The 57,671-nt window shown below is 32.1% G+C and carries 45 protein-coding genes; 21 read left to right on the top strand and 24 right to left on the bottom strand.

Going from position 1 to position 57,671, the window contains the following annotated elements; translation table 11 throughout:
• Positions 1–196: 196 nt before the first annotated feature.
• The 9 genes from DZ60_RS0118170 to DZ60_RS0118210 form a co-directional block, all read right to left on the bottom strand.
• Complete coding sequence (locus tag DZ60_RS0118170; protein ID WP_034230095.1) at positions 197–700, bottom strand: hypothetical protein; 504 nt, start codon at positions 698–700, stop codon at positions 197–199.
• Entirely contained in the window at positions 697–1,032 is a 336-nt protein-coding gene (locus DZ60_RS0118175; protein WP_025743449.1) for a hypothetical protein, read from the bottom strand. Before DZ60_RS0118175 ends, DZ60_RS0118170 begins: the two co-directional genes overlap by 4 nt.
• 224 nt (positions 1,033–1,256) lie before the next feature.
• On the bottom strand, positions 1,257–1,946 hold the full coding sequence (locus DZ60_RS0118180) for a hypothetical protein (RefSeq protein ID WP_025743450.1): 690 nt from the start codon (positions 1,944–1,946) through the stop codon (positions 1,257–1,259).
• Positions 1,947–2,314: 368 nt separating this feature from the next.
• Positions 2,315–2,476 (bottom strand): tyrosine-type recombinase/integrase, encoded by a 162-nt coding sequence (locus tag DZ60_RS25790; RefSeq protein ID WP_081740531.1) that lies wholly within the window; start codon positions 2,474–2,476, stop codon positions 2,315–2,317.
• 251 nt (positions 2,477–2,727) lie between these two features.
• Complete coding sequence (locus DZ60_RS0118190) at positions 2,728–3,129, bottom strand: thioesterase family protein (protein WP_025743451.1); 402 nt, start codon at positions 3,127–3,129, stop codon at positions 2,728–2,730.
• An 18-nt stretch (positions 3,130–3,147) separates the two neighbouring features.
• Positions 3,148–4,041, bottom strand: coding sequence for a DUF5777 family beta-barrel protein (locus DZ60_RS0118195; protein ID WP_025743452.1), 894 nt, complete (start codon positions 4,039–4,041; stop codon positions 3,148–3,150).
• 5 nt (positions 4,042–4,046) lie between these two features.
• The gene (locus tag DZ60_RS0118200) at positions 4,047–4,589 is read right to left on the bottom strand and encodes a YceI family protein (RefSeq protein WP_025743453.1); all 543 of its coding nucleotides are present in this window, start codon (positions 4,587–4,589) and stop codon (positions 4,047–4,049) included.
• 175 nt (positions 4,590–4,764) lie between these two features.
• Positions 4,765–5,190 (bottom strand): OB-fold protein, encoded by a 426-nt coding sequence (locus tag DZ60_RS0118205; RefSeq protein WP_025743454.1) that lies wholly within the window; start codon positions 5,188–5,190, stop codon positions 4,765–4,767.
• Positions 5,191–5,215: 25 nt separating this feature from the next.
• A complete protein-coding gene (locus tag DZ60_RS0118210; RefSeq protein ID WP_081740532.1) occupies positions 5,216–5,590 on the bottom strand; it encodes a c-type cytochrome in 375 nt (124 codons plus the stop codon).
• Between the two features lie 1,032 nt (positions 5,591–6,622).
• Between DZ60_RS0118210 and DZ60_RS0118215 the strand changes: the two genes are divergently transcribed.
• On the top strand, positions 6,623–6,922 hold the full coding sequence (locus DZ60_RS0118215) for a GIY-YIG nuclease family protein (protein ID WP_025743456.1): 300 nt from the start codon (positions 6,623–6,625) through the stop codon (positions 6,920–6,922).
• A gap of 1,098 nt (positions 6,923–8,020) precedes the next feature.
• Here DZ60_RS0118215 and DZ60_RS0118220 read toward each other — a convergent pair.
• Positions 8,021–9,142, bottom strand: coding sequence for a LytR/AlgR family response regulator transcription factor (locus tag DZ60_RS0118220; protein ID WP_025743457.1), 1,122 nt, complete (start codon positions 9,140–9,142; stop codon positions 8,021–8,023).
• 334 nt (positions 9,143–9,476) lie between these two features.
• Here DZ60_RS0118220 and DZ60_RS25310 point away from each other — a divergent pair, with 334 nt between their 5' ends.
• The 4 genes from DZ60_RS25310 (at position 9,477) to DZ60_RS0118240 (ending at position 11,892) form a co-directional block, all read left to right on the top strand.
• Entirely contained in the window at positions 9,477–9,620 is a 144-nt protein-coding gene (locus DZ60_RS25310) for a hypothetical protein (RefSeq protein ID WP_161634441.1), read from the top strand.
• 407 nt (positions 9,621–10,027) lie between these two features.
• Positions 10,028–10,459 carry an OB-fold protein gene (locus DZ60_RS0118230; protein WP_025743458.1) on the top strand — a complete coding sequence of 144 codons (432 nt, stop codon included), beginning with the start codon at positions 10,028–10,030 and terminating at the stop codon, positions 10,457–10,459.
• Entirely contained in the window at positions 10,452–10,997 is a 546-nt protein-coding gene (locus DZ60_RS0118235) for a YceI family protein (protein ID WP_025743459.1), read from the top strand. The genes DZ60_RS0118230 and DZ60_RS0118235 overlap by 8 nt, the downstream gene beginning before the upstream one ends.
• 28 nt (positions 10,998–11,025) lie before the next feature.
• Positions 11,026–11,892, top strand: a complete 867-nt coding sequence (locus tag DZ60_RS0118240; RefSeq protein ID WP_241448760.1) for a DUF5777 family beta-barrel protein — start codon at positions 11,026–11,028, stop codon at positions 11,890–11,892.
• Positions 11,893–11,938: 46 nt separating this feature from the next.
• Here DZ60_RS0118240 and DZ60_RS0118245 read toward each other — a convergent pair whose 3' ends face one another.
• The 3 genes from DZ60_RS0118245 to DZ60_RS0118255 form a co-directional block, all read right to left on the bottom strand.
• Positions 11,939–12,835, bottom strand: coding sequence for a pirin family protein (locus DZ60_RS0118245; RefSeq protein WP_025743461.1), 897 nt, complete (start codon positions 12,833–12,835; stop codon positions 11,939–11,941).
• 85 nt (positions 12,836–12,920) lie between these two features.
• Positions 12,921–13,139 carry a (4Fe-4S)-binding protein gene (locus DZ60_RS0118250; protein WP_025743462.1) on the bottom strand — a complete coding sequence of 73 codons (219 nt, stop codon included), beginning with the start codon at positions 13,137–13,139 and terminating at the stop codon, positions 12,921–12,923.
• Between the two features lie 19 nt (positions 13,140–13,158).
• Complete coding sequence (locus DZ60_RS0118255; protein ID WP_394332033.1) at positions 13,159–13,449, bottom strand: GNAT family N-acetyltransferase; 291 nt, start codon at positions 13,447–13,449, stop codon at positions 13,159–13,161.
• A 338-nt stretch (positions 13,450–13,787) separates the two neighbouring features.
• On the opposite strand from DZ60_RS0118255, the gene DZ60_RS0118260 reads away from it, so the two are divergent.
• The gene (locus tag DZ60_RS0118260) at positions 13,788–14,579 is read left to right on the top strand and encodes a gluconate 5-dehydrogenase (protein ID WP_025743464.1); all 792 of its coding nucleotides are present in this window, start codon (positions 13,788–13,790) and stop codon (positions 14,577–14,579) included.
• A gap of 176 nt (positions 14,580–14,755) precedes the next feature.
• Here the strand turns inward: DZ60_RS0118260 and DZ60_RS0118265 are convergent, their stop codons facing one another.
• Positions 14,756–15,076, bottom strand: coding sequence for a YegP family protein (locus tag DZ60_RS0118265; RefSeq protein WP_025743465.1), 321 nt, complete (start codon positions 15,074–15,076; stop codon positions 14,756–14,758).
• A gap of 226 nt (positions 15,077–15,302) precedes the next feature.
• Between DZ60_RS0118265 and DZ60_RS0118270 the strand changes: the two genes are divergently transcribed.
• A complete protein-coding gene (locus DZ60_RS0118270; RefSeq protein ID WP_025743466.1) occupies positions 15,303–16,406 on the top strand; it encodes an OmpA family protein in 1,104 nt (367 codons plus the stop codon).
• 229 nt (positions 16,407–16,635) lie between these two features.
• On the opposite strand, the gene DZ60_RS0118275 is transcribed toward DZ60_RS0118270, so the two are convergent.
• The gene (locus DZ60_RS0118275; protein WP_025743467.1) at positions 16,636–17,085 is read right to left on the bottom strand and encodes a thioredoxin family protein; all 450 of its coding nucleotides are present in this window, start codon (positions 17,083–17,085) and stop codon (positions 16,636–16,638) included.
• A 150-nt stretch (positions 17,086–17,235) separates the two neighbouring features.
• Positions 17,236–17,559, bottom strand: a complete 324-nt coding sequence (locus DZ60_RS0118280; protein WP_025743468.1) for a YbaB/EbfC family nucleoid-associated protein — start codon at positions 17,557–17,559, stop codon at positions 17,236–17,238.
• A gap of 70 nt (positions 17,560–17,629) precedes the next feature.
• Between DZ60_RS0118280 and DZ60_RS0118285 the strand changes: the two genes are divergently transcribed.
• The 3 genes from DZ60_RS0118285 to DZ60_RS0118295 all read left to right on the top strand — a co-directional run bounded on the left by DZ60_RS0118285 (position 17,630) and on the right by DZ60_RS0118295 (position 22,464).
• A complete protein-coding gene (locus DZ60_RS0118285) occupies positions 17,630–19,765 on the top strand; it encodes a S9 family peptidase (protein ID WP_034230100.1) in 2,136 nt (711 codons plus the stop codon).
• A gap of 88 nt (positions 19,766–19,853) precedes the next feature.
• Positions 19,854–20,894 (top strand): PLP-dependent cysteine synthase family protein, encoded by a 1,041-nt coding sequence (locus DZ60_RS0118290; RefSeq protein WP_025743470.1) that lies wholly within the window; start codon positions 19,854–19,856, stop codon positions 20,892–20,894.
• Positions 20,895–21,204: 310 nt separating this feature from the next.
• Positions 21,205–22,464, top strand: a complete 1,260-nt coding sequence (locus tag DZ60_RS0118295) for an aminotransferase class I/II-fold pyridoxal phosphate-dependent enzyme (RefSeq protein WP_025743471.1) — start codon at positions 21,205–21,207, stop codon at positions 22,462–22,464.
• Between the two features lie 203 nt (positions 22,465–22,667).
• Here the strand turns inward: DZ60_RS0118295 and DZ60_RS0118300 are convergent, their stop codons facing one another.
• Positions 22,668–24,830 (bottom strand): tetratricopeptide repeat-containing sensor histidine kinase, encoded by a 2,163-nt coding sequence (locus DZ60_RS0118300; RefSeq protein ID WP_081740530.1) that lies wholly within the window; start codon positions 24,828–24,830, stop codon positions 22,668–22,670.
• A gap of 411 nt (positions 24,831–25,241) precedes the next feature.
• On the opposite strand from DZ60_RS0118300, the gene DZ60_RS23400 reads away from it, so the two are divergent.
• The 4 genes from DZ60_RS23400 (at position 25,242) to DZ60_RS0118320 (ending at position 32,566) form a co-directional block, all read left to right on the top strand.
• Positions 25,242–26,621 carry an exonuclease domain-containing protein gene (locus tag DZ60_RS23400; protein ID WP_034230103.1) on the top strand — a complete coding sequence of 460 codons (1,380 nt, stop codon included), beginning with the start codon at positions 25,242–25,244 and terminating at the stop codon, positions 26,619–26,621.
• A 150-nt stretch (positions 26,622–26,771) separates the two neighbouring features.
• The gene (dinB, locus tag DZ60_RS0118310) at positions 26,772–27,992 is read left to right on the top strand and encodes a DNA polymerase IV (RefSeq protein WP_025743473.1); all 1,221 of its coding nucleotides are present in this window, start codon (positions 26,772–26,774) and stop codon (positions 27,990–27,992) included.
• 266 nt (positions 27,993–28,258) lie between these two features.
• Positions 28,259–31,282, top strand: a complete 3,024-nt coding sequence (locus DZ60_RS0118315; protein WP_025743474.1) for a DNA polymerase III subunit alpha — start codon at positions 28,259–28,261, stop codon at positions 31,280–31,282.
• A gap of 180 nt (positions 31,283–31,462) precedes the next feature.
• Entirely contained in the window at positions 31,463–32,566 is a 1,104-nt protein-coding gene (locus DZ60_RS0118320) for an SDR family oxidoreductase (RefSeq protein WP_025743475.1), read from the top strand.
• Positions 32,567–32,571: 5 nt separating this feature from the next.
• Here DZ60_RS0118320 and DZ60_RS0118325 read toward each other — a convergent pair whose 3' ends face one another.
• From DZ60_RS0118325 to DZ60_RS0118360, 7 genes are all read right to left on the bottom strand, one after another.
• Positions 32,572–34,848 (bottom strand): TonB-dependent receptor, encoded by a 2,277-nt coding sequence (locus DZ60_RS0118325; RefSeq protein ID WP_034230105.1) that lies wholly within the window; start codon positions 34,846–34,848, stop codon positions 32,572–32,574.
• Between the two features lie 156 nt (positions 34,849–35,004).
• Positions 35,005–35,721 carry an SDR family NAD(P)-dependent oxidoreductase gene (locus DZ60_RS0118330; protein ID WP_025743477.1) on the bottom strand — a complete coding sequence of 239 codons (717 nt, stop codon included), beginning with the start codon at positions 35,719–35,721 and terminating at the stop codon, positions 35,005–35,007.
• Between the two features lie 294 nt (positions 35,722–36,015).
• The gene (locus DZ60_RS0118340) at positions 36,016–36,639 is read right to left on the bottom strand and encodes a hypothetical protein (protein WP_025743478.1); all 624 of its coding nucleotides are present in this window, start codon (positions 36,637–36,639) and stop codon (positions 36,016–36,018) included.
• Between the two features lie 102 nt (positions 36,640–36,741).
• Entirely contained in the window at positions 36,742–37,491 is a 750-nt protein-coding gene (locus DZ60_RS0118345) for a LytR/AlgR family response regulator transcription factor (RefSeq protein ID WP_051477683.1), read from the bottom strand.
• Positions 37,488–38,534 carry a sensor histidine kinase gene (locus DZ60_RS23405; RefSeq protein WP_025743480.1) on the bottom strand — a complete coding sequence of 349 codons (1,047 nt, stop codon included), beginning with the start codon at positions 38,532–38,534 and terminating at the stop codon, positions 37,488–37,490. Before DZ60_RS23405 ends, DZ60_RS0118345 begins: the two co-directional genes overlap by 4 nt.
• A gap of 14 nt (positions 38,535–38,548) precedes the next feature.
• A complete protein-coding gene (locus DZ60_RS0118355; protein WP_025743481.1) occupies positions 38,549–39,406 on the bottom strand; it encodes a DUF4249 domain-containing protein in 858 nt (285 codons plus the stop codon).
• Between the two features lie 25 nt (positions 39,407–39,431).
• Complete coding sequence (locus DZ60_RS0118360; RefSeq protein ID WP_025743482.1) at positions 39,432–41,807, bottom strand: TonB-dependent receptor; 2,376 nt, start codon at positions 41,805–41,807, stop codon at positions 39,432–39,434.
• A 533-nt stretch (positions 41,808–42,340) separates the two neighbouring features.
• On the opposite strand from DZ60_RS0118360, the gene DZ60_RS23410 reads away from it, so the two are divergent.
• From DZ60_RS23410 to DZ60_RS0118400, 7 genes are all read left to right on the top strand, one after another.
• Positions 42,341–43,249: an MrcB family domain-containing protein gene (locus tag DZ60_RS23410; RefSeq protein ID WP_025743483.1), complete on the top strand. Its 909-nt coding sequence runs from the start codon at positions 42,341–42,343 to the stop codon at positions 43,247–43,249.
• A gap of 92 nt (positions 43,250–43,341) precedes the next feature.
• Positions 43,342–46,488: a DEAD/DEAH box helicase gene (locus tag DZ60_RS0118370; protein ID WP_025743484.1), complete on the top strand. Its 3,147-nt coding sequence runs from the start codon at positions 43,342–43,344 to the stop codon at positions 46,486–46,488.
• Between the two features lie 488 nt (positions 46,489–46,976).
• Positions 46,977–50,255, top strand: coding sequence for a hypothetical protein (locus DZ60_RS0118375; RefSeq protein ID WP_025743485.1), 3,279 nt, complete (start codon positions 46,977–46,979; stop codon positions 50,253–50,255).
• Positions 50,256–50,260: 5 nt separating this feature from the next.
• Positions 50,261–52,189 carry a DUF3857 domain-containing transglutaminase family protein gene (locus DZ60_RS0118380; protein WP_025743486.1) on the top strand — a complete coding sequence of 643 codons (1,929 nt, stop codon included), beginning with the start codon at positions 50,261–50,263 and terminating at the stop codon, positions 52,187–52,189.
• A gap of 20 nt (positions 52,190–52,209) precedes the next feature.
• Entirely contained in the window at positions 52,210–54,183 is a 1,974-nt protein-coding gene (locus DZ60_RS0118385; RefSeq protein ID WP_025743487.1) for a DUF3857 domain-containing protein, read from the top strand.
• Between the two features lie 735 nt (positions 54,184–54,918).
• Positions 54,919–56,946, top strand: coding sequence for a tetratricopeptide repeat-containing sensor histidine kinase (locus DZ60_RS0118395; RefSeq protein WP_025743488.1), 2,028 nt, complete (start codon positions 54,919–54,921; stop codon positions 56,944–56,946).
• The gene (locus tag DZ60_RS0118400; RefSeq protein ID WP_025743489.1) at positions 56,943–57,569 is read left to right on the top strand and encodes a response regulator; all 627 of its coding nucleotides are present in this window, start codon (positions 56,943–56,945) and stop codon (positions 57,567–57,569) included. Before DZ60_RS0118395 ends, DZ60_RS0118400 begins: the two co-directional genes overlap by 4 nt.
• Positions 57,570–57,671: the final 102 nt, after the last annotated feature.

The following is a 57,671-nucleotide window of genomic DNA, read 5'->3' on the forward strand; positions in this document are numbered from 1 at the left end:
GTAAAGGATGTTTGTTTAACGTACCTAATGTTGGGTAACGTTCTGTGTATGAAACGTAGCGTGCAAAATTGGCACTAACTTTTCGGGTTAACACAGAGCCGAATTTTTATATTTTGTTTTAATTTTTCTCTTTTTAAAAGCCAAATTAAAAATTTGGCGGACTTTGTAAATAAACACCAAACTTTTGGTTTAGTACTTATTTAGCTATGTTTTCATACACTTTGTTAGCGGTAGTTATTTTCTTTTTTAACTGTTCAAAGCCTCCCCAATTAGAGCCACAATCTCTTTTGGTTACATCTAAAAAATAGTTATTAGTTTCAACACTCCAAGATTTAGAATTACGACAAGAACTGCGAGCTTTAAAACTATCAGAAAACATAATTTGGAAAAAATGCATTATATCAGATTGATTTTTTATTGATAATTCTGTTGTCCATTCCTCAATAACACGTCTTTTAAATAAGCTTGGATCTGGACAATTTACAGTGTCTTTTTGAAAGTTTAGCATTAATTTTTCATTAGTCTTATAAATCTTCATGATTTCAAAGTGTCCGCCCCATTCTCCACAATCGGTATGTCTAGATTTGATTGTAATTGTATCTTCAATTGTCATGTCTAGGAATAAATCATTATTAAAATTTGATTTATTGCAGCTACATAAAATTAATACCAGCAATATTAAAAATTTGGTTTTAATCATCGCTTAACCATAAATGAATTAAAAGATTTAATTGAGCTCATTTGTTGTCTCCAAAATAGGATAGGTATAAGACCACTTAAAGTTCCAATTGCGCCATAAAAATATAGTAATGTAATTGTTGCAACTACGCCTAATCCAATACCGAAATATATTATCTTATTATTGACTTCAGCTTTTACATCATTCACGTGTTTCTTTTCTATACTGCCGCAACTAAGACAATTTACTTTAAATTCTCTACCTTTTTCCATTTGTAAATCGTGCCTTGTATCAGCTTGAGATTTTATTTTTATGTCTTTTTTACAAGATTTACAATATGTATATAGATTCATTTTCTATTTTTTTTAGACATTACCGCTAACGGACTTGTGTATGAAACGTAGCGTGCAAAAAGACACTAACTTTTCGGATAAACACAGAGCCGAATTTTTATATTTTGTTTTTAATTTTCTCTATTTAAAAGCCAAATTAAAAATTTGGCGGACTTTCTAAATATATACAAACCTTTCGGTTAAGCACTTATTAGCTATGTTTTATACACCGTGTTGGCAGTAGTTTATTCTTCTATTTCTCCAAATCTATTTTTTCCCAAATAGTGGATAAAAATTCTATCAATATTTGGTGGAGGCTGACTTTCTCTAATTAATCTTACTCTGTGTTCCAGAGGTACAGCTTTTGTCCATCCCTCAGGCATTCCAGCTTGTCTTTCAAAATCTTCAATAGTTAATCCAGATTCTTTTAAGTTTTTCATTGTAAAAAATTGTTTAGAGTCTATGTGTTTACCAAATTTTTGAAAAACTTCATAAATCAAATTTAAAATATTCTTAAAGTGAATATCACAAGCTGTTACAACGTCTTCATCTGGAATATACTCGTTTGAGGTTGGAGCTAATCTTTGGAAATTAAATTTCATTTTATCATTACCTTTTTCGTCAGTATAGGATGAAGCTCCTCCAATAACATAAAATCCTACTTTTTGCGATTCGTTTCTTGTCACCAGAAAAAACCGAGCGAGTTTGTCTTTAGCTAATTCGGTTTGTTTATTTTCATACCATTCAGAAAACCCATCTAAGTCAGAAATTGAAGCTTGTAATGCAAAAGTTACACTTCTGCAGGCTGACAAGAATGCACTTAAATAAAATTGTGGCTCATCTAAATGATGATAGTTCTCCTCTTCTCTCAATTTTTCTAAGAAGAAAGCAGTTTCATTAACTTTATTTTCTACTATGCCAAAACTTCTTCCCATTTCTAATTACTGCCAACAATTAAATATGTGTACCGGTACACATATTTCCATTATATTTTTCCCAAATCTAGTGGATTTCTAATTGATTTAAAATTATTTACTGCGACTTGAGTATATATTTCAGTTGTTTTTGTACTACGATGTCCTATAAAGAGATTGAATATATCTGATATCAGTACCATTTTCTAATAAATTGTAGCAAAAGAATGTTTTAACATATATGGATCCACCGATTGGTTGATTTTAGCTTTTTTAGTACCTTATTTAACTATTTTAGATACACTGGCAATACAATATTTTCTTTGATCTTCAATTGCTTCAAATAAGTATAATTTTGGTCTGTATACTTTATAATATTTTCTAAGACTCTATAGAACAGAGCGGCTACGAATCGTATATCGATTCCTATTACCTTTAGCTTGTCTTATCTTGATCAGCATACTTTTACTGTCAATATCCCAGATTATTAGATTTAATTGTTCACTTCTTCGAAGTCCAGTAGAACATAATAGACTAAGTAATACATTTATGCTTTAAGTTTTTGCTTAGATCAATCATTTTTATAGCATCTTCTAAGTCTATTTGTTTTGTTATAAGGATTTCTTTATTTATGCGCAAAGCAAAAAACAAAAAGTAAAAATAAAAGTGCCTGTTACTAAAATTGAAAGGCTATACGAATATGTAATTGAAAAGGTTTTACATAAAGAAAATATAAAAAAATATGGTAGTACCGCACAGCATATTAACACTGTTTAGTACTACCATACGGGGCAACATCTCACTAACACAAAAAATTCTTGGCAATTTTTTTTGGTGGTTGTATAATGGCTTGTTTACTGTGATGATACCAATAAAGGTCTGTATGAACAATCGCACATAATTGGTTTTCGATATTAAAAAACCGACTCTTTATTGCTAATTTTTTTGTATCCGAAGTAGGTGCAAAACATTCTAAATTCACAAAAAAGGATTGCGTAAACATCAAGTTTTTTTGATAAATAATTTCTTCTTTTACTCCTTGTAGACCAAGTTGTAAACGTTGCATTTTTTGTTTCGAAAGACCTTTAGAAAATAAAAAGTTTTCGAACGCACGAGAGGTATATGATAAATATGCAAAACGTTGCATTACCATAAAATCATTTACATCATCTCCTGTTACTTTATATGCTTTTCTGTATATCATTTGGGGTATAATTATGGGTTATTTTTTAAGCTTTCCTTTTTTATGTTTTCCCATCTGAAATGTTCTTGAGATATTAAATCCAAAATGAATATCTCCGCCAAAGAAATCACCAGTAGATTCGGTGATAAAACTTTTTTCTATCATTGTAATAGAGTTGGATAAAATCATCTGAAAAACATGTCCTCCGGTCTCTATGTCTACACCAAATGCAATAGAGTTTGTAGTTTCGAAAGAAGATAATTGGTCAAGGGTATAATAATATTCAGCATTTATAGACACCCGATTACTAATTTTGATACGATTACCAATACCAACCGCCAAAATATCATGAGGATCATTGGTAAGAGCTACCGAGTTTCTATGGATATAAGTCGGAGATACTTGTAACGAAAAACCGGGACTAAATTTTCTGGCCATTAAAATTTGAGCTGTGTAAGACATCTTTTGACTTGCTGTAGGTTCATTAGCAGGGTCGAAGTCTTTTAGTGTTCTATAGGCTGCACTTCCAAACATAGAAACCGATACGGGTAACGAATTAGGTCCTGTGCTTTGTTTTAGTACTTTGTATTTAAAAAAACCATCATATGTTTTATCAAAACTGCTTCGACCCAAACCAAGCATAAGATCATTTGTTACTCCATACTCAAACGCAAAGCGAATATTTGATTGGTCCAAACCATAGAGTTCATCAATACCTGTATTTATTCTTCCGAAACGGTGGGAGATAAGAAATACCAATCCTTTTTTTGGACTATTCTCTATAGAATGCCCGTTTAATATCCGGGTTCCCTTAAAAGTAGCAATGGTTATTATTTTGGTTTCTGGAGATTCGTTTTCAAGAATATCAAAAAGATCTTGAGAAAATCCTTTAAGACCGATAGTCAAAAAAGTAAGAAAGATTAGTTTTTTCATGATGTTTACTTATAAGGTTGGTGATCTAGAGTGAAATCTATTTTTACGACTTCTGCTATATTTTTAATTACGATAGAAGGAATCTTGATATTATATTCTTCGACTGCCACAGGAAAACTACCGATTAGGAGAATGTTAGAATCATTTTTTGTTATTTCAACTTCGGTTTGAATCTTTTTCGAAACTCCATGGATAGTCAATAAACCTTCTACGGTCGCTGTTTGGGGTCCAGAGGTTATGGTAGAGAACTGAAGAATTTTTCCCTTAAAAAATGCTTTTGGATATTTGTCAGACTCCACGTAATTTTCATTAAAATGCTCTTGCATTAGTAATTTTTCGAACATAAATGATTTCATTAATATCGATATAGCAATGTCTCCGGTTTCTGCATCAATAATACTCAGAACCTGATGGTTTTTTGCAGTAATATCCTCTAATGGTGAGTGAGAATAGAAGGAAGTGAATCCTTTTTTTGTTATAAATTTTTTCTGTGCCTGTGCAACGTTTATAAGAAGTAGGCTCATGAATAGAATATGTATTGATTTCATTACAAGATTTTTTGTTAGTATTTTATTGATGATTTGAGGTTGTTTTAACTACGACCAATGCGAATAAAAAACAAAGGATTTACATAATCTGTGAAAACAGAATTTGGCTAAAAAGGTAATGTCTTGTTTAATCAGGTATGAACGAATGATGCGCATTTTTTTCTTTTTTTTAGAATTAGTTAATAAGAATACATTGTATAAGAATTACATCCATGAGGTAACCTGTACAGACTCCCTTTATGGTGACATCTTGATCTTTCTTTAGAGAAGTGATTTTTTGTTTTTCTTCGGGCGAAATATGACAAATAACATTCCCTGAAAACGAATTATCACTTAGCAGTACGATAGCTTTACCATTTACAGTATCTAACTCAGATATTTTACCAGAAACCTCTATGATTTGGTCTAAATATTTTGAGTTAGCCGTATTTTCATCAGTGCTATACTCGTTTAATAGTGTACTTGAACTAGTTACTATATTTGGTGTGATACTAGCAATATTTGCCGTCTTAGTATTGTATATATTGTTTGCAATAAGTACACCACCCGTAATAGTGAACAGTATCCATACCATCAAAAGCATTCTTTTAGTATTTATCATAGTATTATTTATAAGTAGGTAAGAATTAATTATCTAAGGCTCCACTATCAATCCAGCATTTTATTAATTCTATCTCATCATTGGTAAGAGATCCTCCTTGTGGCATTCTTCTACTAACTACTTGCCCGCGAATGTTTTGAGCATTAATACTTATATTCTCATATGTTCTTAAATCAGGAAATCTGCTACCCCCGTGACAACCAATACAATTGGTGTCGATAATAGATTTGACGTCATCACTAAATGAGATCGTAGTATCACATACTTCGCTTTGCTCATCAGTATCAGGATCATTTTGTTCTGGAGTATCATTTTGCTCATTGCCAGTTTCTTCTTCTACATTGTTTTCGCAGGCTAAAAAAGCAATGCTTGCAACTAAAATCAAGAGTGTTTTTTTCATTTTCAAAGGAGTTTTTGGGTTTGTTTTTTTCGAACGTATCTGTTCTTGTTGTTGATGCAAAGTAACCGCGAATAGCGGGCTTACATCAAATTAAACTGTATGAAAGTGCGAAAATTAGGGTTGAAAGGGAAAAAATAGAACTGAACTAAACAGCATATTTTGGGGTATTTCTGATTTTTTGGCTGTCCCTTCATTACAAGGAGGAATGACGAAGTAATCTTATTAATGAGAATAATTAAGATTATAGAGATTGCTGTACTACGTTCGCAATGACGCGTTATTGTCATTACGAGGAGGGACGACGAAGTAATCTTATTAATGAGAATAATTAGATTATATAGATTACTTCACTACGTTCACAATGACGTGTTGTATTGTCATTACAAGGATTAACGACGAAGTAATCTTATTAATGAGAATAATTAGATTATATAGATTACTTCACTACGTTCACAATGACGTGTTGTATTGTCATTACGAGGAGGAACGACGAAGTAATCTTATTAATTAGAGTAATTAGATTATATAGATTACTTCACTACGTTCGCAATGACGCGTTGTATGTCATTACGAGGAGGAACGACGAAGTAATCTTATTAATTAGAGTAATTAGATTATATAGATTACTTCACTACGTTCGCAATGACGCGTTGTATGTCATTACGAGGAGGAACGACGAAGTAATCTTATTAATTAGAGTAATTAGATTATATAGATTACTTCACTACGTTCGCAATGACGCGTTGTATGTCATTACGAGGAGGAACGACGAAGTAATCTTATTAATTAGAGTAATTAGATTATATAGATTACTTCACTACGTTCGCAATGACGCGTTGTATGTCATTACGAGGAGGAACGACGAAGTAATCTTATTAATTAGAGTAATTAGATTATAGAGATTGCTTCACTACGTTCGCAATGACGTGTTGTATGTCATTACGAGGAGGAACGACGAAGTAATCTTATTAATGAGAATAATTAGTTTATAGAGATTACTTTATTATGTTCACAATGGTGTACTTTTACTTTATGAAGAAGTCACATGTATATTTTATGACTAATAAAAATAATACAGTAATCTATATTGGTGTTACAAGTAATTTATTAAAAAGAGTATATCAACATAAAATGAAAGTATACAAAGGATTCGCTTCTAAATACAATTGTGATAAACTTGTTTATTTCGAAGAATTTGATGACATTAATCAAGCAATTACTAGAGAAAAGCAATTAAAAGCAGGTAATAGAAAACGAAAAGAAGATTTGATAAATGCTAATAATTTAGAATGGAATGATTTATCTAATGGCTGGCTATTTAACTTCACTTAATCAAATGTCTTCATTACAAGGAGGAACGACGAAGTAATCTTACTAATGGGAATGCTATATTATACAGATTGCTGCACTACGTTCGCAATGACGCGTTGTATGTCATTACGAGGAGGAACGACGAAGTAATCTTATTAATTAGAGTAATTAGATTATATAGATTGCTTCACTACGTTCGCAATGACGTGTTGTATTGTCATTACGAGGAGGAACGACGAAGTAATCTTACTAATGGGAATCTATATTATACAGATTGCTTCACTACGTTCGCAATGACGTGTTATTGTCATTACGAGGAGGGACGACGAAGTAATCTTACTAATGGGAATCTATATTATACAGATTGCTTCACTACGTTCGCAATGACGTGTTGTATGTCATTACAAGGAGTAACGACGAAGTAATCTTATTAATGAGAATAATTAGATTATATAGATTGCTACACTACGTTCGCAATGACGTGTTGTATGTCATTACGAGGAGGAACGACGAAGTAATCTTATTAATTAGAGTAATTAGATTATATAGATTGCTTCACTACGTTCGCAATGACGTGTTGTATTGTCATTACGAGGAGGAACGACGAAGTAATCTTACTAATGGGAATCTATATTATACAGATTGCTTCACTACGTTCGCAATGACGTGTTATTGTCATTACGAGGAGGGACGACGAAGTAATCTTACTAATGGGAATCTATATTATACAGATTGCTTCACTACGTTCGCAATGACGTGTTGTATGTCATTACAAGGAGTAACGACGAAGTAATCTTATTAATGAGAATAATTAGATTATATAGATTGCTACACTACGTTCGCAATGACGTGTTGTATGTCATTACGAGGAGGAACGACGAAGTAATCTTATTGATGAGAATAATTAGATTATAGAGATTGCTTCACTATGTTCGCAATGACGCATTATTGTCATTACGAGGAGGGACGACGAAGTAATCTTACTAATGAGAATGCTATATTATATAGATTGCTTCACTACGTTCGCAATGACGTGTTATTGTCATTACGAGGAGGAACGACGAAGTAATCTTTTAAAAATAGAAAGAAATTGTTCAAATGGTAATGAGATAGGTAACATTACATATTTAACCATTGTTTGAACTCAGAAGCCTTATTTTTGCTAATAATGATTTCTACCGAAGAATCAGGTCGTACTAATATCTTAAGCTGACTATTACCATATTTTATAATTTTTTCTATTGCCGCAATGCTAATTATAAATTGTCTATTTGCTCTAAAAAATATAGTAGTATCTAGGTTTGTATAAATATCATCAAGGCTATTATTACTAGTAGACTTTTTACCATCCTTAGATATAACATAAGTGATCGTGTTTTCTGTATAGATATAGGCAATCTCTGAAATTGCAATAGGAATTAATTCGTGTCTAATATAAGTAAGGATTCTTTTTTTACCAGAATCAGATAGGGACTCAGGTACATCCTCTTGAGTATCAATTTCTGAGACCACTTTTTGTTGGTATGCAACAAGGTCTGTGTTAAGCTTCGATAAACTTATAACTTCGGTCTCTAAGTTTGTGTTTTTAAGTTCTAGTTGTTTTTCATAATTACTACCAATTAATCGAACAGCCAAAAATGAAGATAAAATGATAAGAACTCCCATTATAATAAATATATAGTAGAAGTTTCTTCGCAGTTTTTTCATCTGATCAGACATTTTTCCTACATTAATATGAGCCGCAACGATCCAATCAGAATTTTTTACAGGAGCTATATGTATGATTTCTGATGCTATCTCGAATGAATCAATACTTTGGGAACTATTAGATTTTTTTCTATTAATAAGAATTTCATATAATTCATCAGAGTTGATTTCTTGATTGGCAGAAGATAGAAGTAACTTATTCGAACTTACTTTTAGTCCTACTTTTGTAATATCAGGGTGACAGATTTCTTTTCCTGACCAGTCAAATAAACAAATGAAGCCAGTTTCGGTATTAGAATTTTCTATTGTTTTTTGAACATCAGAAATGACTTTAGTTTTATCAATTCCTCCCTCAAGAAGAAACCCAATTAAATTAGCCATCTCGTTGGCTTCTCGTTTACTGGATTCTATTTGTACTTCGATTTGCTGGTTGGCACTTACTCTAATAAAATAGTGAACACTTAGAGAAGCTATAATCAAAAAAATAATTGATATAGAGATAAAAGTCAGAAAATATAATTTGTCTTTTTTCATGTGGTTAAGGTCACTTATTTGGGGTTTGGGGTATTAATAAAACGACTAATAAAGAGTTTTATTAATAAGACGAAAATAATATTTTTTTAGAAAATCATTTTAATTCCTTATTCCGAGTTTAATTTTTACGGGGAAATCTCTCAAAATTATACTAATTCTTTTATATGTGTTTTGTAGGTTTTCTCTGAGTTAGTCTGTATAATCAAAATTACCATAAACCCGAATGGTATTTTTTCCTTTTCAACACTATTTTTTTCCTCTTCGCATAGGTTTTTTGGCAAATTCCTTCTAATAGTTATTCATTTGCCTAAGGTAATCCCAAAAACAGATAATCATGAAAACAATAATTTCTAGCTTCATATTATATTTTTTATATGCCGCAACACTTCTTGTACTTATAACAAGTTGTAGGAATGATGATTCATATATAACTGATGATTCTGAAGATATAGAGGATGCAGAAGATTTGACAACGTGATAACAAAAAATACTTCTGCCGGAGATTCTCATCTGGTCAATATTTTATACCATGCTTCGGGGGGAGCGTCACAGTAAAACCAAAAGATGAGAATACCGGTACAAGAATAATGATCGATGTAGTATTTAATGTATAAGATGAGTTTTATAGTAATATTAAAGTTTTGATTCTCATTGTATAAAGTGTTAAATAATAAATAACGTTACCATTGATATAATAGATGTGTACAATAAAAATTTAAGTTCGTTTCGTTTGGTTATTTGAAGAAGGTATGGGAGTTTAGTATAACTATTCTCCCGTATACTTCTATTTATGTTAAAATTTTATAAATTGTAAAAAAAATATAGAGAATGATTGGTGGATACTTTTGATGAGAATTAATTTTGAATATGAGGTTGCTCAAGCCTATGAATAAAAAAAACAAAATAATATATTTGACAGGAGGTATTGCACTATTTTTTGGTCTTTTTTTGTGGATAAATAAAGGAGAATCTATTGATGTTACCACCATTTCTACAGAGGTAGGAATACGTTCGGAAGTATTGATATCTAAGTTTCGCGAAAATGAAGAATTAGCGAATTCTATGTATACCGAAAAAGTAATAGAAATTAGTGGTGTCATAAAAGAAATCACTTTTTTGAACAATAGAACAACGATTGTATTGTATGGTAATGATAAAGGATCTTACATATTATGTGATATGCAATCAAGTCAAAAACAAGAAGTCAAAGACCTTAAAAAAGATCAAAACGTTTCAATAAAAGGTATTTGCAAAGGATTTCTTAAAGATGTTATAGTGTTAAACTGTATTTTGATTAATAAAAAAATGGATGAATAAAATTCTAGCTCTCGTATTTTTTTTGATAACCATTACCAGCTTTGATTCAAAATCAGATCAGGTAATCGCGCGTCAGGGACAGGTTTCTTTTTTTTCTTATACTTCTGTAGAAAATATTGAAGCAAAAAATAATCAAGTGTTAAGCATTCTTGATCTGTCAAAAAATGAAATAGCCATCAGTATGCTCATGCGAGCGTTTGTATTTGAGAAATCACTTATGCACGAGCATTTTAATGAGAGCTATATAGAATCAGACATATATCCCAAAGCTACTTTTGAAGGTGCAATCGTAAATTTTGATCCACTAGCAGAAAAGCAAGTGAGAATCATAAAAGGAATATTAAGTATTCATGGTATTGATAAAGAAATAGAAATAAAAACTACTATTGAGAATACGAATGAATCCTATATTCTAGAGGGAGACTTTACGGTAGAGGTTAAGGATTTTGATATCAAAATCCCGCCACTATTAGCAAGCAACATAGCAAAAACTATATCAATAAAATTTAGATTCGAATATCAGCCGTATGAACAATAGCACATGTTTTGTTTTATGTTTTTTTATAATGATGACATTGAGTATATCGGGACATGCCCAGAATTTACTTGATGCATTAGAAAAAGAGTATCCCGATACACCTCAGTATGAGATGGCTACTTTTAAGACCACGCGAATTGCATTGGGACATTCTATAGAAAATCGAAAAAAAGGAGTATTAGAAATAAGAACGACCAATAGATTTTGGAATCTTCCTAATAATCAAGATAGTCAAAGTTTTTTTGTTGACAAAGTAAGTAGCAGAATAGCACTTGAGTACGGAGTTTCTGATAGAATGACAATCGGGGTAGGAGGAACTACCTTTGATGGTGTTTTTGATGGTTTTCTAAAATATAAATTGATTAGACAGCGTAGTGATGCTAAAGGCTCTCCTCTAAGTGTTACACTATTTCAAGGAGGATCCTATAGAAGCAAGCGGTTCGGAAATATTAATGCATTTGATGAGTTTTATGATAAAGTAGCTTTGACAAGCCAAGTATTAATTGCACATAAATTTAATCCCAAATTTTCAGTACAATTGGCACCTACTTTTATTCATAGAGGGTCAACCGTTTTTGAAGAAGATCCAGAAAATCAATTTGCATTGGGTATTGCAGCGAGACATAAGATAGGTGGTCATGCGTCAATAATATCAGAATATTATCATGTAATGAATCCCCTAGAATCTATTGATACTTATAATGCCTTTGCACTAGGTGTAAATTGGGAGTTAAGTGATGTAATGTTACAATTCTATATGACAAATGCAAGAAGTACGGTAGAAGACGCATTTATAACACAAACAACAAATAACTTTAATTTTAAAGATGGAAATTTTCACTTTGGCTTTAATGCAACATTTATTTTACACTTAAAGAACAAAAAACTAAAGTGATATAATAAGAGGAGGATTTATAGTATAAAATCAGATTTAAAAGGTATTATGATTTTTTGGATTGTAGGGTACTATCCGGTAGGGGGATATAATCGGTCTCACCTTGTACCATTTTAAAATCTTTGTTGATCCAGTCTTTTTTTGCCTTTTCGATTGTATCTCTACGCGAAGAAACAAAATTCCATTCAATGTGGCGTTCTTCCTCAAAAGGCGCTCCACCAAAAAGTAACAATCTTGTGTTTTCTCCCATAGTAAAAGAACAAGCATCATTTACTTTGGATATAAGCATATTACCATTTTCTATGCTATCGTTGCAGGCTTCTATGTATCCTTCAACGACACAAATTCCGATTTCTCCCTTCAGATTTCCTTTAACAGAAATAGTTGATTTTTCTTTTGAAATAAGTTGTATCATAAACAAATCCGAATATACAGGTACGGGAGATTTTTTGCCATACCCTTGTCCCGCAATTAATGTGTATTCAACTCCCTTTTCTGACCAACTAGGTAACTCAGACTTTTCGGTATGCGAGAATTCTGGTTGTATATCTTCTTTATCCTTAGGGAGAGCCACCCATATCTGAAATCCATGAACGGGATATATATTACCGTCTCTCATTTCTTTGGGAGTACGTTCGGTATGTACTACACCTTTTCCTGCGGTCATCCAGCCAACATTACCGGGTTTTATTGTCTTTACAGCGCCGGTACTATCACGATGCACAATTTCTCCTTCAAAAAGGTAGGTGAGCGTAGAGAGTCCTATATGCGGATGCTGACCCACATCCATAAATGTTTTAGGTCCGATTTGAGAAGGCCCCATGTGATCTATAAAACAAAAAGGACCAACCATTCTCTTTTTTCTAAAAGGTATGAGTCTTCCTACCAAAAAATCCCCAATATCTCTACTACGTTCTTCTATAATAATTCTGGTATTTGACATAGGACTTATAAATAAAGTGAACTAATTAATTTAATACTATCCTTTATAATTAATGAATAATAGGTAGACTGATTTGTTGGGATTGCTAAGAAGTAGGATCTTCGTAACTCAATGCTCCCGACGGGCATGCGTCAATTTGGTTTTTTAGATCTTTTATAGATGCTTTTTCTGGGGTAATCCAAGGTTTTTCTTTGGGCTTATAAACTTGTGGTAGTGTTTTTACACAGGTTCCTGCATGAATACATTTTTCTGGTTTCCAGATAATAGTGAAATTATCTTTTTGATATTTTTTTATTATTTCCATTTTTTTGAACTATATAACTTTATGATCTTAATACGTCTTTTATGTCGTCTAATTTTTTAAACATGGCATTAGCGAATGGACATAGAGGTAGTATCTTTAAGTTTTTCTCCCGGGCCATATGTACTATATGATACAAGAGTTTTTTACCGATACCTTGCCCGTTATATTCGGGTTCGACCTCTGTGTGATCAATGATAATAAAATCACTTCCCGGTATAGAATAGGTCATTAATCCAGCTTTTTTTTCTGATTCCCGAGCGATGGCAACCCCTTTATTATCTCTTTCTTCTATTTCTATATCTATTTCCATTATAATTTAGTTTCTGACATGATCATAAGAACTAAAATAGGATTTAAAAGCTCTATATGAGATATTTATGTGTGGTTGGTATATTCTATAATTGAAGATATCAAAAAAAGTATGGAGAGACGCTATGAATTATAATTTTATTAACATGTTTTTAATCAAGTATATGCATTGTAAAATCTAATATTATATCTTATTATATCTTTGGGGTACTGCAAATGCTGCTATGCTTTTGTAATGAATGGTGCGAGGCGAGAATTTTTAAGCGTTATCATTTCATATAGATTAAAATTAAATTCGATAACTACTATTTTTGAAAATTTATCGATAAAACAATAATAATGGCATTAAAATTATTTGATTTAAAAGGAAAAATAGCCTTAGTAACGGGTGCTACTCATGGGTTGGGTCAAGCGATGGCCATAGGTTTGGGTAGGGCAGGAGCTACTTTAGTAATAAATGGAGCCTCCTCACAAGCCAAACTTGATAATGCAATTGCCGAATATAAAGCGTTAGACTTAAATGCTTATGGATATCTTTTTGATGTAACTGATGAGGTTTCGGTGATCAAAAATATTAAAAGAATAGAACACGAGATTGGGGATATTGATATTTTGGTAAATAATGCAGGTATTATCAAAAGAACCCCTCTAGAGGATATGGATGTATCAGATTTTGAACAAGTAATAAAAGTAGATTTGGTAAGCCCGTTTATTATGTCTAAGCATGTTGTAAAAGGTATGATAAAAAGAAAAAAAGGTAAGATTATTAATATTTGCTCGATGATGAGTGAATTAGGACGTGATACTGTAGGGGCTTATGCAGCCGCCAAAGGAGGATTAAAAATGTTGACACGTAATATGGCAACCGAGTGGGGCAAATATAATATTCAGGTAAATGGTATTGGTCCAGGTTATTTTGCGACAAGTCAGACTGCTCCCGTAAGAGTAGGAGGGCATCCATTTAATGAATTTATTATTGACAGAACACCGGCAGGTCGCTGGGGAGAGCCAGAAGATTTACAAGGGGCAGCAATTTTTTTGAGTACTAAAGCGAGTGATTTTGTAAATGGACAGATTATATATGTTGATGGTGGTATTCTAGCGACGATAGGAAAACCTTCTAATGAGTAAAATAATCAGTAAATACACCAGACGCTAGTAACTATTAGGATAAAAGTATGAGAAGACTAAAACCATTGTGCTCACAGTTTTTATTGATAGTTTAAAGTAATTAAGCATCGCGAGAAGAATTCAAAAAATTAAAGACCGTCTAAAGTAATTTTTGACGGCCTCTTATTTTTTTGAGGTTAAATTTCTACAATGTCAGCATTAGCTGTATTTTCTTTAACAGAATTAATGCCGTTTTCCATTCCTGACTCAGAAGAATACATTTGACTACTTCCTATAATCTGACCATTACCAGCTTTTAGATTGAAATAAAATTTTCCGTCTTTGGATGTTTTACGCTCATATCGTCCATCTTCTTGAGCATTTTTTTTAATAGATTCTATTCCATTTTCTGCTGCAGACTTACTGTTATAGACTTCACTACTTAGGATAACTTGTCCATTTTTTGCCTTTAATGTAAAATGATAATTAGAACCTTCTTTATTTTTGAGTTCAAACATGGGATAATATTTTGAGTTAATTTTTAAGCTTCTGATAAAATTATAGAATTATAAGGAGAAAGAAAAAATAATTTTAGGCTTCTGTATAATTATGCTTTTTATCGATAATAGATACACCTTGTCGAAAATAGAGTCATACACTAATATAAAATAATGGACAAAGGGAATTTTACGCATTAATTTTGTAATTTATTCAATCTTAAAAATCACTAAAAAACCATTAATTATGAAAAAAATCAACTTAGTTGTATTATTTGCTTTTCTAGGCTTTGCAATGCAAGCCCAACAGGACTTACCACAAAACCCTGAACCAGGAAAGTGTTATGTTCGTTGTACAACTCCGGATGTCTATGAAAACCAAACAATACAAGTAAAACTTACTCCTGAGTATCGAAAACTCAAAACATACCCTGCAGAATATAAAACAGTAACAGAGAAAGTGATTGTTAAGGCAGAATCAAAGAAATTAGTAGTTGTTCCTGCAAAATACAAAACAGAAACGATTACTTTCTTAAAAAAACAAGGGGCTAATACGCTAAAAGTTATTCCTGCTAAACTTGGCAATGGTTCAGAAACTGTAGAAATTAAGCCTGCTTATGCGCAATGGGAATTAGGTTCTCCTGCTCCTGACTGTGCTTCTGGTAACCCTGATGATTGTCGTTACTGGTGTTATAAAGGGTATCCTGCAGAATTTACAACCGTACCTGTAAAAACATTAGCTAACGATGCTTCGACACAATCAAATCCAATTCCTGAGCAAAGTGGGACTTATACCAAAAGAGTGGTAGCAGAACCTGCACGTGTTGTAGAAGAAGTAATACCAGCAGAATATGGTACAATTACTAAAACAGTACTTGTAAAAGATGCATATACAGAAGAAGTAATTGTTCCTCCAACATTCAAAGAAGTGGTAAAAGAAGTATTAAAACAAAAAGGAGGGTTAACTACTTGGAAAGAAGTAGAGTGTTCTCTAGTTGAATATTCTGCATTACCAATTAACTGGAATTTAGGAAGTGCAACATTGACTGCACAAGCAAAAAATATTATCGATACACGCTTAATGCCTGTATTAGCTAGTAACCCTGGTGTTAAAATGGAAATAGCTTCTCATACTGATGCTAGAGGTTCAAGAACAAATAATAAAGCACTTTCTGATAGAAGAGCACAATCTGTAGTAAATTACCTGATCTCTAAAGGTACGAATGCAAGTCGTCTTGTAGCTGCTGGATATGGAGAAACAAAACTCAAAAACAGATGTTCTGATGGTGTTACATGTACAGAAAGAGAGCATGCTGCTAACAGAAGAACAGAATTTAGACTAATTCAGTAATTAGCTGTAGTCATTTATTTAACTAACTAACAAAAACTGATCTGCATAACATGTAGATCAGTTTTTTTATTTCTATATATAACTTACAAAGATACTTGTTAGTAAAAGGTTTTGTTGTATAACAAGTAATTGATTAGAAGAGTGAATTTGTCTATCGTAGTAGTGTTGTAGGGGGTACTATCTATCTTTCTTTCCCCTTCTTTCCTTTCTTTGAAGTTTAAGGTGTTATTTACTTAGAAAACTTATCTAATAATTCAAAATGATACCTCGGGTCTCTTAAAGAACTATACCCTGATAACTCGTCCAGAATTTTACCTTTATAAGACATGATTTTTACTAACGGAAAGGATTTTTGGTCATTATATTCCTCTAGTAATTTATAGTTATGCGATTTTTGTTGCGGTGTAAGAAGATCTGTATTTCTAGGAATATCGACTTTTATAAATACATAAGAATCTTTATAGTTTTTGAATTTTTCGGTACTAAAAAAGTCTTCTTTTAGCATAATACAAGGCATACACCAATCACTTCCTGTAAAATACATAAGAATTGTCTTGCCATCATTTTTTGCGATCTCTTTTGCCGTATCAAAATCCTGGACCCAAAGTTGATCTTTTGAGTTTTGTTGTGAAAAACCAATAAAGCTTAAAAAGCCAAAAACTAAAACGATATTTTTCATTTGCTATAATATTATATTGATTAAATAACAAAAACTATTCCATAAAGACAACTTGTTTTTATGTATGTTGTTTTATTCTGTTGGTTGTTAGTTTATTATAGTTTAATCGTTCAAAAACCAAAGAAAAGTATGGTATTTACATTTTTAATATTACATAAAATTATCTAGTCCCGGTATATTAGGCATTCCTTCTTTTGCAACTGCAGCCAATTCAGTCTCGTTTACTTGCGTCGCTTTTGCAATGGCCTTATTTACTGTAAGGATCAAATAATCTTCTAGTTGCTCTTTATCTTCTAGCAATTGATCCGCAATGGTAATACTTTTGATTTCTCGATTTGCCGTGATCGTTATTTTTAACAAGTCATCTGCGCTTTGCTCATCGACCAATACGGTATCTAATCTTTTTTTTGTTTCTTCTATTTTCTTTTGGGCTTCTTTTAGTTTACCCATCATTCCCATCATGTCTCCAAACATTGTGATTTCTGTTTTAAATTTATAAAAACAAAATTAGTATTTTGGCTGTTAATAAACTAACAAGATTATTATGAAAACTCAACATGTTGTTTTCCTTTTATCCCTTACTTTTGCAACTTCGTGTAAAAAAAAGATCATGACTACTGTGGATACCAAAGTTCAGACTCCTATCGCTAAAAAAATATCTTCAAATTTAGAGAAACATGAGGATCTTCGTGTAGATAATTATTTTTGGCTTAATGATAGAGAGAATCCAGAGGTTATTGAGTATCTCGAGCAAGAGAATGCTTATAACGCTAAGATGACTGAGCATACTAAAGATTTTCAGGATTCACTTTTCGAGGAAATGAAGAGCCGCATCAAAGAAGATGATTCTTCTGTGCCTTATAAACTTAACGGATACTGGTATTTAACTCGTTATGAAAAAGGGAAAGACTACCCTATATATTCTAGAAAAAAAGAAACATTAGAAGCAGAAGAAGAGATTCTTTTTGATTGTAATAGAGAAGCAGAAGGACATAACTATTATAAAATGAGTGGACTTAATGTAAGTCCAGATAATACATTGATCGCTTTTGGTGTTGATACATTAAGTAGACGAAAATATACGATACGAATAAAAAACCTTGTCACAGGAGAAGTATATCCCGAAAGTATTGAAACTACTACAGGAGGAAGCACTTGGGCTGCAGACAGTAAAACTCTATTTTATACAAAAAAGGATGACGAAACTCTTCGTTCAGATAAAATATATAGACATGTTTTAGGAACCCCAGTTTCTGAAGATGTTGAAGTCTACAATGAAAAAGATGATACATTCTATACGTTTGTCTATAAAACCAAATCCAAAAAGTTTTTAGTAATCGGTTCTAGTAGCACATTAACATCAGAATATAGAATTTTACGCGCCGATGATCCTATGGGGCAGTTTAAAGTTTTTCAACCTCGAACCCGAGGTGTAGAGTACGGAATTGCACATTATGAAGATCATTTTTATGTTTTGACGAATGCCGATGATGCTACTAATTTTAAGCTAATGAAAGTCTCTGATCAAAATACAACCAGAGAACATTGGCAGGATTTGATTCCGCATAGAGAGAATATATTACTAGAAGATATTGAGATATTTAAGGATTATTTGGTGATAAGTGAGCGTGATAATGGTCTCAATAAAATTAATATTAAAAGGTGGGATGGTACTGCTGACTATTATTTACCTTTTGACAATGAGACGTATACGGCCTATGTGAGTACAAATCCAGATTTTAATACCAAATACCTAAGGTATGCATATAATTCTTTAACAACTCCTAATTCGGTAATCGATTTTGATATGGAGACTAAGGAAAAACATGTAAAAAAAGAACAAGAAGTATTAGGAGGTACATTTGATAAAAATAATTATGTGTCAGAACGCGTCTGGGCAACGGCAAACGATGGCACCAAGATCCCCATATCTTTGGTATATAGAAAAGGGATACAAAAAAATGGAAAAAACCCCTTATTACAATATGGATATGGTTCTTATGGATCGACAATAGACCCTTATTTTTCTACCGTACGATTGAGTTTGTTGGATCGAGGTTTTATTTATGCAATCGCACATGTGAGAGGAAGTGAGTATTTAGGAAGATCGTGGTATGATGAAGGAAAACTTCTAAAAAAGAAAAATACATTTACTGATTTTATTGATTGTTCTTCTTTCTTGATTAATCAAGGATATACTTCTTCGGATCATTTATATGCTATGGGAGGCTCTGCAGGAGGATTATTAATGGGTGCAGTTATAAATATGGCACCAAAATTGTATAATGGTGTTGTAGCTGCCGTACCTTTTGTAGATGTTGTAACCACTATGCTTGATGATAGCATCCCGTTGACAACTGGTGAGTATGATGAGTGGGGTAACCCTAATGAAAAGGTGTATTATGAATATATGAAGTCATATTCGCCTTATGATAATGTGATCGCTCAGGAATATCCTAATATGTTGGTAACAACAGGTTTGCATGATTCTCAGGTTCAGTATTGGGAACCTGCGAAGTGGGTAGCTAAGTTAAGAGAATTAAAAACCGATACGAATGTATTATTATTGCACACGAATATGGATGCAGGACATGGCGGAGCTTCAGGTCGATTTGAAGCACTAAAAGAAGTAGCAGAAGAATATGCATTTTTACTAGATTTAGAAAGTATAAAAGATTAATTAAAAAAAATAGTGTAACTTCGTAACGTTTTTGTAACAGTTAATGGTCCCCCTATAATGCCATAAACCTGCGTTAAAACACAACTATATGAGAGAAGATATTAAGGCTTATAATAATGTTTTAGAACTTATTGGTAATACACCACTGGTGAAATTAAACAGAATTATGAAAGGCTTTCCGGGAAATTACTATGCTAAAATAGAATCTTTTAACCCGGGGCACTCCACAAAAGATAGAATAGCACTTTATATAATAGAAGAAGCTGAGAGAAAAGGTATTCTTAAACCCGGTAGTACTATTATTGAGACTACCAGTGGTAATACAGGATTTAGCTTAGCAATGGTAAGTATTATAAAAGGCTATGATTGCATACTCGCTGTAAGTTCTAAATCATCAAAGGATAAAATAGCAATGCTCAAGAATATGGGAGCAAAGGTCTATGTATGTCCTGCACATGTAAGTGCTGATGATCCAAGATCTTATTATCAGGTAGCAAAAAAGTTACATAGTGAACTACAAGGTTCAGTATATATCAATCAATATTTTAATGAACTTAATATTGATGCACATTATAATTCTACCGGTCCCGAGATATGGGAACAAACTAATGGTAAGATCACACATTTTGTAGCTTGCTGTGGAACTGGCGGTACTATTTCTGGTACAGCCAGATATTTAAAAGAGCAAAATAAGAATGTACGCGTACTAGGTATCGATGCATATGGATCTGTTCTTAAAAAATATCATGAAACTAGAGAATTTGATAGTGAAGAAATTTATCCATATCGTATAGAAGGGTTAGGTAAAAATTTAATCCCTACAGCTACCGATTTTGATACTATCGATAAATTCGAAAAAGTAAGTGATGAGGATAGTGCACATACGGCTAGAGAGCTGGTAAAGAAAGAAGGAATGTTTCTAGGATATACCAGCGGGGCAGCATTACAAGGTGTGAAACAATTGGCAGAACAAGGAGAGTTTGATGAGGATAGTAATGTAATTGTTATTTTACCCGATCATGGATCACGATATATGAGTAAGGTATTTAGTGATGATTGGATGATGGAACAAGGATTTTTTGATAGTAAAAACGAAGTAGATGCCGCAAAGGTTGAATTCGTAAAATAAAATATAATATAATTACATAAAAAAGCATCTAATGATAATTTGATGCTTTTTTTGTGGGTATATACGAGATATAAGTTTATACCAGTACATTCAACGTGTACATGGTGTAAGTATTTGATTAGTGAATTGTAGGTGTGTTTGTAGTATTTATTTAAATTACAGGCATTCAATAAACTAACGTATTAGCATGTAGAAGAGAAAAAGAATTTGACAATGGCCGATTATTTTATCTGAGTGATTTAGAATATAATTATGTCATCAAATCAATTTTCCGTATTTTCGCACACTTAAAAGAAACAATTTTTGATAAATGAGAGATTTATTTGATAAGATTTATAAAGACAAAGGACCGTTAGGAAAATGGGCGGATAGAGCAGAAGGGTATTTTGTTTTTCCTAAACTAGAAGGTCCTATATCAAATAGAATGAGGTTTCAAGGGAGAGAAGTTATTACCTGGAGTATCAATGACTATTTGGGATTAGCAAATAAAGAGGAAGTTCGTAAAGTAGATGCAGAAGCTGCTGCGGCATATGGTTCTGCATATCCTATGGGAGCAAGAATGATGAGCGGTCATACAGATTTGCATGAACAATTACAAAATGAACTTGCTGAATTTGTTGATAAAGAAGCTGCCTATTTGTTAAATTTTGGATATCAAGGTATGGTATCTACTGTTGACGCATTGGTAAGTAAGGATGATATTATCGTATATGATGTAGATGCGCATGCATGTATTATTGATGGAGTAAGATTACATCCAGGAAAAAGATTTACATATCGTCATAATGATATAGAAAGCATTGACAAAAACTTAATGCGAGCTACCAAAATGGCTGAAAAAACTGGAGGAGGAATTTTATTGATTTCTGAAGGTGTTTTTGGGATGCGTGGTGAACAAGGAAGGTTAAAAGAAATTGTTGCGCTAAAGGAAAAGTATAATTTTAGACTTTTTGTTGATGATGCACACGGATTTGGTACTTTGGGCGCTACAGGAGCAGGAACAGGAGAGGAGCAAGGCGTACAAGATCAGATAGATGTGTATTTTGCTACATTTGCAAAGTCTATGGCAAGTACAGGAGCTTTTATTGCCGCAGATCAGGAAATTATAGATTATTTAAAATATAATTTACGTTCTCAAATGTTCGCTAAATCATTGCAGATGCAATTAGTGGTTGGGGCATTAAAACGCTTGGATATGCTGAGAACAATGCCAGAATTAAAAGCAAAATTGTGGGAAAATGTAAATGCATTGCAAAATGGATTGAGAGCTCGTGGTTTTGATTTAGGAACTACACAGAGTTGTGTAACTCCTGTATATCTAAAAGGTAGCATTCCTGAAGCTATGGCTCTGGTAAAAGATCTTAGAGAGAATCATGGGATCTTTTGCTCTATAGTAGTATATCCAGTGATACCAAAAGGATTGATTTTATTGAGACTAATTCCTACAGCTTCTCACACGATGAAAGATATAGAAGAAACATTAGTAGCTTTTTCCGCGATTCGAGAACTATTAGAAAACGGAACCTACAAGCGTATGTCTGCCGCATTAGCAGAAGCTATGGGAGAATAGTAGAAAAAAAATATTTGATTTAAAAAAGGCTATCTGGAAATGATAGCCTTTTTTTATGTTCTATCTTCAAACCTAATCACAAGGTTTTTTAACACTTAATCAAATCTAGCTTACTACCTAGAACATAAAGATTTTTCGGGCCGCTTCTTAACGTGTTAGTTTGAGACTTTGTTATCGTATAATAATATCTTCTGACTATTTAATTAATTAGGATTATGTTTTTTGATAGGTTGTTTTTTAGGTATTTGCATAGATATAATTGCTCCACTACGTTTTTCGTGAGTGTCAATATGTAAGATACCACCTAAGTCATTTAGGCGATTTTTTATGTTTAATAACCCTATTCCTGGTTTTGTAGAGGTAGGGTCAAATCCTTTTCCATTATCTTCAAAAAGTAGATGAATGATATCATTTATTAGATCAATTTGAATATTTACTTGTGAAGCATTGGCATGCTTGATGGTATTGGTAATTAGTTCTTGAAGAATGGCAAATATTTCGTTATGAATTTGTGTATTTAGGTCATTAATATCATTTTCTGGATATGCAATAACTGAGATAGAAAGGTTACTGCCTTCACCGATATTAGTCATGTATTTTTTTATCAGTACGATAAAATCATTTTTATAGAATTTATCAGGAAGTAGATTATGAGATAATGTTCGTACTTGTTGATAGGTTTCATCTAATTGGTTATAAAGGTTTTTAGTGCTTAATGATTGTCTAGAAAGATCTTCAAATTGTAATTTTAAGGCAGCGAGATTACCGCCAATGCTATCATGAAGCTCTTGTGCTACACGCTTTCTTTCTTTATCCTGCCCACCAATTGAGGCTTTGACTAATTTTAACTCTTGGTCTTTAATTAGAGCTAGTATTTTTTGCTCGTTGATTTGTTTTTGCTGTTTTTGAAATATCCAAAATATAATACTACCGATAATCAATAACAGGGATAATAATATTATAAAGAAGTAGAACTGTTTTTGCTTTTGTTTTGCCTCATGAACAACTTTGATTTGTTCTTCTTTTTCCTGATTAAGCCTTACTATTGTAAGTTTTTTCTTTTTGGTATCGTATTCTTTTTCTAGTTGGGCAACTTTAGTATATACTTCAGTATTCATAATAGAATCCTTAAGTGTGTAGAAGTTTTTAAGATGTGTTAATGCTTTTTTTGGTTGATTTATTTTTTCATAATACAGGCTATATGCTTTTTCTAGATAAATTGTATTAGTGGTAATTTTTGGAGTTTTTTTATTTATCGTCTCTAATTCTTTAATTAGTTCTTTTGCTTTTGTATAGTCTCCTTTTTCAAGATATAAGGTGATCAAAGCCTGAGTAGAGTCATATTTTAGAGTTTCTTTTTTAATTTGTTTTGCACTATTATATGCTTTTATAAAATAGCTTTCTGCTTTATGATTGTTTTTTAGATTATTAAAATATAGTTTTCCCTTCTCAAGATAGATAATTGATAAATGACCAATATTGTTCATTTTTTTTGCCAAAAAAATAGCAGAGTCACCAGATTTTTCTGCTTCTTTATTGAGGTTAAGATAGCGTTGGGATTCTGCTAAGGCCATATAATTGACCAATAAGGTAAATTGATTATTATTTTTTCTACTAAAAATAATTCCTTTCTCTAAGTAATATGTTGCAGTTTCATATTGTTTCCATTTGTTATAACAACTTCCTAATAAACTATATGTACTGGCTATATGTTTTAGGTCTTTATGTTTTTCTTTTATTTCTAAGGATTTTAGGAAACTTTTTGCTGATTTTTCATAATTACTTAATTTAGAGTATAGTACTCCCATGTGTTCATAGGTTTCATGAATTTTGGTGATATAATTACTACGATTTGCTGCAATAATTGTAGAATCCATATAATCGATAGCTTTATAATAATCATCATCCATATATGACATCAACCCCATTTTGTCATAATATGTAATCCAGCTTTTACTATCTGGATACTCCTTAAGTAATGTTCGAGCTTTTTTTAATAGGTCTCTGGCTTTATCATACCCTTTCCCTGCCAGAATTACATTAACTTTTTCGCAATATGCATAGGATAATTCTTCTTTAGCATTTATTTTTTCGCCCAAAGCAATCGCTTTATTTATAAAGTATAAAGAAGAATCAATTTTGATTTGGTTTGCATATTGAAATCCAATTTCTGTATAGATCTCTACTTGACATTTTGTAGAGACTTTGGGTAACATTTTGTAGCAATATTGGATAATCTCTTCTGTATTATTTGTTGTATCGACATGGGTTCGCCATTGCGTACATATATCATTAATCTCGTTAGAGGATAAGCAAAAAGAGTTCAGAGAAATAAAAAGGAAAATGGTGGTAGTGAATCGGTTCATTGTAGTGAATAATTAATCTGTGTGATCTTGTTTTAGTATAAAAAAGTTGGTAAGGCTTTTTTGGGGTATAGCAGATTGTTGGTTAATTTTTGTGATCAGGGGTAAATGTATTAATATATTTTAGATATATACTTCATGAATATATAGTAAGGTTAAAATTAAGGTTGCTAAAAACTAAAGGATATCAAAATACCTCCTAGCCATAAAAAAGCAGAAAAATATTGTCTTCATCTATACGTTTGGTTTAAGATAAGATATCATAGTACATGCAAAGTGTGAGTGATGTAATCTGGCATTACGATATATAATATGTTGATAATCATTTTACATGGAATAATTCCAAAAATAAGGAATTATTCCATGTAAAATGATTTTTTTGTAGTAATTTTGTAGTTCATAAACGATGTGTAAATGCAAAATCAATTATATGCAGTTATTGATGTAGAAACTACAGGTGGTGGTATTATGGGCAACCGTATAACAGAGATTTGCATTGTGCTACTACAGGGGACTACGGTTATTGACAAGTTTACTTCTTTGGTTAATCCAGAGCAGCATATCCCTCCTTTTATTACAGGACTTACGGGTATTGATGATGATATGGTCAGAAATGCACCGACATTCGATGAGGTTGCTGATCGTATTTTAGAAATGACTACAGGAGCTATTTTCGTAGCTCATAATGTTAATTTTGACTATAATGTAGTTCGAGGAGAGTTTAAAACGCTAGGATATGCATTTGTTAGAAAAAAACTATGTACTGTACGTCTTGCAAGAAAATTAATACCAGGGTTACTTTCTTATAGTTTAGGGAAGCTTTGTTCATCACTTAATATCCCATTAGTAGATCGGCATCGTGCAGAGGGTGATACCGATGCTACAGTACTTTTGTTTCAAAGAATTTTGGCACTTGATCCAGAGCATATATTAATAAATACTTTTTTGAATGCTCGTTCTAAAGAAGCAACGCTTCCGCCACATCTTAGTGCAGATCATATAAATGCATTACCAGAAGAAACAGGTATTTATTTGTTTAGAGATCAAAAAGGTACTGTTATTTATGTAGGTAAGGCAAAAAATATAAAACAAAGGGTGTTAAGTCATTTCTATGATAAAAAGAATAAAGAATATACTCTTGGTCAAAATACTTATACTATTGACTATGAAGTTACAGGTAATGAATTGATCGCTTTATTGTTAGAGGCAGATAAAATACATCAATATTATCCTAAGTTTAATAGCGCTCAAAAAAAACCAGTGATTCCGTATCGGATATTACAGTATACGAATAGAAAAGGGGTGATACAATTAGCCATTGACAGATCAAAAAAAATAGACCATTCGTTAGAAGTTTTTTATAAGAGATCTGATGCTATTGAGCGATTAGAACAGCTATGTTTTGATCATCAACTCTGTCCTAAATACTGTAATCTGCAAAATACAACAGCACATTGTTCTCATTATCGTATTAAGAATTGCAAAGGGATATGTCAGGATAAAGAATCTGTAGCATTGTATAATATACGAGTACAGAGTGCATTAGCATCATTACAAGAACAAAAAGAGAGCTACCTGATACGGGAAAAAGGTAGAGCTATAGATGAACATAGTTTTGTAATGATACAAAACGGAATATATAAAGGGTTTGGGTATGTTCATCAATCAGAGCAAGTATCACATTTTGATGATTTTGAAACTTTTTTGATACAACAAAAACACACGTACCATACTACCAAAATCATTAAAAGCTATGTACGTAAAAATGGGGGAAATAATATTATATATATGTGAACAGGCGTATACTTTTTGAGTAAAAAGGCTACTTATACTATTTTTTTGGTTGTATAAAAATGCTACGGTATCCAAAAATTGTAAAATATAGGTGCAAATTTTTTTATATCGAATACAAGAGTGTACTCCAGTTCTATAAAAAGAAATGGTATGGATACAACGATTATACATTTTGATCTGGATACTTTTTTTGTGTCTTGTGAGCGTCTTTTAGATAGTAGATTAAATAATAAACCTGTGATTGTAGGAGGTACCGGAGATCGAGGTGTAGTGAGTGCAGCAAGTTATGAGACGAGGGCCTATGGTGTTCATTCGGGGATGCCGATGAAGATGGCTAGACAATTATGTCCTAATGCAATATATATACGTGGTAATGCAGGTACCTATACCAAGTTTTCAAAATTGGTGACAGAAATATTACAGGGTGAAGTACCTGTTCTCGAAAAAGCAAGTGTTGATGAGTTCTATGCAGACCTTACCGGTATGGATCGATTCTTTGGGTGCTATAAGTTTGCATCAGAATTACGAAGTAAAATTATTCGTGAATCAGGATTGCCAATTTCTTTTGGGCTTTCTGTAAATAAAACTGTTTCAAAAATTGCTACCAATGAAGCAAAACCTAATAATCAATTAAAAATTGATACAGGATATGAAAAAGCTTTTTTGGCTCCTTTATCTATCAAAAAAATACCTATGGTAGGGGAGAAGACCTATCGTACATTTTGTAATATGGGAATCAAAAATGTGCATACAGTACAGCAAATGCCTGTCGAGATGATGACCTCTGTATTCGGAAAAAATGGCCGTGTCATTTGGCAACGCGCTAATGGTATAGATCGCAGTCCTATTATAAAATATCATGAACGCAAATCTATTTCTAGTGAGCGTACCTATGGGCAGGATACTACTGATAGTACAATGTTAAAAACTACGATTACAGCAATGGCAGAAAATCTGGCTTTTCAATTGCGAAGAGGAGGGAAACTAACATCTTGTGTTACTGTAAAGATTCGTTATTCTGATTTTCAGACCTATTCAAAACAACTGAAAATACCGTATACCTCGGCAGATCACCATTTAATTCCTATAGTGATGCAGCTTTTTGACCAATTGTTTAGTAGAAGGTTGTTAATACGTCTTGTAGGAGTGCGATATAGTAGTTTGACAACAGGTACGTATCAAATTAATTTGTTTGATGATGAAAAGAAAACAGTCAACCTATATAAGGCTATGGATGCAATACGTATTCGTTATGGAGATCGGAGTATTATGCGCGCAGCAACGATGGGGGACGGAGCGCGTACAGTAGGAAACTTTACCAACCCTTTTAACGGAGAACCTCCTATTGTTTTGGCACATAGGACGCAGTAATAGATGGTAAACCCGCTTTATGTAGTAGCATCTATTATAACTCAAAACTACTGCAAAAACTGGCGCTTCGCTACATTTTTTGTAGTCACCATAGTGGTGCTATGCAGAAAACAAGAAAATGCCAGTGTTTATGCTAGTTTTAGACCTCATTACGAAGTTCTACTGCATAAAGCGGGGTAAAAGATTTAGATCTCAGGTTTATAAGACCTACGAGATCTTTACAAAAAAAGTAACGCATAATTGGTATACTACCAAATCAATATACAATGTATCTAAACAATCACTCATATTATAGTTTACGTTATGGTACTATATCAGAAACTGAGTTGTTGGGTATGGCTCAACAGCATGCTTGTACATATTTTCCTCTTACAGATATTAATAACACTTCTGGCTGTTTAAATTTTATAAGAAAAGCCCCTTCGTTTGGGATACGGCCTATAGTAGGGATTGATTTTCGTAATGATGCTCATCAATGTTATGTATGTCTAGCTAAGAATAATAAAGGTTTTCTTGAGCTTAACGAGTTTCTTTCTGAGTACTTACATCAGAAAAAAACAATACCAGATGAGGCTCCTCCTTTTACAGATAGTTTGGTGATTTATCCGTTTGAGAATGTATTGGCGTTAGATAAAGTTACTTTTTTAGAGTATGAATATATTGGGATAGGGCTTGCAGATGTCAATAAACTACGTTTTTCAAAATATAGTGAGTTTACAGATAAGTTAGTAGTGCTACACACCGTTAGCTTTCGCGATAAGCGAGATTTTAATACACATCGATTATTACGTGCTATTGATACTAATATGTTATTGAGTAAATTACCAGAATCACAGCAAGGAAAAGTAGAACATAGAATGTATTCGTCAGCTGTTTTTGAAGAGGTTTTTGAGCAATACCCGCATATTCTTAAAAATACAGATAGACTACTTTCTCAATGTAGTATATCATTTGATTTCTCAAGAGATAGAGAAAACCAGAACTTAAGTACAGTGTTTGATAGTGTAGAGAAAGATTATCAAAAACTGGTAGCGCTTTGTGAAATAGGGTTGCCAAAACGCTATGAGGAGGTAACAGAGGCAATCCGAAAACGTTTAGAGAAGGAACTCAGTTTAATTAGACAACAAAATTTTGTAAGCTTCTTTTTGATTAACTGGAAAATTATTCGGTATGCAAAATCCAAAGATTATTTTCATGTAGGTCGCGGTAGTGGTGCCAATAGTATTGTAGCTTATTTATTAGAAATTACCGATGTTGATCCTATAGAACTTGACTTGTATTTTGAGCGTTTTATGAATTTATATCGTTCTAGTCCTCCTGATTTTGATATTGATTTTTCTAGCTGGGATCGAGAAGATATTACCCGTTTTATTTTTGAAACCTTTGGGCACAAAGGCCAGGCAGCATTATTGGGGGCTTATGTTACTTTTAAGCATAGTGGTGCAGTACGAGAATTAGGTAAGGTGTTTGGGCTTCCTAAGCATGAGATAGACAGGCTTAGTAATGGTAAATATATACCCGAAAAACTCGATGAGATTTCGAGACTAGTACTGCGTTATGCAAAATATCTACAAGGGCGCCCAAATTATATTAGTATTCATGCTGCGGGGATATTGATTTCAGAAAAACCGATTCATTACTTCTCGGCAACACATTTACCTCCCAAGGGATTTCCTACTGTACAATTTGATATGCATATTGCAGAAGATGTAGGGTTGTATAAGTTCGATATTTTGGGGCAACGTGGATTAGGGAAAATAAAAGATGCGATTGCGATTATCAAGGACAATCATCCAGATGTTAGGTTGCCAAATATTCATAATGCAACTCCTTTTTTTAACGATGCTAATATCAATGCTATGATTGAGAAAGCAGAATGTATAGGCTGTTTTTATGTAGAATCTCCCGCTATGCGAATGTTATTAAAAAAATTAGGAGTACGTGATTACTTAACATTGGTAGCTGCAAGTTCTATTATACGTCCGGGAGTTGCTAAAAGTGGAATGATGCGAGAATATATTTTACGCCACAAAAATCCTGAACGAAGAAAGCAAGCGCACCCAATATTGTGGGATATTATGCCTGATACGTATGGTGTGATGGTATATCAGGAAGATGTAATCAAAGTTGCGCATCATTATGCAGGACTTGACTTGGGAGAGGCTGATGTATTACGAAGAGGAATGAGTGGTAAGTATCGCTCCCGCGAAGAATTTCAGGCAGTAAAGAATAAATTTATTACCAATTGTCGTAAGCGAGGAGAAGCCGATGACGTAATTTTTGAAGTCTGGCGACAGATAGAAAGTTTTGCAGGATATGCTTTTGCAAAAGGACACTCTGCATCATATGCTGTAGAATCTTATCAGAGTTTGTATTTAAAGTGCTATTATCCATTAGAATATATGGTAGCTACGGTGAATAATGGAGGTGGGTTTTATAACGTAGAAACCTATTTGCATGAAGCACGAATGAATGGAGCAAGTATTCATGCCCCTTGTATTAATACAAGTTTGATAGAAACCATTATTAATACTAACGAAATTTATTTAGGGTTTCAACATTTGCAAGGATTAGAGAAACGTACAATGCTTAAGATCATTAGTGCCAGAGTGAATGGGAGCTTTAGTTCTCTAGAGGATTTTATAGATCGTGTGCCTCTTTCTATAGAGCAGTTAGATATTCTAATTCGTATTGATGCTTTTAGAATTTTAGGAATGAATAAACGAAGTTTATTATGGGAAGCATATTATAAGTGTACTCATGAAATAGTTGATGAATCTCAGCAACAGTTGTTTAGAGTAGATGTCAAGGGTTTTACATTACCAGAATTTACGATTACAGATTTAGAAAATGCTTTTGATCAATTAGAATTGCTAAATTTTACACTTTATGATCCTTTTATTTTATTAGAAACAGCACCAATAAATACAATATTAACTACTGATCTATCTCTTTATTTACATAAAATTGTAGTGATATATGGATATTTGGTTACGGCAAAAAATACATCGACATCCAAAGGAGATCGTATGTTTTTTGGGACGTTTCTGGATCAGAAAGGACAGTGGATTGATACGGTACATTTTCCGCCAGTAGCAAAGAAATATCCGTTTCGAGGAAAAGGGATTTATCGAATTACCGGAAAAGTAGTTTCTGAGTTTGATTTTTTGAGTATCGAAGTCATTAAACAAGAAAGAATGCCTTATCGATCAGATCCAAGATTTGATACTACATATAATCGCAAAGAATTGCCAGAAGACCAATCAAAACCTTTTAGGTTGTTGAGGTGATTTATGTTTTATTAGGTGTAAAATTTTATAACTAAGTATTTTTCACTCTAAAGTATAACACTATCTTTGGGCGCTTACAAACTCATCAGTAGTATATGATTTCAAATACGCTAATTGTTTATTTGAAATCATATAATCTGCTTAGGATTTACATACTAGTCAAGTATAAAGCATACAATTATGAATATTATCCTTACAGGAGCAACAGGTACTTTGGGATCAAAAGTTTTATATGAATTTTTGACAGACAAGTTTGATGAAATTGAAAAAATATATCTTTTTGTAAGAAAAAAAGGAAATACATCTCCAGAATCACGAATCAAAAAAGTAATTACTAGTGAATATGCTCCTGATACTATTAAGAAGAATCTAGATGCAGTATTAGAAAAAATAAAGGTGATTACTTCTGATGATTTTTTAAATCCTGCTGCTTTTTTGTCTAAAGAGGAAACTAACTATTTTATTCATTCTGCAGGGTATGTCAATCTATCCGTAAATCCTGATCAGGAGGATGAAATTTTTAATGAGAATTTTGGATTTACAAAGAAGATTTTTAATTCATATGTAGATTATTTGCATAAGTTTATTTACATAAGTACTGCATTTTCGATAGGTAATATGGGAGGTGTTATAGATAATGACTACCTAAAAAAAGAGGAAGTTACCTATCGTAACTATTATGAGAAATCAAAGCATACTACAGAAAAATTTTTAGTAGAAGCATCCAAAGAAAAGAATATTCCTATACAAATACTTAGGCCTAGTGTATTAGGAGGAAATATTATAGATACACCTACTTATTTTATTTCTAAATATATGGTATTCTATCTTTTTGCTAAATTCTTCTATCGAAGTGCGTCTGATGATTCTATACGAATAGCAGTCAATGCAGAAGCTGGGCTTAATATTATCCCTACAGATTATGCCGCTAAAGTAATTGTTAAGGTTTTTGAGTCTGATATAGAGCAACTTAATATTGTACATTCTAAAGGTACAAATCTTCTTAGTGGGATGTCAAAAATTATGGAAACCGTGGGCTTCAATAATTTTAGTGTTGCCAAAGAAGCTGTAGATAGTACGGCAGGATATGGCAGTCTGCTCGAAAAATTCTATTATGAAACTATTGGCGTTCATTTGGCTCCATACTTGACATCAAAACCTTACGAATGGGACACTACACTTCTAGAAAGTATTCTTCCGATTCCAGAATATGACCTAGAGGAATATTTAGTAAGTACAATCAAGTTTGCAAAAACAAAAGAATTTAGAAACGAAAAATGGTAATGCATTTATAAACGATACGTAATATTTGCACCACCATAGATATTAATAGGTACTCCTGGATAAAAATACCTGGGAGCATTCCCTCCAAAACTAGGAGCGTTAATCTGTAATTGAGACGCGTATTTTGTGTCTAGAATATTATTGACCCCAAGAAAGAAATCATATCTTATATGTTTTCCTATACTATTTTTATACCCAATTTTGCCATGTAATAATTCATAGCTTTTACTATATACAGTATTAGCATCATCAGCAGGCATTTCTCCTACCGCTGTAAAATTAAGGTGACCATAGATGCTTTTCTGACTGCTAAAATCAATCCCTATATTGGTTACCTGTGCAGGAACTCCTGTAAGGTCGTTACCAGAAAAATTAGAGTCAAGATCTACAAAATTATCAAATGTATAGTCATAAATAGATGTATTAAAAAATAAATTTAAAGATGCCAGATTTGATTTTAGTATCTGGTAAGTAGTTTCAAACTCAATACCATTATGGATTGTTTTTCCGGCGTTGATAGCAAAGAAATTATCATCAATAGTTCTTCGGGATACCAAGAGGTCTTTTACTCTAAGTGTGTATATTGATAAAGAACCATATAATTTATTATTCAATAAGTTGTATCGGGTGCCTATTTCAAAATTCCATCCGATTTCTGGTTTGATAGCAGGATTAAAAACACCTTCTGGTAATAAGGTTTCTGATGCAGTAGGAGTAGAGAAACCATGACTTATATTTGCAAAGAGCGAATATTGTTTATTAATAGTGTAATTAGCGCCTATTTTTGGCGAAAGAATAGGAGAGAAATCAAATTGTCCAGAACTATCATTACCATCAAAAAGAAACATATCAGTTATGTCAAAAAAAGTTTGATTTAGATGCATTCCGGCATTTATTTTTAGCTTTTTATTGAGCATCAGATTTCCTTCGGCAAATAGATTGTAATAATATCGTTTTTCGGCAATATCAGAAAGTTGATCTCCTGCAACGCTACCTGTTCCATCAGGAAAATTTTGATATAAGTTTTCGTATGTTCGACTTGTATAATGATCAAAAAAGAGCATGCCACCAGCGGTCCATTTAATTTCTTTTTTGGCAAGTATATGAGTCCCCAAAATTCTACTGCGTATCCCTATGCTATTTGTGTTTTCATTGAGAATATTAAAAGGTCTTGGTTCTTTATTATTTCTATACGATGTAAATATACTGGTATGATGTTGTAGTTTTTTTGAATAGGTGTGTTTGTGTGTAATCCCTAAAATACCATAATTAACATGCTCATGGCCTTGCGCTTGCCCCCATGTAAATGCTGCCTGTCTAGGATTTGTATCGAAATCTTCTTGGTTTAACGAGCTAGGAATTCCTGCATTGAGGTGCACATAACTCCCGATCATCGAAAGCTCATCTTTTGCTCCCAGATCTACTTGAGAAGTAATGGTTAGTGTATTTCTATCGTATTGATTGTTATTTCTATACCCTTCACTATGCGTATTACTGTAAACGGTAGCAATGTTTAGTTTTTTGCCAGCAAATGAAGCTTTGATTAGATTTTTTTGTAATCCATAACTACCCAATGTACTATAGAGCTCACCTTGTGTGGTTTTTGCATAGTTGGGTTCAAAAAGGATGGTACCGCCTAGACCCACACCATAACTGCTTGCAGATGGGCCTTTATGTATTTCTATTTGTGATAATGCCCCAAGTTCGAGATCTTCGATAACAGATTCTCCGTTGCCATCGGTTAGTGGGATATCTCCAAAATATGCTCCTATGTTTGCAGTACCAAATAGATTTCGAGCACCAATCCCACGAATAGAGATTTTATTGGTATTTAGAGTTCCGTTTTGCATAAAAACACCAGGAACTTGATTTAATAGTGTCTGTAGTTCTACGGTATTTCCTTTTGCAATATCATTTGCAGTAATTAGAGAAACAGCATCTGTTGTATTTTTTTGATATTCTGGGATCGAAAATTGATTAATCAGTATGCTATCCAGTACTGTTGTAACCGGAAACAAAAAGATGTTAAGATCATTTTCTGTAGTAATTTTAATACGCTTATCAACATATCCGATCTTAGAAACTTCGATAATCCCATTAGTAAGGATAGAAAATGTACCATCGGTACTGGTATATGTTACGGTATTAGAATCAATATTTTTTATACTCACATTCTCTAAAGGAGTATTAGTATGCACATTTCTTACAATTCCTTTGATGTTAAACTGCGCACTCAAAGAAAAATTGATGATACATAGGAGGAAAAGGAGTTTGTTTTTCAATTTTTTTGATCAAATATCGCAAACTGTATGTAAAAGTGTTTAAAAATCATGATTATTTTAATCAAATATTATGAGATTTATTTCCTTACTTTATATTTTATCAGTGATGTTTTATAGATTTGAAAGAAAGACTTGTTTTTGTGGTAGTATGTTTTTTTATATTTTCTCTAAAACCCAACTCGGAGCAATTTTCATACCCCAAGCAATTACCCTCCATCGTTTAGTTATGTAAACTTTTCTTTTCTTTTTTAAAATTGCTGAATAGATTTGATGCGAAGCTTTTTTTACCGAAGCTACCCAAAATAATCCCTCTCCTTTTGCCATGGGTGTGTCGATAAAACCGGGTTGTACATCAGTAATTGTTATAGCTAATTTTTCATTTTTGGCAATACATCTTAATGCTTCAAGATAATTTGCTTGAAATGCTTTTGATGCACTATAAGAAGGAGCATGCCGATTACCTCTTAAAGATGCAATAGATGAAATTCCTACCAGGTGCCCGTGTCCTTGTTTTTTGAACTTTGAAAATATAAACTCATACACTTTGGCGATTCCATTTACATTGGTTTCTATTAGTTTATTTTCAATTTCCCAATTCAATTCTTGATTCAATTCAGAAACTCCAGAAGAAACAATTACTAAATCAACCACTTTTAATTTACTAAAAAGTGACTCCATCTTTTCGTCTGAATTATTTATTTCTGTTATATCATGTTTTTGAATTAAGATATTGTTTTTAGCATTTTCCTTTATTTCATTCAGTAATTCTATTCTGCGTCCGGTTATTGCAACCGTCCAATCATGTTCAATAAGCAATTCAGCTAGCCCTCTTCCAATTCCTGAGGTTCCACCGATAATAATGGCTTTTTTCATTTCATTTTTTAATTATAAACCAGTTTTTTCTAATGTATTATAGCGTTTTACAGCCTTCCTAAAAGTAACGATAGTTTGTCTAGAAACTGCATACGGAGAATATTATATTTAGAAACCTATTCATTTCAGAATTCTCATTTCTCCTACCATTTTAATTCATCTATTTTTTCAAAATGGGGATATGCTAGTTCAATTACAATTCCATCATTTTTTAAAGACTCTTTCATAATCATACATGATCAGATATAATGCGGTAAGATACATCCTTGAGTTTCAATAAAAATTTTATTATTTTTATTTTTGTCGATATCCTATTATTTCCATTGGTCCGATTGGAATTGCGTAAAGTTTCAACAATTCAGTCGAAACTTCTTTAATTGGTATAGAAACATGTCTTTTTCCATTATAATACATAGAAACGAAAAAAGTCGAGCCAATTTTTTCAATCACTTTCTTTTCACCTTCTTTTTTCTTTAAAAGCTTTAATGTTTCTTTATCCCAAAGCTCTTTATTAAATTCAAATTCTACTTCTAGTCCGTTGTCATTTACCATGAATGTCAGATTTTCAATTTCTTCTTTTTCTAGTGCAGTAATTGTTGGTTCAAGCCTATAAAAGTCACATTCAAAAACAGTCTCCTTATTATTTGACTTTCCTATGATAAACCATTTAATATGATTTTTATTAATAATCTCGTATTCAGAGGTTTTTTCATTATTAGAGTTCAATAAATTTCCATTATCCATTTTCAGTACTGAAGCTTTTTCTTCGAGTGAAAAATCCATATAAACATAAATATTGTCGTTATTGATTTCTAGAAGTTGAAAACCAGGATACCCCTTTTTCCCATTGCCTGAATCAATATCTTTCAGAATCCATTTCCCATTCAGATTTTGTCCAATCAATGAATTAGAAATCATTATTAATATTATAAAGGTTTTTATGTTTCTTATAAGTGTCACAATTATAATGTATCATATGAATAAAGGAGCAAGGTGCGATATATAATTATAGATTTTACATTAAATGGATAGCCATTTTTTAAACTGTCCTATTTTTTCGATCGGTACACTGATATGATCGTCTTCGGCAGTGGGTTCTAAATGAAGTATAATTTTTGATTTTGAAGAATAATACATTTTTTTAATAGAAGAAATATGAACTATATATTTTCTGTTTACTCTATAAAAATCTACCGGATTTAATAGTTCTTCAAGCTTTTTGAGAGAATAATCTATAGGAACATTTTTATCATTTTTGAGTTTAATGAACGTTACCTTGTCATCAGAATAAAAATAAGCAACCTCATCAATTTCAATACTTATTAATGAATTATTTAGTTTTATTAAAAACCGTTTCTTAAACGTGCCACCGTTGTCAAGAAATATATCTTTATAATTTGGTGTTTTTTCATGATCCCAACTTTTTAACTTTTGAATACTTCGTTCTAGGGTTTCTTTAGAAATTGGTTTTAATAAATAATCGATACTATTGAGCTCAAAAGCTTTGATTGCATACTCAGAATATGCGGTAGTAAATATGATTTTTGATTTTATATCAGGAACTTGATTAAAAATTTCGAACGAATTATTATCAGATAGGTTAATATCTAAAAAGATTAAATCAGGTTGATTATTAGATAGATATACTACAGAATCTTTGACAGACGAAATGATTTTTTGAATCTGAATAGAGCCGTCTATATCCTGAATCATCTTCTGCAACTTTATAGCAGCGATATCTTCATCTTCAATTATTATTGCTTTAATCATATATCTGGTGTTATTAGAGGAATACGAGCAATATACTTTTCGTTTTCTATATTAAATGTAGGGCTTTTGGTATGAATTAATTCATATTGATTTTTTAAGTTTTTTAATCCAATACCTAAGGATGAGTTTTTGTCAACAGGAGATTTTCTTGGTTGAAAATTATTTTCTACGATAATACTATCCTCTTCTGTCGTAACATTGATGACTAATGGGTTCGATTTTTCTACGATATTATGTTTTATAGCATTCTCGACTAACAGTTCTAATGTCATCGGGGGGATCAGATATTTCATTTTTGGGGCATCTATTTGATAATTTATCGTAATGCTTTCGCGGAAACGGATACGTTGCAATGCCATATATGATTTTATAAAGTTTACTTCTTTTTTGACAGGTACAACAAGTTCCTCACTATAATCTAAATTATACCTGTATACATTAGATAATTCTTGCAAAAAAGCATCGGCCTTATGCGTATCAATATGTATTAAAGCGGATAAACTATTAAAACTATTAAACAAAAAATGAGGGTTCAACTGCTTTTTGAGTGAAAGATATTGTGAAATGATCTTTTCACTTTTATGTTTCGAAAGCTGAATTTCCATTTTATGTCTGTTTTCAATAATCGAAAGATAATTTTCAAAAAAATAAACAAAGAGTGTAATCAGTAAAACGCTTAATGAAATAACTAGAAACAGTACGCCTTCAGAAAACGTAGAATCGTCTTCACCATCATCAAAAAAGAATTTTATTACTGCTCTGAATAGCACACTCATTACGATTGTTTTAATAAGAATAATTATGGCTCCTGCGATTTTATTAGAAGGATCTATTTTTTTATTATTAATGATTAGTTTATTGTTCATTAGGAATCCTCGGGTTATATAAATAATCCAAATGAATAAAAACGTGAGGGGAAAAATAATAATAGACTCTTGTAATGCTTCTTGCAGTGAGTTATGCTCTAACTCATATATAAAGTTAAAAACAACAATAAGTAGAACAAATATGCCATAGATGTATAGTCTTCCGCTTTTTAGCATCTTTTAATGTTTTTTTACTCTGTTATTTCGATTGTAGCTTCTGCAACATCGACTGCATAGAAGTGCCCTAATATTCTATTACCTGGGGTATCTATATTCAATACATTACTTCTTATAGATGCAGGTGGCGGATTTCCGATAAAAGAAAGTCCCTGATTTCCTGTTTGAACAAATAATTCTACTAAGAAGTCATAATACTCTTCAGTAAGAGATAATTGTTCTATTTTGGCAATGTCTCCGATTTCAAAAACAACTTCCTCATTGGGTTTTACTCCGATTCTCTGTTGTCCGTCAAAAAACTGGTCACTTTCTACCAAAGTTAAACTATTGCCAGGGTCCGCAACAATAAAAATCTCACCATTTTTATAAACTCTATAATAGTAATAATTTTCGACACCGACAGGGTCAGTTGCATCGAATTTAACAAAATACCCTTCGTCTGTAAATAGGGTTTCTTCTTCGAATTCAGAATACACATTATCAAAACCTCCTACTTCGGTTAATAGACTGCTTCCTACATAAGTCTCATTATTCCAGTTTATTGTAATAGTGTACTCAGTATCTAGAGTTGCAGGAATATCAGCATTTGTATAGACTCCATTTTGGGTATGCGTAAAACTAAAATCGGTGACCCCGTCACTTATACTAACTTGTGCATCTGTTACAGGTGTTGGGACATCATCGTCTAAAAAACCTATTGTCGATGTAAGTTCAATTTTTTGTTCGGCCAATGGTGTACTTGCATTTCTTTCGATACCTCCGTTTATAATTAATCTTGGCGCAGATCCGTTTAGTGTAATATCATCGGTGACTACTGTTTCGCAGCTTACTAATAATAAAAGTATGATAATACTTGAAAATATATTTTTCATGATTTTATGGTATTTAAGTTTTTTACTAAAATTTGAATTGGTAGGTAACACTTGGTACGATTCCGAAATATGATAACTTTACAGCTTCGGTGTCTCCAGTAGGCATTTCAATACCGTTTACCTCACTAATTTCTCTGAAATAAATAGAAGCTGCATTTTGTCTGTTGTATACATTTGCCAGGCTAAATATCCATTTCCCTTTTTTTCCTTTTTTCGGATGTAAGGTAGCAGATAGGTCTAATCTATGATAGCTAGGTAATCGGTCTCCGTTCCTGTTTTGATAATCTGCAACCACAAGGCCATTTTGCTCATATTGTCCTGTTGGATAGGTAACTGGTTTTCCTGAACCAAAAACAAAGTTTCCGCCAAACTCCCAACGATCATTTAACTTGAACATCCCGACCAGATTCAGTTCGTGCAATTGATCATTATTAGAAAAGTAATAGTCGTTATTGTTAATTCCTAGTACCTTTCTTTCGCTTCTAGCAAGTGTATAACTTAACCACCCTGTCAGTTTTCCTTTGTTTTTATTGATTTGTAATTCTAATCCATAAGCACGACCCTCACCCTGAGCAACTTCTGTCTCAATACTTTCTGTAAATAGTAGATCTGCACCGTCTACAAAATCAGTCACATCATTCATGCTTTTATAATATACTTCGGCATTAAAATCATAAGTGTTGTCTTTTAAACTTTTGAAATATCCCAAAGCAACCTGATCGGCATATTGTGGTTTTAGATACGGCCCACTAGGTGCCCAAACGTCTAAAGGAGTTGCTGACGTAGTATTAGAGATCAGGTGTAAATATTGATACATTCTATTATAACTAACTTTCAAAGAACTATTATCATTAATTAGATAACGTGCAGAGAATCTTGGTTCAAAGCCATAAAAGTCTTTAATTGTTTTTCCGGAGTCATAGGCTGTTTCACCAATAACTTGATTTTCTGTATAAATATCTTGAGTAGCATCGTAGGATAGAGGGCTACCCGTTTCATAAATAGGAATCAGATCTTTACCGATTCTATTAAAATTCGAAACTCTAAACCCATACTGAAGACTTAATTTGTCAGATATCTTTTGTTTTAAATCTACATATGCACCTATTTCTGTACCAAACTTTTCTCTAAACTTTTCGGGAGTAACAGATGATTCTTTTAGAGGATTAATCTCTCCCGGTTGAAAATTATAGTAGGTATAATCAACTCCTGTTTTTAATGTAGTATCAGAATTAATATACCAAGTAAGTCTTGGCTTAAAATTATAATTCAAGATATTAGAATTCCATCTAAATTCTGATCCAGACCTTAGGTTATCAAGGTTATAGTCATAGTTACTAAAAATTGCGGATGCCTGTAGAAAAAGATCGTCATTCAAAACACTGGTCCATCTCAAGGTCCCCGAAGCATTTCCCCAGGTTGTTCCCAGAAAGTTTTCTATTTCGAAATTATCTCTACCGAAATATCCTGAGAGAAATATTCTATTATTTTTATTCAAGCTATAATTGGCTTTTAGGTTTATGTCATAGAAAGAAACTTTAGTATCCTCATAGTCTTCAGAAAGGGGTGCAAATAAGCCTATATAAGAGGTTCTACCTGCCAACATATAACTTCCTTTGCCTTCTTCATTATCTCCTTTGGCAATAGGACCTTCGATCAATGCTTTACTAGAAATTAAACCTATCCCTAGTTCGCCATTAAATTTTTTGAGATTCCCTTCTTTTTGTTTTATATCCAACACAGAAGAAAGTCGCCCCCCGTATATAGAAGGAATCCCTCCTTTATAAAGTTTTAGATCTTTTACAGCATCTGTATTAAATACAGAGAAAAAACCAAATAGGTGAGAGGCGTTATAAATGACGGCATCATCTAATAAAATTAAATTTTGATCTGCAGAACCTCCTCGTACATTAAAACCAGACGCAGCATCGTTAACACTAGAGACTCCTGGTAGTAATTGAATAGATTTTAATAAATCTGGTTCTCCCAGAACAGTAGGTAACTTTTTGATGGTATTCGAACTCAATGCCACCACACTCATCTCGGTAGATCGTACAGATTTTGTCGATTTATTCGTTTTTATCACTACTTCATCTAATTGAGCTGAATTTTCGCCTAGCTCAAAATCAAATTTCTTATCGCTATCCAAAACAATTTCTTTCTCGATAGTCCCATAGCCTAAATAGGTAACCGTAACCGTATAGGTACCTTCTTCTAAGGTTATTGAGTAGAAACCATAATCATTGGTAGTGGTTCCTTGTGTTGGACCTGCAATAACATTTACTCCCCATAGACTTTCGCCAGAAGACTTGTCTTTGATATAGCCACTTAATGTGTGTTTCTCTTGAGCTTGTACTGTGATAATAGACAGTATAAACAGAATGCCGACATATAATTTCATTTTTTTTAATTTTAAATTACAAGACAAAACTATTTTGATATCGCATGTTTTTAATTAAGAAAGTGATGAAACTGGATTTATTCTGATAAACCAGAACTTTTGGTGTACGAAGACTTTTTGTGCAACTCTGATAAACTGTTAATCAACGAGTAAGTGTTGTATTCTATCAATTATACCTATTTCTTATGTTCTTTGCGGATTACCGTAAGGGATTGTTAAAAAGTGTATTTATTTTAGTGGAAACAATGCTAATAGGAGGGGTGTAGTTCATTTTTAGAGAACTATATTCGATTGTTGTGAGTAATTACTGAAAAAAGTACTTGCTACAACAACGTGTATAAAACATAGATGTTAAAGGGGTTACGAAAGGTTAATGTTTATTTACAAAGACCGATAAATTTTTAGATTTAGCTTTTAAGATTGATAAGTTAAAAACAAGATATAAAATTTGGGCCCTGTGTAAAACCGAAAAATTAGTGTCTCGTTGCACGCTATGTTTCATACGCAAGTCCGTTATGTGTAATTAAAAATGAATGGAAAATATCTTAAGTGAAGCAATAGAAAATTATCTGACGGAAAAATCAAAAAGTTTCAGAGGTAATAAATTGGCGGCTAAGTTTAGAAAAGATTTCCCTTCTGAGATAGAAAAAATAATCGTTGACAAAAATAGATTTAAAGTTGTTGGTTCACCAGGAAAAGGTAATTGGACAGAATGTCCTTGGATCGCAATTTTAGATGTTTTAATAACCGATAGTCCTCAAAAAGGGTATTATCCCGTTTTAATATATAAATCTGATATGTCGGGAATTTATTTATCATTAAACCAAGGGGTGACTGACGTAATAGAAAATTACAAAAAAGAAGCAATTTCTGTATTAAAACTAAGAGCTCAAGATTTTAGAGCTAAGATTGACTTTGACTCAAAGAGTTATTTAATAGATATAGATTTGAGTTCTACAACTCGTAATGCAAAACACTATCAGGCCGGAAACATAATTGCAAAATACTATCCCAAAGAAAATTTACCCAGCTTGGAGCAACTAAGGATTGACTTAATAGAGATTTTAGAATTATATGAAAATCTCACATATACTGATAATTCATTTAGTGATGATTTAGGTGCAATCGGATTTGAAAAAAAACAAATTCGATTACACAGAAGAATTGAAAGAAATACTTCATTGTCTAAAAAAGTTAAAAAACTGAAAGGTTATCGCTGCGAAGCCTGTCAAATAAAATTTACCGAAATCTATGGTGATATTGGAAAAGATTTTATCGAGGCCCATCACCTAAACCCAATTTCCAAACTCGGAATAGGAAATTTTAAAGTAGATCTAAAAAATGATTTTGCAATACTTTGTAGTAATTGCCATAGCATGATACATAAATTGAATGATCCAAGTGATTTAAACAAACTAAAACAAATAATAAAAAACACATAACATTTTGTATAATGGATATGCGTCCTTAGTGATGCAAACGAATCGTACAAGAGATATTGAATCATAGAAAAGACAATTGAAATACGAATAAAATGAGTAACCATAAAAAACTATTGTCTTGCTGGCATAAATTAGAGCATTTTAGCCCTGCTTTGACTCCAAAAGCTTCTGAAAAAAATGTTGAGCTACTTAATAATATAGAGCCTTGGAAAATTCCATTAAGACCCAAAGATCCTAAAAAAACTATTGAATATACAATTTACTTGGGGGTATTCGACTCTTCTGTTGTAAATGAATTTGTGAAAGAATATTTTAAAGACACAAAAAAAGATGAAAATTTCAGAAATTCTAAAATTTGTTACGCTTCTTTAAAATTAGATACTGAAGGTAAATATATTAATGACTCATTTGGAATATCTACTTTGCCTTGGGCTTTAAATCAACTAGAAAACAACAAAATAAAAAACGATAATTGGGAACTTACCTTTGAAACTGTTAAGGACAATTTGCTTGAATATCTTGAATTAAATTTTAAGGAAACTATCACTAATTCATCTGATGAAATAATACAAATTTCAACTGTTGTTAATAATAATCAACTTTTAAAATTTCAAAATAAAGTTGAATCGCTTAGTAACTGGAGTGTAAAACCTCCTAAAGAAATATATGTAAAAAGAATTGAAAAATTCAAAAGTAAAAACGAGACTAAATCTAACGCAGATATTCTTAATAGTTTCTATATAAATGATTTAGAAAAAATAATTTCAATTTATGATAAAAAATCAATACCAAAAGCTTTTCGACAATACTTAGATGGTAGCTTAAATAAGCAATCAAGTAGATTAGATGTTTCTAAGAGTGTAGAAAAATTAAAAACAAACTTATCTCCTTCAAACTATCCTGATGGATGTTGGCCTTCTGATTATACTTTAAGTTTAATGCAACAATTTGCCGTAAATAATATTTTCAACAATCTAGCAGAAAACAGTCAAGAAGGCATGTTTTCGGTTAATGGACCTCCTGGGACAGGAAAAACAACTTTACTTAGAGATGTTATTGCTCCAATAATTGTAAAAAGAGCAAAAGAACTTATTAAAATCACAAACCCTTCGGATGGGTTTAAAAAAGTCGGCTCATTAGAAATTAATGAGAATTATTCTCCTTGGCTCTATGAACCTATAGAGTCAATAACAAATGGAGGAATTGTTATTGCATCATCGAATAATGGAGCAGTAGAAAATATTTCTAAAGAGTTACCTTTAAAAGAAGAAGTTTCAAAACTATATAACTCAGAAATTGCCTATTTTAAAACAGCAGCTGAAAATTCTTTAGGTACTGATAGCTGGGGGCTAATATCTGCTGTCTTAGGAAATAAAAAAAATAGAACAGATTTCATAAATAAGCTTTGGTTTGATTTTGACAAAAGAAAGAAAATAGGACTTCAAAAATCTTTAGATGAAAATAAACTCTTTGATAATTCTGAATGGGAATTAGTAAAAACTACATTTAAAACTAAGTTAAAAGAAATTTCAGTAGAAAAGGAAAGACTAGAATCTCTTAAAAAAGATTACGAAACCTTCGTTACTACAAAAAATATACTTTTTGAAACAACTCAAAATTTAGAGCAAACTAAAAAGGAATATGAAGCGTTAAGAAAGAAGTTTCAAAATCAAAAAGACAAAGTATTTGGTTTTAATAATGATAAAAAAGAGATTATTAATGAGTTAGCCATAATTAAAAGTAGCAAACCCAATTTCTTCTCTTATTGGTTCAATAAGTACAAAAGAAATACATATAAAAAAGCATCAGAAACTGCACTTAATACTTACAACCAAATTTCTAAGATAATAAATATTGAAAACTCAATTTTATCTGATAATGAAACTAATTTTAATAATGTAAGTTCTTTACTTAAAAAACAAGAAGAGGAAAAAGCTATTTTAACAGTAGAATTAAAAAAGCTTACTGATCTAACTGAGAATGCAAGATTGGAACTAAAAAACAACTATGCAGATACAAAGTATTGGAAAAATATAGAATCTAAAAAATCTCAAGAATCCTGCCCTTGGTATTCAGAAAGGTTAAAGAAATTACAATCTGAATTATTTATTATCTCCTTGAACTTGAATGAAGTATTTGTTTTAACTGCAAATGCAACTTCAAGTAGAATTTCAACAACACTTGCAGGTTTTTTTGAATATTTAAAAGGAGGTTCTAATCCTTCAAAAAAAGAAATAAAAGGAATGTGGAATACATTCTTCCTTGTAATTCCAGTAATTTCTTCCACATTTGCCTCAATACAAACAATGTTTAAAGATTTAACAAAAGAAGATATTCCGTGGTTATTTATTGATGAAGCCGGACAAGCAATTCCACAAGCTGCGGCAGGTTCAATTTGGCGTTCAAAACGAGTTGGTGTAGTTGGAGACCCTTTCCAAATAGAACCAGTTGTAACTATTCCTAATTCAATCACAGATAATATCAGTAACTATTTTGATTTGGGTAAAGATCATATAAGTTCAGAGTTGTCTGTACAATCAACGGCAGATAGAATTAATCCGTTAGGGTCATATTTAACTATAAATAACAAGGAAGAATGGATTGGAATTCCATTAAGGGTTCACAGAAGGTGTATAAGTCCTATGTTCGAAATATCAAATAACATTGCTTACGACAATACAATGTATTGCTCTACTAAAAGTCCCAAAAGTATTAAAGTGAATTTCAAAACATCATTTATTCATTGTAAAGGAACTGTGAAAGGGCGGCACTTTGTGCAAGAACAAGCTGAAATAATTAAAGAAATTTTAATTAATGAAATTAATTTTTCTAAAACTTTACCTGATGTTTTTGTCATCACCCCTTTTAGTCAAATAAGTTATTCCCTTAATTCTTTTCTTTTTAAACATTTAATTAATGAAGCAAAGAAATACAAGGAAATAGATAGTACAGAAATGGGAGTATGGTTGAAAGGCCATATTGGAACAGTGCACACTTTTCAAGGAAAACAAGCCGAAGGTGTAATATTATGCCTTGGATTAGATAAAACTACCACGGGTGCTGCAAATTGGGCTTCTCAAAAACCAAACTTATTAAATGTAGCGATAACAAGAGCGAAGTACAGATTTATAGCTATTGGAGATAAAGAAATATGGCTAAAACAAGCATACTTTAATCAATTAAATAAACTTGGAGCAGAAGCGGGAATGGACAATAATGGTACTTATGAAAAGAAATAGTTCATTCTTTTACTTTTCTCATATCCGGAAGAAGGTATTTAGATGGTTACTGTTATGGTTATAAAAATCAAAAAAAATCAGACAGGATACAAGACAAATTCTTGCATCGGCGCAAAACTCTTCTGTGAAAACATAAAAAACTAGAAAAAAAGTAGTAATTCTAGTAACATTTTTAGAGTTCGAGACATAAACTAAAGAGATCAGTTTTATTAAACGAACACAAATGCATCTCATGGGATTGGTTCTAAAAAAGAAATAGGAAAAGATATTTTCTGTAAAAAACAGTACTATAATTGATATTCTTTATCCTAAAGATTAATATATTTAAGAATGTATATAAAATATAAAACAGCGTATGACTCTTTTTGGTTGTCTAAAGGTTTTATTTTATGTTTGTACCTCTTAACCGTAACAAAGAAACATAATTGGGGAAACAAAAATTATGATTTCTATTCGCACTCTTCGTCAACACAATTTTTAATAAGATTATGAAAAGAACATTTTTATTAATGGCGTTATGTACGTCTTCACTTTTTTATGCGCAAGAAAAGATCCCATACGTGGATTATGAAGAAATTATAGAAGACATAAATGCGCAAGATGAAAAGCAAGAATACGATAAAATTATAGCGGGACTTGATAAAATCAGTGTAAACGATTCTATATACGAATCAACATTGATTACAAAATCGTATTATCTAATGCAGCAAAAGAAATATGATGAAGCCATAGTTGTATGTGATCAAGGACTGCAGCTCCCAATGGCTGAAAATCAATATTCTTTTCTATTAAATAAAGGCTTAGCCTTGATCGAATCCGAGAAGTATAAAGACGCAATAGCTGTTCATAATGAAGCACTAAAAATCTACCCGAGAAATAATATATTTTACCATAATCTGGGATTTATTTATAAAAAGACAAAACAGTTTGATAAAGCCGCACAAAATTATATGAAATCGATTACGCTAAATCCTTTTTATGAGAAGAGCCATTTAGAACTCGGTAGAATATGTTATCAAGAAGGAAAAATTGCACAAGCCCTAATGGCATTTAATATGTATTTGCTATTAAACCCTGATGGAGAAAATTCTTTTGATTTATTAAATTCGGTCAACACCTTAGTCTCTAATCAGAATGATCTAGAACCTGCAGGTATACAGATATCAGCCGATGATTACACATTCGAAGATATAGATTTGGTATTAGATAGCCGTATGGCTCTAAACGTTAACTATAAAATTGACAATAAAATAAATATAGCACTAACCAAACAGAATCATGCGCTCTTTGAACAATTGTCAGATTATGAGGGTGACGGAGGGTTTTGGGATAAGAAATATGTACCTTTCTATCAGTGGGTGTTCCAAAATAATCACTTTGACAATTTTACGTATACAATTTCATACTCGATACAAAACCCTGATTTTAAAAAGATAATAGATAAAAACATCGATGATGTTAAGTCCTTTGTTAATTTATATTATAGCAAATGGGAGGAGTTAATGAGTTATGATCACGAAGAAGTATTCGAAGGAAAAAAGCAAAAAGTAACCTATTTATTTGATAATTATACTTTTCTTCAGGCAGTCGGTGTGACTAATGGGGAAAAGAAAATAGGGAATTGGGAAATTTATGATGAAGAAGGAAAGATAATAGGAAAAGGAAAATTTGATGATAGTGGATTAAGAAATGGTGAGTGGATATGGTATGATCAATTTGGTAATATTTCAGAAAAAGAAAACTACAAGAACGGTAAGCTAGAAGGCAAGTATACATCGTATTATACAAATGGAAATATAGAAATTGAGAGTTTTTATGAAGGAGACAGATTAAATGGTGATTATAAAGCGTATAATAAGAGTGGTGCTCTAGGTGTACATAAGGTTTTTGAAAATGGGACACTCAATGGTAGATATTTAACTTTCTATGCTTTAGGAGAAATCTCAAAAGAATATGAAGTCAACTATACTGAAGGTATCCCAACAGGAGAACTCAAACAATATTACCCAGATGGATCTTTATTAAAGAAAAGGCCTTTTAAGAACGGTAAGATTAACGGAATCGAGCAAGTATATTATAATACGGGCGAGTCTAGTGCTGAGTATGAGTATAAAGATGATTATTATAATGGAGTTTATAGAAGCTTCTATCCTAATGGGCAACCATATGAAGTTGGGACTACATCAGAAGGATATTATAATGGTGATTGGAAATTTTACTATTCTGACGGTACATTAATGCGCGAAACGGCCTATAGTGAGGGAAAATTTAATGGTTCTTATAAGGAGTATGATGTTGATGGAAAATTGATATCTGATTTTACCTATCGTAATGATGATTTCATAGCTCATAAGCATTTCAATAAAAACGGAGAGGTTATTCAGGAAGCGAAAAAGAAGAATGGAGAGTTTTATTATCAAGGATTTTCGCCTCTGGGAGATATGATCACAGAAGGATTGTATGATAGTAAGGGAGGAAAAAAAGGAGAATGGAAATACTATACCGATGGTGTTTTGATAAATAAAGGAGTTTATGAAGACAATTTGCTTCAAGGTGCATATTATAGTTACTATAGATCTGGACAAGAGGAGTCTATAGCACAATATAAAAATGATTCTCTATCTGGGTATTATGTGGGATATCACGAAAATGGAAATATAGCACGTCAGGGATGGCATAAAAATAATAAAGCACACGGATTTTGGATTTCGTACTACAATGACGGAAAAATAAAAGAAAAAAACTTTTACCATAAAGGAAAACAACATGGGATACAGGAGATTTATGGTGTAGAAGGAAAATTATCACATACACTAGTTTTTGAATACCAAAGTCTGGTATCCGAGGTGTATTTTAGACCAGATGGTAGTGTACAACAGGAGATAGCACACGACCCTACTAAGAAGACATATACTATTTCCTTTTATCGATATGATGGCACCGTATATTCTAAAACAGCGTATTTATATGGTCTCAAACATGGTACTTATATACAGTTTGATCACGAAGGTAAAAAGACTGTAGAAGGAGCATATTTTAATGACAAGTATCATGGTAAATGGACTTGGTATAATGAAAGCAAAATTAGTTTAGAGGGCGAATATTTTCATGGTGAAAATATTGGCGAATGGAAGATCTATCATGATACAGGAAAATTACACAAAAAATACACCTATGAATCGGGGCAATTAGAAGGAATACTTGAAACATATGATGAACAAGGTGTGTTAATTAGAACAATACCTTATAAAAAAGGAAAAATTCATGGAGAACGCATGTTTTATAGTCCAGAAGGAAAATTGCAAGCCATAAGATATTATCATAATGATAAGATCATAGGGTATAGCTATCACGATACAAATGGTGATGTAAAACCTATGATCCCGATAGAAAATTACTCAGGACAAGTAAGGGCATTTTTTGATAACGGAAAACCATCTATGGAAGCCGAATTCAAAAACGGACTATTAGTAGAAGATTTCAAGGCATATTACTATTCTGGCCAGTTAGAGCGACAAACAAGTTTTATAAATGGGAACACCCATGGAAAATTTATTGATTATTACGCCGACGGAAAAATTAAGAGTGAAACAAATTATAATTATGATATGTTACATGGTATGCTCAAAGAGTATTATCAAAACGGAAATCTAAAGAAAGAAGTCAATTATCTATACGATAAACGAAGCGGTTCTGCCAAATACTTCGATGAAAACGGTAAACTCAAGAAAGAAAATGTTTATTTTAATGATATAGTAGACAAATAAGAAGGATGAAGTACAAGAAACAATTGGTAAGCGTTGCATTATTAGTGTCCTTTCTAGGGCAAGCTCAGATCTCTCCAATATTTGAAGAGTATAAAGAAAAATATCCCAATGCATATTCTGTTAAATTATTAGAAGAAAGAAAGGTCGATATTGGCCTTAAGAATGGAGAGATTCTTATTACTCAGGAGATTACAGAAGAAAACTTATATCTTGATGCAGCAGCTACATATCAATCAAAAGAGTCAATTAATTATTCCACTTTTTTTGAAGTAGAATCTATCGAAGCCGCTTCAATGGTTTATAAAGATGGCAAATATAATGAGATAGAAGTAAAAGATTTTGTGACCAAAGATGAGATGAATCAAAGTTTTTATGATGATTCAAAATCGATCAATTTTATTTACCCAAACCTTCAACCAGGTTCAAAATCAAAGTTACGGTATAAGGAAAAGATTAAAAATCCTAGATTTTTGGGTTCTTTTTATTTTGCCGACTTTCATCCCACAGTGCAAAGTAAACTTACAATTAGTGTAGATAAAGATATTTCGCTAAAGTTTAAAGAATTTAATACGGATGGAGTAAACATAGATTTTTCTGAGTCTGAGAAACATGGTAAACGTATTTATAGTTGGGAGGCTAATGGTATTGATGAGTTTAAGCTAGATCCAGGAGCTCCTAATTTTAGAAATACCTTACCTCATCTTGTACCAATGATAACCGATTATCAACTAAAAGGTGAAAAAGTAAAGTTACTAGGTGAGGTATCAGATCTATACGGTTGGTATTACTCTTTGGTCAAGGATATCAATAAGGAAGCAGCAGATAATGAATTAGTTAAAATTGTAAATATTTTAACGAAGGACAAAAAAACAAATCTAGAAAAGGTTAAAGCAATTTATTATTGGGTTCAGGAAAACATTAAGTATATCGCTTTTGAGTATGCCCTAGGAGGATTTATACCTAGAGAAGCTAATGACATATTTAATAAAAAATATGGGGATTGTAAGGATAATTCTAGCATACTTCAGGAGATGTTAGAAATTGCCGGTCTACAAGGAAACCTTACCTGGATAGGGACACGAAGTATTCCGTACAAGTATGAAGAGGTACCAACTCCTGCAGTCGATAATCATATGATTTTGTCATATATAGAAGGGGAGAATGTGTATTATCTAGATGCTACAGGTAGGTACATCCCTATAGATTTGCCAACCCCTTTTATCCAAGGAAAAGAAGCATTAATTTCTTTAGGAGAAAAAGAGTTTGTGGTAAAAGAAGTTCCTGTTGTAGATTCTAAAAAGAATACCATGGTAGATTCTACATTCATAAAAATAAAAGATCATACCGTCATTGGGTCAGGTAATTTTAAGTTATCAGGATATTTCAAAACAGATTTTTTTAGCACTTTCGAAAGAAATAAAAAAGAAACCAAATTAAAAGAAGTCTATACAAAAGAGCTTAGAAAAGGGAGTAATAAGTTTCTGATAGAAGACTTTAAAGAAACAAACAAATATGATTACGATAAAGATTTTATTGTAACCTATACTTTTAATATTCAGGATTATATAAATCAATTAGATGATGAGGTATATATAAACCTTAATCTAAATAGAGAGCTTAGTCAATTTAAGCTAAAAGAAGACAGAAAATCTGCCAAAGAATACCGTTATAAATCCTATGTCAAAAATATAACTGTACTCGAGGTTCCCGAAGGGAAAGAAATAGCCTATATCCCAGACGACTTTTCTATTGATAACGATTTTTTTGAATGTTCTATTAAATACCTAAAAAAGGAGAATGCTATAATTTATGAATTGATTATGGATCAGGACTTTATTCTCTTAGATGTAGAACAGCAGAAAGCGTTTAATACACTCATTAAGAATGTTGAAAAGAATTTTAAAGAAGTAATTATTTTAAAAGATAAAAAGTAATTAGACACCATACTATTATTATGAAATCACTTATATACCATGCAATACTTTTTCTTTGCATAACTACTGTTTGGGGACAAAAAGAACCATATTATAAGACATATAATTGGTCAGATAATCCTATTGAAGATATTGACATAGAAAAATTTAAGGATAAAGACATTGTTGCCTTTAAAGATAAAGTAGTTAATGAGTTTTGTTTTATTAATGAAGATGAATTCGTAGAATATTCATTGGTTCACAAGTTGTATTGGCTTAATTCGAATGATAATATCGAGAAATATAATAAGGTATATCTGCCATCTTCTGCAAACTCAGAAGTAGTAAAAAATAAAGCACGAGTAATTACTAAGGAAGGTAAGATTATAGAATTAGATGATTCTAAAATTTTAACATCAGAAGATGAAGAGACAAAAAGGGTGCTGAAGTATTATGCACTAGAAGGAATAGAAAAAGGAGGATATATAGAATATTTCTTTGTAGTAAAAAGATACCCGGCTTATACCGGAAAAAGAATAACGTTGCAGTCAGATTTTGATAAAAAAAATGTTGATTTCGAATTACTTGCTCCATCTAATTTGATCTTTCAAATCAAAACATACAATGATCTTCCTGATGCAGTAAAAGATTCGACGAATACGGATAAAAATCATTGGAAATTACAACTAAAGGAAGTACCGGCATTAGAAAAAGAAGAGCAAGCCCCGTATAGTGCAATGAGTAAATATTTGATATATAAGCTTCATGAAAATGCAAATAACCCAGGCAACGATATTGTATCCTATAGGGTAGGTTCTCAAAATATTTATAAAAACCTTTATGAGGAGATAGATAATAAACTCAAAGTAGAAATAAATGGGTTTATTAAATCGATAGAAGGTTTGGATAGTGAGGACGAAACAGGAAAAATTCGTTTACTAGAAAATTATATAAAGACAAATATATATGTAGCCGAGGTAAGTAGAGAAGATCTCGAGGATGTTTCTAGTATTCTGGATAAAAAAGTAGCCAATGAGAGAGGAATTTTAAAATTGTATCTCACATTATTTAATGCTCTAGAGATTAAACATCAAATCGTTTATACGACCGATAGAAGGGAAATGAAATTTGATAAAGATTTTGAAGCGTATAATTTTTTTCAGGAAAATCTAATATATTTTCCGAAACAGAAGCTTTATATGGCGCCTACTAGGTTAGAATCGAGATTGGGTTTTCCTCCCGGATACATGACAGATAACTATGGACTATTTGTGAAACAAGTTACGTTAGGAGGTTTTACTTCGGCAATAGGTAGTATTAAATATATACAACCTGTCAATTATGATAAAACCAATTATAATTTGATAATGAATGTCAGTTTTGATCCCGATGACCTTACTGTTACAAAATTAAAAATGGATCGTACCATGGATGGGTATTATGCAGTATATGTGCAGCCTTTTATGGATGTGGCAAAAGAGGAAAATAAGAGTGAAATTATAGAAAGCGTAATAAAATCGATCAATCCAAATCTCGAAATTATAGAAAAAAAGGTGTTTAACGCTTCTTCAAAAGATTTTGGGACAAAACCATTGCAAATACTGGCAGAGTTAAAATCTGAGGATTATGTAGATAAAGCAGGAAATAAATACTTGTTTAAAATAGGAGCTATCATTGGACCCCAACAAGAGATGTATCAGGAAAAAGTACGTCAACTTCCTGTAGAAAACGAATTTGAAAGAAGTTATGACAGGAAAATAATTGTTGATATTCCTAATGGGTATCAATTTAAAAACCTTGATAAAATTAATATAGATGAGTCTTACAGTAAAGATGACAAAGAATTGTTTATGTTTAAGTCTTCTTATAGTATAAAAGATAATCAACTCATTGTTTCTATTAAAGAGCAATATAATCAGAATATCGTTGATGTTTCTTTATACGAAGAATATAGGACTGTAATAAACAGTGCTGCCAATTTTAATAAAGTTACATTGGTATTAGAGAAACTCTAAATAGCATCACTAGATGCGGTAAATTTTATAAAAAGCCTAAAAATCTTAAAAGATTTTTAGGCTTGTTTATTGGGCAAATACTGTTACTGGATGTATTCTCATGCGAACAGGACCCCCAGATTCTTATGTATAGGTAACTAAGTCCAATGATAAATAAGCAGCTCTAATTTCACTTATTTTTCCATCCTTGATTTTATAAATAATATATTTAGCTGAAGTAGCTTCGATTACAGTGGGTAGCATCTTATGGCTAACCAAAATTTGTTGAGAATGACCAAAATTTAATGTTATCGTATTACTTTCGAAGAAGCAAAAAAAAAAACGACCACTACAAAATTTGAATCACTGTTTGAGTTTTTTTGAAATTAGAGCAACTCAACTTGGTAAGTACTTCTTGCATAAAATAGAAGCATTGTTATTAGGCCTTAGTGATCCTTTTGCATATTGATAAGAATAAAAGCAGATATAGAAAAATCTCTTATCAAAATCGTATAGATTGTTGCTTAGATCATTCATATCTGTTTATGAATGTATACTCTAAAAAAATAGTTATTTCTAACATCCATCATAGACGAAAACCGATATATATTATTGTTGACATGTGCTTTGGGTTAACAACTCTTAATCATAACATGAGACATAATAAAAATACCAAGATAGGTTAAACCACCATCATGATTTTGGGAAAATTTTTACACCAAAATCTATATCTTTACTGGCTGTAATCCTATTCACATGAAGATTCTACTGCAAACTTTCTTTTTTATTCTTGCCTATACTGCCATTGCGCAAAATTCTGACTTAGAGAGATCTGTTTTGGTATTAAAACAAAAAATCAGTGAGTCAGAAAAAGGTGAAAAATTAAAATGGATGGATAGTCTGTCTTTACTTATAGATTTTAATGATGAATACAATTACGACTCCATAGTAAGACAAACCATCAAGTATGCACTAGAACTGGATTCACTAGATATAGCCACTCGTAATACTCATGATCTTGTTTATTATAAAACCGCTATAATCGGTAAACCAGAAGAAGGATTGAAAATTTTTAAAGACTTTACTAGCACAGAAAAAAGGTTAATAAGTAATGCGGCCAAAGCTAGGCTTTATATACAGGGTGCATCTAGCTATCATGCGATTGGCGATATTGATGAAGCCATAAAACAGTTAGAAGTTGCAAAAAAATTGGCATTAAAAACAACGAATGCAAAACTGCTGGCAGATATCAATTTAAGTTTAGGAAAATACCATGGCGAGATAGGGGATTTTGTGAAGTCCTCAAATTTTATTCAGGAAGCAATTCCGACATTTATAGAGAAAAAGGATACTGTAAAGATTATTGATTCTAAAAATGTATTATCGATTCTGTACAGTCAAAATGCTTTTTATAAGGAGGCTGAGCTAGAGCGTAATGAGGCAATTGCTTTGGCCAAAAAGCAAAAAGAAGAATCAAGCTTATATTTTTTGTATTTCAATGCTGCTCAAGATTACAGATTACTTGGTGATCATAAAAAATGGATCGCCAATATGAAACTTTGCCTTAAAGCAAACGAAAAATCGCTTTATAAAATTCACTTTGAACCTCTTATTCTATGCAATTTAATTATTGCCCTTGCAGAAAGTAACAACCTAAAGGAAGCAGAAGAGTATTTTAAAACTGTTGAAAACAACCTAGAGAAGTATTCTACAGGAAATAATTATAATACCTATATCGAAACCCTGAAACAAATGGCATTTGCCAAAGGTAACTATCAAGAAGCAGTATCCTATGGGAAGGAACATTTGGACTCAGTATTAAAACTAGACGCTTTTGTCGAAATTATGAATGCCGAGAATTTTATGGCAAAAGTTTATAATGCACAGAAGGATGCTAAAAACTCACTTAAACACAAAGTTCGTTATTATACGATCAAAGATTCTGTGGCGACAGTTCAAAAAGTGAAAGCTTTGACATTTTACCAAACGCTATATGAAACAGAAAAGAGAGATCTTAAAATTGAGGCTCAGGAATCTAGTATTGCGCTTCTGGATTCAAAAAACAAAATAAAAAATCAATGGATGCTCTTTGGGGGCTTAGGGTTACTGTTAATTTTTTGGATCATATTTTTGATTTGGTCTAGAAAAGAAGCACAAAAAAGACATCAGCGACAGGAGCAGTTTACCACCCAGTTGGTCAATATTCAGGAAGTTGAACGCTCTAGAGTTGCCAGAGAGTTGCATGATAGTGTAGGCCAAAAATTACTCGTTCTTAAAAACATACTATCTCAAAAAGAAAAAGATCAACAAAAAGAAATAGATGTTCTTGATGAAACCATTACAGAGGTTCGCGAAATGTCGCATAGTTTGCACCCTTTTCAGTTCGAGAAACTTGGTCTTGTGCAATCCTTAGAAGATATGATAACTGCTTTTCAGAAAAATTCTGAGGTATTTTATTCTTCCGAAATCGAAGATATTTCTGGATTAATACCGAAGGAGAAAGAAATTATCCTTTTTAGAATGCTTCAGGAATGTATTGGCAATGTAGAAAAACATGCAGAAGCTACCGCCTGTAATCTTTCTGTAAAACAGAAAAAGGAAAATGTTGTTTTTTGCTTAAAAGATAATGGTAAGGGCTTCGACGTTGAAAAGAGTTCTGAAAAAGTAGATGGTCTGGGGATGAAAACCTTAAAGGAACGTGCCAAATATATTGATGCTATGTTGAGGATAGATTCTGAAAAAGAAAAAGGAACTACCATAACCATTAAAATTTCTAAAGCATGAACCTAACGATTGTTTTAGCTGATGACCATCCGTTGCTATTAAGTGGAACAGAGCAATTTTTAAAAAACTTGCAATTTAAAGTAGTAGGAACAGCTATAGATGGCAATGATGCCTATAGCCAAATTATAAAACATCAGCCCGATATCGCTATTTTAGATTTTGATATGCCTAAGTATAATGGTATAGAAGTAGGAAAGTTATGTTCGCAAAAAGGAATAGAAACCAAGATAATAATTCTGACGCTTTACAAACAAGAATCCATCATTAGTGAGGTTGGAAATTCTATTCATGGCTATGTCCTAAAAAATGATACCATAGACGAACTCGCAAATGCCATTACTCAAGTTGCCAAAGGTCACCACTATATAAGTAAAAACTTAAATGAAAATATTCATCTTAGCGACCCCACCAATACCATTGAACATCTCACAATCACTGAAATGAAAATATTGCGCCATCTGGCTACGGATCGGTCTTCTTCCCAAATCGCCGAATCCCTTTTTATTTCAAAACGTACCGTAGAGAAACATCGTAGTAATATTATCAAAAAATTGGGGATTTCCTCTTCTCAAAATGCACTTCTTCTTTGGGTGCAAAAAAATCCAAACTTCTTCATTAAGTAGTCGTACCTATTCCTTAGAATTATTTTCCTCTTTACTTTTTAGGAATAAATAAAAGAGTTTCTGCAAATGGATATATAATTGGTAGGGCAATACGCACAAATA

This window comes from Aquimarina pacifica, from assembly GCF_000520955.1.
Taxonomy (GTDB): domain Bacteria; phylum Bacteroidota; class Bacteroidia; order Flavobacteriales; family Flavobacteriaceae; genus Aquimarina; species Aquimarina pacifica.

Coding starts and splice junctions, on each gene's coding strand:
- DZ60_RS0118330 (WP_025743477.1), bottom strand. CDS start 35,721: ATGAAAAAAGCCATTATTATCGGTGGAACCTCAGGAATTGGAAGAGGG.
- DZ60_RS0118290 (WP_025743470.1), top strand. CDS start 19,854: ATGAGAGAAGATATTAAGGCTTATAATAATGTTTTAGAACTTATTGGT.
- DZ60_RS0118285 (WP_034230100.1), top strand. CDS start 17,630: ATGAAAACTCAACATGTTGTTTTCCTTTTATCCCTTACTTTTGCAACT.
- DZ60_RS23400 (WP_034230103.1), top strand. CDS start 25,242: ATGCAAAATCAATTATATGCAGTTATTGATGTAGAAACTACAGGTGGT.
- DZ60_RS0118270 (WP_025743466.1), top strand. CDS start 15,303: ATGAAAAAAATCAACTTAGTTGTATTATTTGCTTTTCTAGGCTTTGCA.
- DZ60_RS23410 (WP_025743483.1), top strand. CDS start 42,341: ATGGAAAATATCTTAAGTGAAGCAATAGAAAATTATCTGACGGAAAAA.
- DZ60_RS0118220 (WP_025743457.1), bottom strand. CDS start 9,142: ATGAAAAAAGACAAATTATATTTTCTGACTTTTATCTCTATATCAATT.
- DZ60_RS23405 (WP_025743480.1), bottom strand. CDS start 38,534: ATGCTAAAAAGCGGAAGACTATACATCTATGGCATATTTGTTCTACTT.
- DZ60_RS0118260 (WP_025743464.1), top strand. CDS start 13,788: ATGGCATTAAAATTATTTGATTTAAAAGGAAAAATAGCCTTAGTAACG.
- DZ60_RS0118195 (WP_025743452.1), bottom strand. CDS start 4,041: ATGAAAAAACTAATCTTTCTTACTTTTTTGACTATCGGTCTTAAAGGA.
- DZ60_RS0118175 (WP_025743449.1), bottom strand. CDS start 1,032: ATGAATCTATATACATATTGTAAATCTTGTAAAAAAGACATAAAAATA.
- DZ60_RS0118295 (WP_025743471.1), top strand. CDS start 21,205: ATGAGAGATTTATTTGATAAGATTTATAAAGACAAAGGACCGTTAGGA.
- DZ60_RS0118210 (WP_081740532.1), bottom strand. CDS start 5,590: ATGAAAAAAACACTCTTGATTTTAGTTGCAAGCATTGCTTTTTTAGCC.
- DZ60_RS0118275 (WP_025743467.1), bottom strand. CDS start 17,085: ATGAAAAATATCGTTTTAGTTTTTGGCTTTTTAAGCTTTATTGGTTTT.
- DZ60_RS0118395 (WP_025743488.1), top strand. CDS start 54,919: ATGAAGATTCTACTGCAAACTTTCTTTTTTATTCTTGCCTATACTGCC.
- DZ60_RS0118300 (WP_081740530.1), bottom strand. CDS start 24,830: ATGAACCGATTCACTACCACCATTTTCCTTTTTATTTCTCTGAACTCT.
- DZ60_RS0118265 (WP_025743465.1), bottom strand. CDS start 15,076: ATGTTTGAACTCAAAAATAAAGAAGGTTCTAATTATCATTTTACATTA.
- DZ60_RS0118360 (WP_025743482.1), bottom strand. CDS start 41,807: ATGAAATTATATGTCGGCATTCTGTTTATACTGTCTATTATCACAGTA.
- DZ60_RS0118370 (WP_025743484.1), top strand. CDS start 43,342: ATGAGTAACCATAAAAAACTATTGTCTTGCTGGCATAAATTAGAGCAT.
- DZ60_RS0118385 (WP_025743487.1), top strand. CDS start 52,210: ATGAAATCACTTATATACCATGCAATACTTTTTCTTTGCATAACTACT.
- DZ60_RS0118375 (WP_025743485.1), top strand. CDS start 46,977: ATGAAAAGAACATTTTTATTAATGGCGTTATGTACGTCTTCACTTTTT.
- dinB (WP_025743473.1), top strand. CDS start 26,772: ATGGATACAACGATTATACATTTTGATCTGGATACTTTTTTTGTGTCT.
- DZ60_RS0118255 (WP_394332033.1), bottom strand. CDS start 13,449: ATGGAAATAGATATAGAAATAGAAGAAAGAGATAATAAAGGGGTTGCC.
- DZ60_RS0118355 (WP_025743481.1), bottom strand. CDS start 39,406: ATGAAAAATATATTTTCAAGTATTATCATACTTTTATTATTAGTAAGC.
- DZ60_RS0118240 (WP_241448760.1), top strand. CDS start 11,026: ATGATGACATTGAGTATATCGGGACATGCCCAGAATTTACTTGATGCA.
- DZ60_RS0118400 (WP_025743489.1), top strand. CDS start 56,943: ATGAACCTAACGATTGTTTTAGCTGATGACCATCCGTTGCTATTAAGT.
- DZ60_RS0118200 (WP_025743453.1), bottom strand. CDS start 4,589: ATGAAATCAATACATATTCTATTCATGAGCCTACTTCTTATAAACGTT.
- DZ60_RS0118340 (WP_025743478.1), bottom strand. CDS start 36,639: ATGATTTCTAATTCATTGATTGGACAAAATCTGAATGGGAAATGGATT.
- DZ60_RS0118245 (WP_025743461.1), bottom strand. CDS start 12,835: ATGTCAAATACCAGAATTATTATAGAAGAACGTAGTAGAGATATTGGG.
- DZ60_RS0118235 (WP_025743459.1), top strand. CDS start 10,452: ATGAATAAAATTCTAGCTCTCGTATTTTTTTTGATAACCATTACCAGC.
- DZ60_RS0118230 (WP_025743458.1), top strand. CDS start 10,028: ATGAATAAAAAAAACAAAATAATATATTTGACAGGAGGTATTGCACTA.
- DZ60_RS0118180 (WP_025743450.1), bottom strand. CDS start 1,946: ATGGGAAGAAGTTTTGGCATAGTAGAAAATAAAGTTAATGAAACTGCT.
- DZ60_RS0118205 (WP_025743454.1), bottom strand. CDS start 5,190: ATGATAAATACTAAAAGAATGCTTTTGATGGTATGGATACTGTTCACT.
- DZ60_RS0118320 (WP_025743475.1), top strand. CDS start 31,463: ATGAATATTATCCTTACAGGAGCAACAGGTACTTTGGGATCAAAAGTT.
- DZ60_RS0118345 (WP_051477683.1), bottom strand. CDS start 37,491: ATGATTAAAGCAATAATAATTGAAGATGAAGATATCGCTGCTATAAAG.
- DZ60_RS0118215 (WP_025743456.1), top strand. CDS start 6,623: ATGAAGAAGTCACATGTATATTTTATGACTAATAAAAATAATACAGTA.
- DZ60_RS0118190 (WP_025743451.1), bottom strand. CDS start 3,129: ATGATATACAGAAAAGCATATAAAGTAACAGGAGATGATGTAAATGAT.
- DZ60_RS0118170 (WP_034230095.1), bottom strand. CDS start 700: ATGATTAAAACCAAATTTTTAATATTGCTGGTATTAATTTTATGTAGC.
- DZ60_RS25310 (WP_161634441.1), top strand. CDS start 9,477: ATGAAAACAATAATTTCTAGCTTCATATTATATTTTTTATATGCCGCA.
- DZ60_RS0118280 (WP_025743468.1), bottom strand. CDS start 17,559: ATGTTTGGAGACATGATGGGAATGATGGGTAAACTAAAAGAAGCCCAA.
- DZ60_RS0118250 (WP_025743462.1), bottom strand. CDS start 13,139: ATGGAAATAATAAAAAAATATCAAAAAGATAATTTCACTATTATCTGG.
- DZ60_RS0118315 (WP_025743474.1), top strand. CDS start 28,259: ATGTATCTAAACAATCACTCATATTATAGTTTACGTTATGGTACTATA.
- DZ60_RS0118380 (WP_025743486.1), top strand. CDS start 50,261: ATGAAGTACAAGAAACAATTGGTAAGCGTTGCATTATTAGTGTCCTTT.